At 68.9% G+C, this 41,726-nt stretch carries 37 protein-coding genes and 1 pseudogene; 10 read left to right on the top strand and 28 right to left on the bottom strand.

The window, feature by feature from the left end; genetic code table 11:
- Together HMPREF0321_RS07685 and HMPREF0321_RS07680 are read left to right on the top strand one after the other, a co-directional pair.
- The coding region (locus tag HMPREF0321_RS07685; protein WP_217490526.1) for a MerR family transcriptional regulator at positions 1-621 on the top strand (621 nt) is incomplete at its 5' end.
- The gene (locus tag HMPREF0321_RS07680; protein ID WP_006945543.1) at positions 618-1,640 is read left to right on the top strand and encodes an aldo/keto reductase; all 1,023 of its coding nucleotides are present in this window, start codon (positions 618-620) and stop codon (positions 1,638-1,640) included. The genes HMPREF0321_RS07685 and HMPREF0321_RS07680, both read left to right, overlap by 4 nt.
- Before the next feature lie 52 nt (positions 1,641-1,692).
- On the opposite strand, the gene HMPREF0321_RS07675 is transcribed toward HMPREF0321_RS07680, so the two are convergent.
- From HMPREF0321_RS07675 to HMPREF0321_RS07635, 7 genes are all read right to left on the bottom strand, one after another.
- Positions 1,693-2,229 carry a DinB family protein gene (locus HMPREF0321_RS07675; protein WP_006945548.1) on the bottom strand — a complete coding sequence of 179 codons (537 nt, stop codon included), beginning with the start codon at positions 2,227-2,229 and terminating at the stop codon, positions 1,693-1,695.
- 1,522 nt (positions 2,230-3,751) lie between these two features.
- Entirely contained in the window at positions 3,752-4,759 is a 1,008-nt protein-coding gene (locus HMPREF0321_RS07660; RefSeq protein ID WP_006945483.1) for a cytochrome d ubiquinol oxidase subunit II, read from the bottom strand.
- A complete protein-coding gene (locus tag HMPREF0321_RS07655; RefSeq protein WP_006945486.1) occupies positions 4,756-6,156 on the bottom strand; it encodes a cytochrome ubiquinol oxidase subunit I in 1,401 nt (466 codons plus the stop codon). Before HMPREF0321_RS07655 ends, HMPREF0321_RS07660 begins: the two co-directional genes overlap by 4 nt.
- A gap of 248 nt (positions 6,157-6,404) precedes the next feature.
- On the bottom strand, positions 6,405-6,770 hold the full coding sequence (locus HMPREF0321_RS17035) for a DUF3817 domain-containing protein (RefSeq protein ID WP_040014686.1): 366 nt from the start codon (positions 6,768-6,770) through the stop codon (positions 6,405-6,407).
- A 253-nt stretch (positions 6,771-7,023) separates the two neighbouring features.
- Positions 7,024-7,752 carry a DUF305 domain-containing protein gene (locus tag HMPREF0321_RS07645; protein WP_006945531.1) on the bottom strand — a complete coding sequence of 243 codons (729 nt, stop codon included), beginning with the start codon at positions 7,750-7,752 and terminating at the stop codon, positions 7,024-7,026.
- Between the two features lie 13 nt (positions 7,753-7,765).
- The gene (locus tag HMPREF0321_RS07640) at positions 7,766-8,431 is read right to left on the bottom strand and encodes a DUF3105 domain-containing protein (protein ID WP_006945497.1); all 666 of its coding nucleotides are present in this window, start codon (positions 8,429-8,431) and stop codon (positions 7,766-7,768) included.
- Positions 8,432-8,669: 238 nt separating this feature from the next.
- Positions 8,670-8,987 carry a zf-TFIIB domain-containing protein gene (locus HMPREF0321_RS07635; RefSeq protein ID WP_040014676.1) on the bottom strand — a complete coding sequence of 106 codons (318 nt, stop codon included), beginning with the start codon at positions 8,985-8,987 and terminating at the stop codon, positions 8,670-8,672.
- 85 nt (positions 8,988-9,072) lie between these two features.
- Between HMPREF0321_RS07635 and HMPREF0321_RS07630 the strand changes: the two genes are divergently transcribed.
- The 3 genes from HMPREF0321_RS07630 to HMPREF0321_RS07620 are packed head-to-tail and all read left to right on the top strand — an operon-like array spanning position 9,073 to position 11,187.
- Positions 9,073-9,477 carry a helix-turn-helix transcriptional regulator gene (locus HMPREF0321_RS07630; RefSeq protein ID WP_231729517.1) on the top strand — a complete coding sequence of 135 codons (405 nt, stop codon included), beginning with the start codon at positions 9,073-9,075 and terminating at the stop codon, positions 9,475-9,477.
- Between the two features lie 3 nt (positions 9,478-9,480).
- Positions 9,481-10,389: a cation diffusion facilitator family transporter gene (locus HMPREF0321_RS07625; RefSeq protein ID WP_006945553.1), complete on the top strand. Its 909-nt coding sequence runs from the start codon at positions 9,481-9,483 to the stop codon at positions 10,387-10,389.
- A gap of 42 nt (positions 10,390-10,431) precedes the next feature.
- On the top strand, positions 10,432-11,187 hold the full coding sequence (locus HMPREF0321_RS07620; RefSeq protein ID WP_006945510.1) for a ZIP family metal transporter: 756 nt from the start codon (positions 10,432-10,434) through the stop codon (positions 11,185-11,187).
- Positions 11,188-11,309: 122 nt separating this feature from the next.
- Here HMPREF0321_RS07620 and HMPREF0321_RS07615 read toward each other — a convergent pair whose 3' ends face one another.
- From HMPREF0321_RS07615 to HMPREF0321_RS14865, 3 genes are all read right to left on the bottom strand, one after another.
- Positions 11,310-11,942 (bottom strand): cation diffusion facilitator family transporter, encoded by a 633-nt coding sequence (locus HMPREF0321_RS07615; RefSeq protein ID WP_370447735.1) that lies wholly within the window; start codon positions 11,940-11,942, stop codon positions 11,310-11,312.
- A complete protein-coding gene (locus tag HMPREF0321_RS17390; protein WP_370447736.1) occupies positions 11,872-12,360 on the bottom strand; it encodes a hypothetical protein in 489 nt (162 codons plus the stop codon). Before HMPREF0321_RS17390 ends, HMPREF0321_RS07615 begins: the two co-directional genes overlap by 71 nt.
- A 418-nt stretch (positions 12,361-12,778) precedes the next feature.
- Positions 12,779-13,054: a hypothetical protein gene (locus HMPREF0321_RS14865; protein ID WP_136788869.1), complete on the bottom strand. Its 276-nt coding sequence runs from the start codon at positions 13,052-13,054 to the stop codon at positions 12,779-12,781.
- A 178-nt stretch (positions 13,055-13,232) separates the two neighbouring features.
- Between HMPREF0321_RS14865 and istA the strand changes: the two genes are divergently transcribed.
- The gene (istA, locus tag HMPREF0321_RS07605; protein WP_040014674.1) at positions 13,233-14,900 is read left to right on the top strand and encodes an IS21 family transposase; all 1,668 of its coding nucleotides are present in this window, start codon (positions 13,233-13,235) and stop codon (positions 14,898-14,900) included.
- Positions 14,897-15,703, top strand: coding sequence for an IS21-like element helper ATPase IstB (gene istB / locus HMPREF0321_RS07600; RefSeq protein ID WP_006945482.1), 807 nt, complete (start codon positions 14,897-14,899; stop codon positions 15,701-15,703). Before istA ends, istB begins: the two co-directional genes overlap by 4 nt.
- Before the next feature lie 33 nt (positions 15,704-15,736).
- Here istB and HMPREF0321_RS07595 read toward each other — a convergent pair whose 3' ends face one another.
- From HMPREF0321_RS07595 to HMPREF0321_RS16045, 8 genes and pseudogenes are all read right to left on the bottom strand, one after another.
- The gene (locus HMPREF0321_RS07595) at positions 15,737-18,061 is read right to left on the bottom strand and encodes a copper-translocating P-type ATPase (protein WP_006945541.1); all 2,325 of its coding nucleotides are present in this window, start codon (positions 18,059-18,061) and stop codon (positions 15,737-15,739) included.
- A gap of 46 nt (positions 18,062-18,107) precedes the next feature.
- On the bottom strand, positions 18,108-18,353 hold the full coding sequence (locus tag HMPREF0321_RS07590) for a hypothetical protein (protein ID WP_006945551.1): 246 nt from the start codon (positions 18,351-18,353) through the stop codon (positions 18,108-18,110).
- A gap of 254 nt (positions 18,354-18,607) precedes the next feature.
- Positions 18,608-20,092, bottom strand: coding sequence for a multicopper oxidase family protein (locus HMPREF0321_RS07585; protein ID WP_006945529.1), 1,485 nt, complete (start codon positions 20,090-20,092; stop codon positions 18,608-18,610).
- A 57-nt stretch (positions 20,093-20,149) separates the two neighbouring features.
- Positions 20,150-21,256, bottom strand: a complete 1,107-nt coding sequence (locus HMPREF0321_RS07580; protein ID WP_240742566.1) for a cell wall metabolism sensor histidine kinase WalK — start codon at positions 21,254-21,256, stop codon at positions 20,150-20,152.
- Positions 21,256-21,969 (bottom strand): response regulator transcription factor, encoded by a 714-nt coding sequence (locus HMPREF0321_RS07575; RefSeq protein ID WP_006945505.1) that lies wholly within the window; start codon positions 21,967-21,969, stop codon positions 21,256-21,258. Before HMPREF0321_RS07575 ends, HMPREF0321_RS07580 begins: the two co-directional genes overlap by 1 nt.
- A gap of 31 nt (positions 21,970-22,000) precedes the next feature.
- Positions 22,001-22,578: pseudogene (locus tag HMPREF0321_RS17385) on the bottom strand (DUF6803 family protein).
- 328 nt (positions 22,579-22,906) lie between these two features.
- On the bottom strand, positions 22,907-23,413 hold the full coding sequence (locus HMPREF0321_RS07565; RefSeq protein ID WP_006945484.1) for an acyl-CoA thioesterase: 507 nt from the start codon (positions 23,411-23,413) through the stop codon (positions 22,907-22,909).
- Positions 23,414-23,436: 23 nt separating this feature from the next.
- Positions 23,437-24,381: a histidine phosphatase family protein gene (locus tag HMPREF0321_RS16045; protein WP_006945532.1), complete on the bottom strand. Its 945-nt coding sequence runs from the start codon at positions 24,379-24,381 to the stop codon at positions 23,437-23,439.
- A gap of 47 nt (positions 24,382-24,428) precedes the next feature.
- Between HMPREF0321_RS16045 and HMPREF0321_RS07550 the strand changes: the two genes are divergently transcribed.
- Positions 24,429-25,289, top strand: coding sequence for an alpha/beta fold hydrolase (locus tag HMPREF0321_RS07550; RefSeq protein ID WP_006945519.1), 861 nt, complete (start codon positions 24,429-24,431; stop codon positions 25,287-25,289).
- A gap of 114 nt (positions 25,290-25,403) precedes the next feature.
- Here HMPREF0321_RS07550 and HMPREF0321_RS07545 read toward each other — a convergent pair whose 3' ends face one another.
- Positions 25,404-26,441 (bottom strand): peptidase E, encoded by a 1,038-nt coding sequence (locus tag HMPREF0321_RS07545; protein ID WP_006945489.1) that lies wholly within the window; start codon positions 26,439-26,441, stop codon positions 25,404-25,406.
- Positions 26,442-26,805: 364 nt separating this feature from the next.
- Positions 26,806-27,714 carry a transglycosylase family protein gene (locus HMPREF0321_RS16750; RefSeq protein ID WP_050786520.1) on the bottom strand — a complete coding sequence of 303 codons (909 nt, stop codon included), beginning with the start codon at positions 27,712-27,714 and terminating at the stop codon, positions 26,806-26,808.
- A gap of 289 nt (positions 27,715-28,003) precedes the next feature.
- Here HMPREF0321_RS16750 and HMPREF0321_RS07535 point away from each other — a divergent pair, with 289 nt between their 5' ends.
- Positions 28,004-28,825 (top strand): response regulator transcription factor, encoded by an 822-nt coding sequence (locus HMPREF0321_RS07535; protein WP_050786519.1) that lies wholly within the window; start codon positions 28,004-28,006, stop codon positions 28,823-28,825.
- 617 nt (positions 28,826-29,442) lie between these two features.
- Here the strand turns inward: HMPREF0321_RS07535 and HMPREF0321_RS07530 are convergent.
- The 7 genes from HMPREF0321_RS07530 to HMPREF0321_RS07500 all read right to left on the bottom strand — a co-directional run bounded on the left by HMPREF0321_RS07530 (position 29,443) and on the right by HMPREF0321_RS07500 (position 36,889).
- Positions 29,443-30,081: a hypothetical protein gene (locus HMPREF0321_RS07530; protein WP_006945530.1), complete on the bottom strand. Its 639-nt coding sequence runs from the start codon at positions 30,079-30,081 to the stop codon at positions 29,443-29,445.
- Between the two features lie 259 nt (positions 30,082-30,340).
- On the bottom strand, positions 30,341-31,597 hold the full coding sequence (locus HMPREF0321_RS07525) for an acyl-CoA desaturase (RefSeq protein WP_006945549.1): 1,257 nt from the start codon (positions 31,595-31,597) through the stop codon (positions 30,341-30,343).
- Between the two features lie 187 nt (positions 31,598-31,784).
- A complete protein-coding gene (locus HMPREF0321_RS07520; RefSeq protein WP_006945545.1) occupies positions 31,785-32,897 on the bottom strand; it encodes a ferredoxin reductase in 1,113 nt (370 codons plus the stop codon).
- 344 nt (positions 32,898-33,241) lie between these two features.
- Complete coding sequence (locus HMPREF0321_RS07515; RefSeq protein WP_006945528.1) at positions 33,242-33,679, bottom strand: hypothetical protein; 438 nt, start codon at positions 33,677-33,679, stop codon at positions 33,242-33,244.
- 168 nt (positions 33,680-33,847) lie between these two features.
- Positions 33,848-35,203, bottom strand: a complete 1,356-nt coding sequence (locus HMPREF0321_RS07510; protein WP_006945498.1) for a hypothetical protein — start codon at positions 35,201-35,203, stop codon at positions 33,848-33,850.
- Positions 35,204-35,408: 205 nt separating this feature from the next.
- The gene (gene rraA, locus HMPREF0321_RS07505) at positions 35,409-35,906 is read right to left on the bottom strand and encodes a ribonuclease E activity regulator RraA (protein WP_006945540.1); all 498 of its coding nucleotides are present in this window, start codon (positions 35,904-35,906) and stop codon (positions 35,409-35,411) included.
- 239 nt (positions 35,907-36,145) lie between these two features.
- The gene (locus HMPREF0321_RS07500; protein WP_006945550.1) at positions 36,146-36,889 is read right to left on the bottom strand and encodes an AraC family transcriptional regulator; all 744 of its coding nucleotides are present in this window, start codon (positions 36,887-36,889) and stop codon (positions 36,146-36,148) included.
- A 186-nt stretch (positions 36,890-37,075) separates the two neighbouring features.
- Here HMPREF0321_RS07500 and HMPREF0321_RS07495 point away from each other — a divergent pair, with 186 nt between their 5' ends.
- Positions 37,076-40,828 (top strand): bifunctional proline dehydrogenase/L-glutamate gamma-semialdehyde dehydrogenase, encoded by a 3,753-nt coding sequence (locus HMPREF0321_RS07495; protein WP_006945481.1) that lies wholly within the window; start codon positions 37,076-37,078, stop codon positions 40,826-40,828.
- 219 nt (positions 40,829-41,047) lie between these two features.
- On the opposite strand, the gene HMPREF0321_RS16455 is transcribed toward HMPREF0321_RS07495, so the two are convergent.
- The coding region (locus HMPREF0321_RS16455) for a hypothetical protein (protein WP_040014673.1) at positions 41,048-41,726 on the bottom strand (679 nt) is incomplete at its 5' end.

The following is a 41,726-nucleotide window of genomic DNA, read 5'->3' as shown; positions in this document are numbered from 1 at the left end:
CCTACCGCCTCGCCCACACCCGAGCCCGGCACCGGACCCCCGCAACAGGCGCGTGACATCACTACTTTGCCGATGTGCGGACCTTCCTTGCGAATGCGGCACCGGAGGTCTCCGCAAGCGGGTGTTGCGTTCGAGCGCGCTCGAAGCCGTAGCGTCACCGACATGAACCTCGAGCTGGAACAGGCCCTCCGCCTCGCCACCGACCCACCCGGCGGGATCTCGGTCGAGGCACTGAAAGATCTCGTTCGCGACGACCCCACGACGTGGTGGGACATCGCCGAAGCAGCCGACCACCTGGACGTCACCGTCCACACGCTGCGCTACTACGAACGCATTGGCATGGTCGCCGTCGCCAGAGACGACGTCGGGCACCGCCGCTACGACTCACCCGCCATCCGCCGCCTGATGTTCATCACGCGCATGCGCACCGCAGGAATGACGATCGCCGACCTCAAGGAGTACCTGAACCTGGTCGACGCGGGACGACAGACCATCCCCCAACGACTCGACCTCATGCTCGAACACCGCGACACCCTGCGCCGCCAGATCGGCCAACTCCAACTGGCCCTCGCGGCGACCGAATACAAGATCGCCACCTACCAGGAAGGCCCGACACCATGACCACCCTCGGCACCCTCACCGCGTCCCCGATCGGGTTCGGCTGCATGGCCCTGAGTCACATCTACGGCGGCACCACCGACGCCCAGGCCCGCCGGACCCTCGACGAGTCGATAGACGCGGGCATCACGTTCCTGGACACGGCCGACGTCTACGGGGAGCCCCGTGCCGGCAGCAGCGGCCCAGCCGGGACGAACGAGGAGATGCTCGCACCCCTGCTCGCCCGCCGCCGCGACGGAGTGCAGCTGGCCACAAAGTTCGGCATCACCGGCATCACCCTTGGTGAGGACCACCGAGGGCAGAAGTCCACCGACGGACGTCCCGAGTACGTGTCCCAAGCCTGCGACGCGTCGCTGCGCCGCCTCGACGTCGAGACCATCGACCTGTACTACCTGCACCGCACCGACCCCGACATCCCCATCGAGGAGACCGTGGGCGCCATGGCGCAGCTCGTGACCCAGGGCAAGGTACGTCACCTCGGCCTGTCAGAGGTCACCGCGGACGAACTGCGTCGAGCCCACGCGACGGCCGCGATCACGGCCGTCCAGTCCGAATGGAGCCTGTGGTCGCGTGATGTCGAGGCTCACGTGGTCCCGGCCTGCGCGGAACTCGGGATCGGATTCGTGCCCTACAGCCCCTTGGGACGAGGCTTCCTCACCGGCACCCTCACCCCCGCGCAGATCGCGACCGACCTCCGCGGCCGCACCGAACGCATGGGGGCCGGGTGGGATGCCAACCAGCAGGCTCTCGCGATCGTCACCCGCGTTGCCGCCGAGATCGGAGCCACCAACGCCCAGATCTCCCTGGCGTGGCTGCTGCAGAAGGCAGAGCAGTTCCGAGTCGCCTGCGTCCCGATCCCAGGTTCACGCACGGCATCCCGCATGATCGAGAACCTCGGCAGTGCAGACATCGACCTCACGCCGACCCAGATGGACCTCCTGGACCACATCGCACGCACCGTGCACGGTGATCGCAACATCTCCGACGATCCCCGCTGGATCAGCTCCGGACGGGAGCAGTGACGCGCCAACATCCGCTTCTGCCGCGACGAGATCACTGACCTCATCTCGCCATTCAGTCTCCGGTGTTGCCGTCGATCTGTTCGCGCAGGAGATCGAGGTGGCCCAGGTGGCGGGCGTACTCCTCGATGAGGTGAACGAGAATCCAACGCAGGTTGACGTGCGCCGGGGTGGGCGCCCCCCAGGCCCGGACGCTGAGCTCATCTAGTGTCGGGGCAGCCGAGTAGGTGCTGTTCGCGTTAGCGATGGCCTTGTCGAACCACGCACGCAGGTCTTTGCCCGAGTCGGCGTCCGCTTCCCACTCCCAGTCACCCTCAGCCTGCTGCCAGCCCGAGCGCCACGGCTCGTCCAGCTCCCCGACATCCTGCCCGGCGAAACAGCCGCGGGCCCACCATGTCTCGCAGCTGGCCAGGTGCTTGATGATCGCGCCGATGCTCATCATCGATGGATGCCCGGCCAAGCGGGTGCGCAGCTGCTGGTCGTCCAAGCCCTCAGTCTTACGGCGCGCGACACTGCGCTGGAAGTCGAGGAATGACGTCAGGGTTGATCGTTCGTCACTCGCGGGGGCGATGTCGGGCAAGGGCGTCGTCACAGCCAGGAGCCTACCGAACGAAGCCGAGAGAGGCCCGCGCTCAAGGGCCCAGGCGCTCAGCCCGTCAGCTGGCATAATGCGCCCGGCCGACACGCTCTCCTGCCGCGTTGGGTCACTGCTCCAACATTCGGTGTCCCAACGACATCTGGAGGCGCACCAGGTAGCCGTCGGGGTCCTGCACGAGGAACTGGCGAACACCCGCCTACTCGCTCGGACTGAGGCGGTACCACTTCACTTCCGGCTCCATGAACAAGGGCCAGGCCGCCTCACGGAGCTGCCTGAGTTGCACGGCAACATCGGGCACGGAGATCTGGAAGTTGATCCCGCGCCCCAAGGGAAGGTCGAAGGGCGCCGTTCGCCACGTCCTGCCGATGTCGGCCTGGTCGAGCATGAGGTGAGCGCCGCCGAGAGCGCGAGGTAGGCGAAGCCCTCCTCGGCCTGCGGTAAAGCACGGCGAAGCCCAGCAGGTCACACCAGAACCGGACGGACACGCTGCAGTCGGTCACGGCCAGTTCGGGCACAAGAGACGGTTCAGCACTCATGATCACCAGCCTCCCAGAGCGCATTCCCGAGCGCCCTGCGCTACCGCTGATCTAGCGCCAGATGGGGCCACGTGGGGCCGTCATCCCGGGGCCGGATGAAGTTGACATAGCCAGTAGAGGCTCTGGTGTGCCCCGGGGCGATTCAGTCCGGGCGGATCCGCGGTCGTCGACCTTGGTCATTCGCGGGGACCAGAGTTTGGGCTTTACGAGGAGGTATCCTTAGCGCGAATGAAGGCCACTTCCCGCAGAGCTGTCAAGCCCGCAGCGGTCTCGATGCCTTCAAGGACGGTCGTAGCCCTAAAGGCATCCGGCCATCGTCTCGACCGGGTTCCTGTGCCCAGCCCCTCGGTCGCCTCAGGGCGGCGGCAACCAATGGATCTTGACCTACCGATTCTCCAATTAGTCGCGACAGGGACATCGTCGTCTTATGAAGGACGCTTCACCGTGCAGCGGGGGCGTGGGCCCTGGAGCGAAAGGTGGTCGTCCTAGCCCCCGCGATACTTCGCGGGCAATAGTCTTTCGATCTCAGGCACGTTCGCCGGGGCGCACGGCCTGAGCTCGTGCCAGACCACCACCATGAGGGCCAGGGTGGACCCTGGCTCGTCGTCCATCTTGAAGCCACCGCTGGGGTAGTCAGCGGCAAACCTTTCGATAACATCGAGCGGCAACCGAATCTATTCAGACTTCCGACTGAGCATTGGCGTCTCGCAGGCTCGACCCAGCGCATGAAGTGCCTTGTGAACCTGGTCCACGCGAAGCTGAGGTGGGTGCTGCCTTGGAACTGGAAGCCTGTACGGAGCGAGGTTGCCTTCACTCGACGAGGTCGGTGGGGTCATTTGAGGCTCGTGACGAAGGAGCAACTGCGCCGCTATCGCCGTCACTGAGAACCTGGCCTCCGTATTCAACGGTCTCCGCCGCGCCGCGGGACCTCGCCCGGGCGACCACTCGACTGGCTCTGACGAGTCATGTCCTACGGTGAATCAGGATTCTGACTTCGTCCACGGCTCGGACTGTGTGAGTGAGTACAGGTACGCCATCGCGGGGACGACGATGATCGCGGCTAGGACGACGACGCCGAGCAGTGCGGCGAGTGTGGCTGGTGACCCGGCGGCATCGGCAATGCTGACTTGGTCGACGAGTAGCCAGGGGTACTGGGCTATGCCCCAGCCGAGTACCACCGCCGCGCCGGCAAGCACCGCGGTGAGGCGCGCCGCCGGGAAGCGGCGCGCGACCAGGAGCACCAGTGTGGCGAGACCCGCCACGGCCGAGATGCCGATCAGGGGTGCCGCCTTCCCGGTCAGACCGGCGTAGAGAGTCGGGGCGTCGTGCTTGATGGGCACCAGAGCGACGAACACGATCAGCCCGGTCGTGACGCCCACGGCCAGGGACCGGATCCGTAGCTGTGCCGTGAGCACGAATGCACTGGCGCGGGCGGCGTCGGCCACGAGGAACACCCCGGCCAGGAAGGTGCAGGTGCCGACCGCGATGAGGCCCCCGAAGATCGAGGTGGGGTTGACCCAGGAGTCGATCAGCGGGCCGCGTCCGGTCGCCGGCACCCGGCCCGACGCGATCGCCCCCGCGACACAACCGAAGAAGAACGGTGTGATCAGCGAGGAGGCAGCGAAGAACGCGCCGAACAGCCGTGCCTGGGCGAGGGTGGCGGCGTACTTGCGGAAGGCGAACGAGGCTCCGCGCAGGACGATCCCGAGCAATGCCAGCAGCAGCGGGATGATCAGGGTGCTCATCATGGCCGCGAACGAGACTGGGAACGCAGTCCACCAGGTCACCAGGCAGAAGATCAGCCACACGTGGTTCGCCTCCCATACCGGCCCGATGCTGTGGTCGATGAGGGTGCGCAGCTCGGCTCCCGACGCGGAGCCACCCGCGGTCAGGTCGAAGAATCCGGAGCCGAAGTCGGCGCCGCCGAACAGCGAGTAGGCCAGCACGCCCACGAAGAGCGCGGCGGCAGCGGCCAGCGCGAGGGTCATCGGTCGGTTCTCTGAGTGTCGGAGAGTCGCGCTTGCGGTCCGTAGGGGCTGGGCAGGTCCAGCTCACCCGAGCGCCAGCGGCGCGCCATCGACCGGAGCACGACGTAGGCGCCCACCGTCATGGCGGCGTACACCAGGAACGTGACCCCGAACAGCCACCACAATCCGGAGTTGCTGCCCGCCGCCTCGGTGGTGCGCAGCACGCCGAACACCGTCCACGGCTGCCGACCCACCTCCGTCGCGATCCACCCGGCCTCCAGAGCGATGATCGCGAGCGGACCCGCCGCCGCGGAGAACCGCAGGAACCAGCGGTTCTCGAGCAGGTCACGATCGCGCCAGCGAGTCCACCAGAACAGCACCACGGCCAGCGCCAGCAGGGTGCCGATCCCGACCATCGACTGAAAAGCCAAGTGGGCAATGTTCACCGGCGGCTGGTCTGCGACCGGGATCGTATCCAGGCCCTGGACCGGGGTGGTGAAAGAGTTGCGAGAGATGATCGATCCGAGCAGCGGGATGTCGATCGCCCCCCGGACCTGACCATCGACCAGGACACCGCCCAGACGCAAAGGGGACGGGCTCTCGGTCGTGGTCGCGAGCTCGAACGCCGCCAGCTTCGAGGGTTGGGTGCCACCGAGCCGTAGCCCCAGCAGGTGCCCGATGAAGGGCTGCACCAGCGCTGCCGCGCTAGCGAAGACGAACGGGACGCTGAACCCGAGCCGGTGGTGCGCATCGACGCGGCCGCGGAGCATGCCCACCGCGTACACACCCGAGACCAGGAAGCCCACGACCATGAACGCGCCCACCCACATATGCGCGAACTGGCCCCAGACCCCGTCGTTGAAGAACGCACGCCACGGCTGGACGTCGGTGACTTCACCGTTGACCATCCGGAAACCCGTGGGGTTGTTCATCCAGGCATTGACCGCGATCACGCTGAACGTGCCGACGACCCCCGAGATGGCCATCGGAATCAACATCAGAACGTGCCGATTCGGGGGCATCCGGCCCCAGCCGTAGAGGTAGATGCCGAGAAAGATCGCCTCAACGAAGAAGGCCAGCCCCTCGACGGCGAACGGCAACCCCAACACGTCGCCGAAGCGACCCATCAGACCGGGCCACAGCAGCCCCATCTCGAAACTCAACACGGTGCCGGAGACCGCACCGATGGCAAACAAGACCGCCGCTACCTTCGACCAGCGCTGCGCCAGGCCCAGTGCCACCTGGTCGTCGCGGCGGATCCCCCGCGAGTGCATCACCAGGATCATCGCGGGGAACGCCACCCCGAAGCAGGCCAGGATGATGTGCCATCCCAAGGTCATCGCCATCTGCTCGCGCGCCGGCAGCAACCCGGCAGGGTCGGCAGTAAGTACCTGGAGCAGCGCGTCGCGGGTGACCACGGTCCCGACGGTACGTGCGCACAGCCGCGAACCGGTCACCCATAGCGCTACTTGTGAAATGTTTCACAAGTCTAGAATGCTCCTCAAGCGCAGCCCCGGGCGCGCTCAGTCGTTCGAGTAGATGCGCTCGTCACCGGCTACCTCGGCTCGCCGTTCAGGTGCCGGCCGCCCTCGAGCACAGGGCTGGTGGGCTGCTGCCTGATCGTGCTCCGGCAACGATCAGGTCGCCGAACCCGCGTGCCCGTGGCTCAGACGCGACCGCCGGTAGTCGCTCGGCGGGGGAGGGGCTCGTCGGGGGAACCAGTCGTGGGCGTCATAAGCTGGCCACTTCGTTGCGCCCACACCTCGAACGCCAGTGTGGCGAAGGGCGGCACCGAACACGCCAGCCCCACCAGGGTGGTCCAACGACCCCATCCGAGCGCGCGTGAGACCAGGAATGTGATCAGCACATACGCGACGAAGATGCCGCCGTGGATGGGTCCGAAGATCCGTACCCCGAGGTCCCCCGCATCCGTGAGGTACTTGAAGTACATGCCGGTCAGCAGACCCGCCCACGAGATGGCCTCGGCCGTGGCGACGATCCGGAACAACTGCGCGTAGGTTCGAGGGGACACTCGGGCAGTGTAGGAGGAGCCGAAAGTCAACCAGACTTTGCATCCGTCGAACCAACGTCGAAAGCCACCAGATGGAATGATCGGCGAGATCGGGCCTTCGACCCGCAGCACAACCCGGGCCGGCACCCGCGTGTGTACGTCGCGGGCCGGCGGGTCTGACGATTCCAGCTCGGCGTGTGCTTTGCGGGCGGTGCGGCCCCCGTGAGGTGGATGGTGGCGAGCGCGTCGGCGGCCAGCAGTTGGAGCGCCGGTTTCACGAGCTCCTCTCGACCCCGTCGCGTTCCTTGAGCATCTGGCGCATCTGGTCGATCTCGGCGAGCTGGGCGGTGCGGATGGCATTGGCCAGCTTGACTACCTGGGGATCATCGGATTTCTGGATCACTGCCTCGGCCATCATTACCCCGGCCTGGTGATGCGGGATCATCAGCTGCAGCCATAGGACCTCGGCGGCCCGACCGCTCGCAGCTTTCAGCCGCGCCAGATCCGCGGCCGATGCCATCCCGGGCATCCGACCGTCCGGCAACATCGTCATCGAGCCGGATCCGGACGGCATGCCAGCCATCCCGGCATGATCCATCCCCGACATCCACGCCATCGACGTACGGGGGGAGGTCTGCGGGAGTCCCCAGCCGTCCAGCCAGGCGTACATCTGGCCGATCTGCTGCTGCTGGCTGGTGATCACGTCGTAGGCCATCGCCCGCAGGCCCGGGTCAGCGCTCTTCTCCCGCACGATCAGGGACATCTCAACGGCCTGGGCGTGGTGGACCTGCATGTCCCGGGCAAATCCAGCCTCGGGACTGTCATCGGCCGGTGGCGAGGCAGGACGGCCCACGAGGTACCCGACCCCGCCGGCCACCACCAAGCCGACTACCAGCAGCACCGCCACCACCGGCAACCAAGGACGGTGTCGGTCGGGGCGGGGGCGAGCGGCAACTTCGGCGTACTCCGCAAGATCCTCTGGCAGAGACGGTTCTTTGGTCATCGAGATCCCCCGATCAGGGCTGCGTGGTCGGGGATGGTGCGGGCATACCGCCGCCGGCGTTCAGTGGCAGGGTGCCGTCGGAGCCGCCGGTGCACGCGGCGCCGCTCTCGGGCGCTTGAGCACCCTGCCGGTACTCCCGGATGAAGGCCGCGAGACGGGGATCGTCCGCACCGTCGAGGGAGAGCTGTTTACCCCACGCCGAGGCGACGACCGGAGCCTTCAGCCCGGGAAACGGCGAGAGCACCGCGTAGGTGCTCGGGATCGCGGCCTTCAGAGTCGCGACCTGAGCGGCCGGCAGATCGGGTCGATACGTGACCCAGACGGCTCCGTGCTCCATCGAGTGCACCGCGTTCTCGTTGGGCACCGGGGTGGGATAGGTGGCGCAGTTGAGCCAGATGGGGTTGTGCTTTCCGCCCGCGGGCGGAGTCTGCGCATACGTAACCGGGGTCTGCACGTGCTCGGGGGTGACCTTGTAGCTCTTCACGGCCGCCAGGTCGGGCTTGTTCGCCTCGGTGCGGATCAGGCTGACGGCGACGCCGCCGACGATGAGCAGCACCGCGGCTGCGGTGACGGAGTAGATCAGCAGAGCACGCCGACGCTCCTTGCGCTTCTGCTCACGCCGCAGTTGCTGGACCCGCGCGGCCCGCTGTGTGTGGTCCTTGCGACCCTTCGAAGACATCTGCTGTCTTGCCTTTCGTTGTTCTGTCCCCTGGCCCGTGCCGGTTGCAGGTGGGAACTGTTTCGGTGGCTGACCTGACGGCTGCCGGGCGCTTGCGACGGGAGCCACAGGCACCCGATGGGAGGTCGGCCGAGGGCGCCTGCCCGCACCGCGGCGATTGCGACGCTCGCCTTGCCCGACGATATCGGGGTCGGGCCCGCAGCGGGTCAACGCCGCGCGGCGCGGTCCTCGCGGCGCGTCAGTCGAAGAGCTCGCCGAGGAAGCCCTTCTTCCGCTTGCCGTGGTGTCCGCCGTACTGGGGCTTGCCATGGTGTCCGCCTTGGTCCCAGCCGTAACCCGGAGGCTGGTTCGCCTGGGCGGGCGGCCCGGGGACCGGGGCGCCGCGGCCCTGCTGGGCGGCCTGGGTGTAGGCCGCCTCGGCATCGATCAGCTGCTCCAGCTCACCGCGGTCGAGGAAGACACCGCGACACTCGGTGCACTGGTCGATCTGAATGCCGTTGCGCTCGTAACTACGCATCGCGCCGTGACATTTGGGGCAGGTCAGCTCGGTTGTCATTGCTTCAGACTCCTTGTGGGGGTCGGTCGGATCCAACGTCGACTACTGTACATATGACAACTCGTTCAACTGTTCAGGAGTTCCCGTGACCCGATCCCAAGATGCCCAGGTGGTGGGCCTCGATGCCTGCACCTCGACCCAAGTCGACGAAGGCCGAGTGGAGGCCACGAGGCCTCTTCTGGTCACCCCAGCGGAGTCGAGCCGGATCGCGGACGCGTTCGCGCTGCTATCCGATCCAGGCAGGGTGCGGGTGCTGTTCGCGTTGCTGGAGGCAGGCGAGACCTGCGTGTGCGACCTGGCAGAGATGGTCGACATGTCCCCCTCCGCGCTGTCCCACGGACTGCGACTGCTCCGCACTGCAGGCGTCGTCACCAATCGCCGCGACGGCCGGATGGTCCGCTACCGCCTCGCGGATAGTCACGTACGCCTTCTCCTCGACGTCACGCGTGAGCACCTCGACCACGCCGTCCACGGCACCCCGGGGGTCTGAGGGATGGGACACGACCACGGCCACAGCCACGCCAGCGCAGCCACCGCCGGGGCCCGACACCGCACACCCCTACTGATCGCCTTCGGCCTGACCGCGGCCTACATGCTCGTCGAACTCACCGTGGGCTTGACCACCGGCTCCCTGGCTCTGCTGTCGGATGCCGCACACATGGGCACCGACGTCCTCGGCCTGGGGATGGCGTTGGCCGCGATCACCCTGGCCCAAGCCTCCGGGAACCCGCAGCGCACCTTCGGCACCTACCGACTCGAGGTCCTCGCTGCCCTGACCAACGGGGTGCTGCTGTTCGGAGTGGCCGGGTACGTGCTGTACGAAGCCTGGCAAAGATTCTCCTCCCCACCCGACGTCCCAGGGCTGCCGATGCTGGCCGTGGCAGTGGTGGGTCTGATCGTCAACCTGATCAGCTTTCGGCTGTTGATGGCCGGGGCTAAGGAATCCCTCAACGTCAAGGGCGCCTACCTCGAGGTGTTCTCCGACATGCTCGGCTCGGTGGGTGTCATCGTCGCCGCCATCATCATCTTCACCACCGGCTGGCGCTACGCGGACCCCCTGATCGGGGCCGCGATCGGCTTGTTCATCCTCCCCCGGACATGGAAACTCATCGCGCAAGCCTTGAGAATCTTGATGGAGGTCGCCCCGCCCGGACTCGACGTGGGCGAGGTCGAGGCCCGGATCAGGGCGCTGCCGGGCGTCGCGGACGTGCACGACTTGCACATCTGGACCGTCACCTCCGGACTGGACACCGCCACCGGGCACGTGGTGCTGGCCGACGACGCCGAGCTACACGCCGTCCTCGACCGGGTCACCGCGTTGCTCGCCGAGGAGTACCACGTCACCCATGCCACCATCCAGTGCGAACCAGCCAGCCACGAAGAACATGTCAACCCCATCTGACCTCCATAGCTGCCGAGAACGCAGAACCCGGAAAGGTCCTCGATGAACGCCGTCGGACAGGCAGCGCTCCTGGTCAGCTTTCCCGTCGCCGCGGGAGCCATCGGCTCCACCGTCGCCGCGGTACGACGCCCGGGCTCCCGGCTGGTCAGCGGCATTCAGCACTTCGCCGCCGGCGTTGTCATCGCCGCACTGGCCGGGGAGCTGCTGCCCGACCTACGACACGAGGGCAATCTGGGCTGGGTCGCCGCCGGCTTCACCGCCGGCGTCGTACTCGTACTCTCCCTCGCCGCCTACGGACGTCGCCTCGACGGCAAGCAGGAATCCACACCCAGAACCTCCACAGGCGATCGCGTCGCAGCCACCGTCCCAATAGGGCTCCTGGTGACAGCGGCGATCGACCTGCTCGTCGATGGCGTGCTTGTCGGTCTCGGCGCGCAGCTCGGATCCACCCAAGCACTCATCTTGACCATCGCACTCACCCTCGAGATCCTCTTCCTGTCCCTCTCGCTGGCCGCCGAACTGAACGACCGGGGCCTCTCCGCTCGCCGAGCCGCACTTATTTGCACCGCCCTCGGTATGAGCACCGCGGTCGGCGCCATCGCCGCCGCCGCAATCCTGAGCGGCGTCGGACCCGCCGTCCTGGCCTTCGTGTTGGCGTTCGGAGCGGCAGCGTTGTTGTACCTGGCCGTGGAGGAACTCCTGGTCGAGGCGCACGAAGAGGCCGAGACCGCACTTCTCGGCGCCATGTTCTTCGCTGGCTTCCTTGCTATCTACGTTCTGGCTGAACTCGGAGGCTGACCGACCCGAGGGTTCGTTCGCGCAACGGCTGCCAGTGCCACCGGCGTGGAGGCATCAACCGCCGTTGAGACCTCGCTGAATGACAGGAGGCTCGACTGCCTCGGTCTGTGAGGATGGCGACGTTATCGGAGATGACCGGCACCGGATTCATAGTGTCCTGTCGGGTACGCCTGGACGACGGCGCTGGCGAGCTTCGGCACGGCGTCGGTCAATGCGTGCTCGGCGGAGTGGGCGAGTTGGTGGGCTTCAGCGGGTGAGGTGTTGCTTTCGATGTCGAGGTCGGCGTCGGCGTGGATCTCGTGGCCGATCCAGCGCATTCTGACCCGTCGCACGGCAACAACGCCTGGGATCGCCTTCAAGCTGTCCTCGGCGGCGTCAACCATGGCGGGGTCGCCGGCGTCCATAAGGCGGCGGAAGATGACCCGCGTCGCGGTCCGCAGGACGGCCAGGATGGCCAGGGTGATGAGAAGGCCGACGATGGGGTCGGCGGCTTCCCAACCCGCGTCGACGCCCGCGGCGCCGATCACGACCGCGAGTGAGGTGAAGCCGTCGGTGCGTGCGTGCAGGCCATCGGCGACCAGGGCTGCCGATCCGATCTGCCGACCGACACGGATCCGGACGATCGCAACCGCCTCGTTGCCGAAGAAGCCGACCAGCCCGGCGAGAGCGACCCAGCCGAGATGGTCAACGGGTCTCGGATTGATCAGCCGCCCGATCGATTCGTAGCCGGCCACCACGGCGGACAGAGCGATCATGGCCACGACGCAGAGTCCCGCCCCAGGTCCTCGGCTCGGCCGTAGCCGTAGGTGTAGCGGCGGGTGTCGGTGCGCGACGGCCGATGGCGAAGGCCAGCCAGAGCGGCAGCGCGGTCAGATCGTCGGAGAAGTTGTGGGTGGTATCCGCCAGCAGTGCCACCGGGCCCGAGATCACCACCACCGCAAGCTGCGCCAGCGAGGTCAGGCCGAGCGAGACCAGACTGATCTTGACCGCACGGTTGCCCTGCGAACTGGACTCCAACGCGGCATCAAGGGAGTCTGCGGCGTCGTGAGAGTGCGGGCGCGGCACGTGGGGCAAACGGTCTCGCAAAGTAGGTCGGCCGTCTCGGCCGAAATCGTGTTCGTGCTGGTGAACGTCGTCGCGCCCCTGCCCGTGGCCGGGATCCTGGAGGCTCACTGCTCGCCTCGTCGAGACGGCGGCAGTGGCGTCACCTCGTCTTGGTGATGCCGCGGCAAGTCAGGCCGGCATGCTCAGCGTTGAAGACCGCGTCTCTGACCAGCCGCGCGACGTGGTCGTTCTCGACTCGGTAGAAGACATGCGTCCCGTCGCGCCGAGTTCGCACCAGTCGGGCCATCTGTAGCTTGGCGAGGTGCTGCGATAGAAGGGGCGGGCGTTGCCACGGAGCTCCCCAGATCGTTGACGGCCAACTCGTCATCGAGGATCGCCCACAACAGGCGCACACGAGTTGCGTCCGCGAGCATCCGGAACACTTCGGCAGCCAGTTCCGCCTGCTCAACGGGGAGTTCGGATGATGGGTGATTATCTGCATTCATACGCAGGTAGTAGCTGTGTGCCGCCAGCGTTGCGAGCACGCCTACTTCGTCGCGCTCGGCGTTTGGCCGCCGATGACAAACCCCGCAAGGACGAGCACACCGCCCAGGGGCCAGCCTGCGAAAAGGTCCTGTCGGCCCTGCGACATCGGCATCCAGTCCAACCCCATATGCATGAGTGTGTGGTTGATAACGATGAGCGCGCCAACGATCACCAGTGCGTAGGCGACGACTTTCCGCCAGGTCCAGCCGCGAAGCTGGCGGGCGATCTCGCGCTGCATCTGCGCGCGCTCCCGGGCGGCTGCTTCGGCAGCACTCAAGACCTCTTGGCGTCGGCGGGTCCGCCTGAGTGGTTGTGACAGCTTGGTTTGGCCCCGTTGTGACGGCCTGATCTGGCCCCGAGTGCGACTTGCCGGGGTGTTGACGGTCTGAACTGGCCCCACCCCTTCACGCTGGTCCCCATCACTGGGAACCAGTCGCGAGGGCAAGGGAGCCAAGATGGGGTCACGAGTGCAGCTGTACGCCGACATCCGCTACGACGCGCGAGTCGATGGCTTGTCCATCCGCGAGCTCGCCCGCAAGCACGGAGTCCACCGCCGCACCGTCCGCCAGGCCCTCGCCGCTGCCGAACCCCCACCCCGCAAGAAACCGGTCCGCACGGCACCGCGCCTGGATCCGTACAAGCCGGCGATCGACGAGATGCTCACCTATGACCTGACCGCGCCGCGCAAGCAGCGTCACACCGCGACCAGGATCCTGGCCCGGCTACGCGACGAGCACGGCGCCACGGACCTGTCCTATTCCACGGTGCGGGACTACGTGCGGGTCCGGCGCGCGCAGATCGATCTGGAGGCCGGGCGTCGGGTGGAGGCGATGGTGCCGCAGGACCACGCCCCCGGCGCGGAGGCCGAGGTCGACTTCGGCGAGGTCTACGTCATCCTGGACGGCGTCAAGACCAAGTGCCACATGTTCGTCTACCGCCTGTCCCACTCCGGCAAGGCCATCCACCGCGTCTACCCGACAGGCGGGCAGGAGGCATTCCTCGAGGGACACATCGAGGCCTTCCACGCCCTGAGCGGCATCCCCACCCGACACATCCGCTACGACAACCTCACCTCCGCCGTCGTGCAGGTCATCCACGGCGGCGACCGGCTACGCGACGAGAACGAACGCTGGGTGCTGTTCCGCTCCCACTACGGCTTCGACGCGTTCTACTGCCAGCCAGGCATCGACGGCGCCCACGAGAAAGGCGGCGTCGAGGGCGAGGTCGGATGGTTCCGCCGCAACCACCTCACCCCCATGCCCGAGGTCCCCAGCCTGGACGAACTCAACGACAAGATCCGTGCCTGGGAACACGATGACAACACCCGCCGCATCACCGGCCATGCGAACACGATCGGGCAGGACTACCACGCCGAACTCGACCACCTGGCGCCGTTGCCGGCCGGGGACTTTGACCCTGGCCTGATCCTCCACCCGCGCGTCGATCGCTCCGCCCTGATCACGGTCCGCATGGTCAAGTACTCCGTCCCCGCACACCTGATCGGGCAACGCGTCCGCGTCAGCCTGCGGGCCTCGTGCGTGGTCGTCTTCGAAGGCCGCACCATAGTGGCCACCCACCGACGCCTCGGCACCCGTGGGGTGACCCGGGTCGAGCTGGACCACTACCTAGAAGTCCTACGCCACAAGCCCGGTGCGTTCCCAGGCTCCACCGCCCTGGCCCAAGCCAGAGCGGCGGGGGCATTCACCGCAGCCCACGACGCGTTCTGGGCCGCAGCCCGCAAGACCAGCGGTGACGTCGCAGGCACCCAAGAACTCATCGACGTGCTCCTGCTCCACCGCTCCCTCCCCGCCGAGGCGGTGATCGCCGGCATCACCAGCGCCCTGTCGGTCGGCGCGATCAGCCCCGACGTCGTCGCCGTCGAAGCCCGCCGCCACGCCACCACCCACACACCCATCCCTACCACCCCGACCAGGCGGGGGACGGTCGTGAACTTGCCACCACGACGCCCCACCGACCCGCACCAGGTCATCGCGCACCTACCCGAGGACACTCGACCCCTGCCCACCGTCACCGCCTACGACGAGCTGTTGCGACGTCGCCAACCCGACCCCGCTTCGGCCACCGTCGAAGCCCACCACCACACCCCGACAGGAACCCCATGACCACCACCACCAGCCCCCGTCCGGCAGGTCTTCGCCGTCGTCACGGCCTCACCGAACAAGCCGCCCAGGCCGCGATCGACCAGGCCTGCCGCCGCTTGCGACTGCCCACCATCCGCTCCGTCGTCGACGAGGCCATCACCGCCGCCACCAAGGAACAACTCACCTACCAGGGCTTCCTCGCCGAGCTGCTCCTGGCCGAGGTCGACGACCGCGACCGGCGCTCCACCCTGCGCCGCATCAAGAGCGCCGGCTTCCCCCGCGACAAGTGGCTCGCCGACTTCGACTTCACCGCGAACCCCAACATCAACCCCGCCACCATCAACGAGCTCGCCACCGGCGACTGGATCCGGCGTGGTGACCCCCTGTGCCTGATCGGGGACTCCGGCACCGGCAAATCCCACCTGCTCATCGCCCTGGGCACCGCAGCCGCCGAGCAGGGCTACCGCGTCCGCTACACCCTCGCCACCCGCCTGGTGAACGAGCTCGTCGAAGCCGCCGACGAGAAACAACTCACCAAGACCATCAACCGCTACGGCCGCGTCGATCTCCTCGTGATTGACGAACTCGGCTACATGGAACTCGACCGGCGCGGCGCCGAGCTGCTGTTCCAAGTCCTCACCGAACGCGAGGAGAAGAACGCCATCGCGATCGCCTCCAACCAGTCCTTCTCCGCCTGGACCGACACCTTCACCGACCCCCGCCTGTGCGCAGCGATCGTCGACCGTCTCACCTACAACGCCACCATCATCGAAACCGGCACCAACTCCTACCGCCTCGCCCACACCCACGCACGGCATCTGTGATGGGGTGAACAACGACCGGCTGGGCTCTTGGGGTCAACGGCGGCGACGAAGCCGCAAGGAATTGGTGATCACGCTGACCGAGCTGAGGGCCATGGCGGCTGCCGCGATGACGGGCGACAGGAGCCAGCCGAAGGCCGGGTAGAGGGCGCCAGCGGCCAGCGGGATGCCGACCACGTTGTACACGAACGCGAAGACCAGGTTCTGGCGGATGTTGCGCATCGTGTCGACCGACAGGTCGCGGGCCTTGACCAGGGCAGCGAGGTCGCCGCCGAGCAGGGTCACGTCGGCGCTCTCGATGGCCACGTCGGTGCCGGTGCCCATTGCCACACCCACATCGGCCGCGGCAAGGGCGGGGGCATCGTTGACGCCGTCGCCGGCCATGGCGACGGCGTGGCCCTGGGCCTGCAGGGCCTGCACGTGGCCGTGCTTCTGGTCGGGCAGGACGTCGGCGACGACCTGGTCGATGTGCAGCTCGTCGGCGATGGCCCGGGCAGTCGTGGCATTGTCGCCGGTGAGCATGACGACCTTCATCCGGCGCCGACGCAGGTCCTCGATCGCCCGCGCGGTGGTCGCCTTGAGCGGGTCAGCGATGGCCATCACACTGGCCGGTCGGCCGTCGACAGCCACGACGATCGCGGTCGCACCACGACGACGGTAGGCCTCCACCACGGCGTCCAGGCCATGGGTGTCGACCTGCTGGCTGCCCAGGAAGGCGGGGCTGCCGACGAGCACGCGCTGGCCGTCGACGGTGGCGCTGACACCGCCACCCGGGTGGGCGGCGAAGGCGCTGGCTGCCGGCACCGTGCGTCCCGTCTGGCGGGCAGCATCGACCACGGCCCTGGCGAGCGGGTGTTCGGAGCCGGCCTCCACAGCCGCGGCGAGCAGCAGTGCCTGCGCGTCGTCACGTCCGTCGACGCCCTGCTGGTCGACCAGGCTGGGGCGGCCCTGGGTGAGGGTGCCGGTCTTGTCGACGACGAGGGTGTCGACCTTCTGCAGTCGTTCGAGGGCCTCGGCGTTCTTGACCAGCACGCCCTCGCTGGCGCCGCGCCCCACCCCGACCATGATCGACATTGGCGTGGCCAGGCCCAGCGCGCACGGGCAGGCGATGATCAGCACGCTGACGGCGGCCACGATCGCGAACGGAAGCCGCGGCTGCGGGCCCATGGCCAGCCACAACCCGAAGGTGGCCAGGGCGACGGCGATCACGACCGGCACGAACACCGCCGAGATCTTGTCGACCAGTCCCTGTATCGGGGCGCGGGACCGCTGCGCCTGGGAGACCAGGTCGACGATCCGGGCCAGGGTCGAGTCAGCGCCCAGACCAGTGGCCTCCACCACCAGGCTGCCGCCCTGGGTGATCGTGCCGCCGATGACCCGGTCACCGGGGCTCTTGTCGACCGGTACCGGCTCGCCGGTGATCATCGACTCGTCCACATACGCGTGACCATCGACCACGGTGCCGTCGGCCGGCACCTTCTCGCCCGGCCGCACCCGGCACCGATCGCCCAGCTGCAGCTCGGCGGCCGGCACGTCGGTCTCGGTGCCGTCGGCCCCGATGCGGTGCGCGGTGGCCGGTGACAGGTCGAGTAGGGCGCGGATCGCGCCGGAGGTCTGGTCGCGGGCCCGCAGCTCGAGGACCTGGCCGAGCAGCACCAGGGTGATGATGACTGCCGCGGCCTCGAAGTAGGTGCCGACCCGGCCGTCCATCGCCCGCATCCCGGATGGGAACAGCCCCGGCGCCAGCACCGCGACCACGCTGTACAGCCACGCGGCACCGACGCCCAACGACACCAGGGTGAACATGTTCAGGTGACGGCTGACCACCGACTTCGCGCCGCGCACGAAGAACGGCCACCCAGCCCACCACACCACTGGCGTCGACAGGGCGAGCTCGAGCCACGGCGCGACGCTGCCGGGCAGCGCACGACCCAGCACCATGGGCACCATCACCATCGCCACCAGCGGCACGCTCAGCACCGCCGCCACCCGGAACCGGCGACGCATGTCGACGAGCTCCTGGTTCGGGCCTTCGTCGAGCTCGGCCAAGACACGCTCCAGCGCCATGCCACAGATCGGGCAGTCACCGGGGCCATCGCTGCGGACCTCGGGGTGCATCGGGCAGGTCCAGTCCCCTGCAGCGACCGCACCGGCCACCACCGCCGGCTCGCCCATGGGGTGCTGGTGATCGGTCGGGTGGTCGTGGTGCTGGGCGGCCGGCGCGTCCCCGCCGTCGGCGGGTTGCAGGAACATCCCGCACTTGGGGCAGCGTCCCGGGTGGTCGCTGGTCACCTCGGGGTGCATGGAGCACGTGTAGTGGGTGGTGTGGTCGTGGGTGGCGGTGGCGGTCGGGTGGTTCATGGGGTGCTCCTCGAGACGGTACTGCCGGTGGATGGCGGGGCGGTGGTCAGTGCTGGGAGCCGTGATCCATCATGCGCATCATCAGCCATATCATGAGCATGCAGCCGATGGCGGGCACGAGGGCGGCCACGACACCGCCGGCGGCGAGGCTGGCACGTCCGGCCCACAGGTAGCCGACGACCACGAGCAGCATCGGGGCGCACATCAGCAGGTGCATCCAGTGGTGGGACTTGCCGTGCTGGTGGGCCGCGCCGTGCTGGTGGGTGGTGCTGCTGGGGTCCTCGTCGGTCATGGGGCCGGTCAGGGGCTGGCGGGGGTCCTCGCCGAAGGAGCGGGGGTCTGGTCGGGGCTGGTGTACATGGCGTGTCCTTGTCTGCTCGGGGAAGGGGTTTTCCTTCCACTTCCACGGTGACGGGGCGAGGTCAATGCGCCCCCGAGCTTTGGTGAAAGTCTGGTCAAGACCTGCAGACGGTGATGGTGCGGTTGCCGCAGGGGGCAGCCGCACCATCAGTGCAGGCTTGAGTGGCCGGCATCGGCCGGGGCATGTCAGTAGCGCAGGGTCGTCATCATGCCGAGTTCTGCGTGGTAGATGTTGTGGCAGTGCAGCATCCAGGTGCCGGGGTTGTCGGCCTGCAGGTCGGCCTCGACGGTCTCCATCGGGCGGATCAGGACGGTGTCCTTGCGCAGCCCGGCGCTGCCGGGCAGGGCCCAGGTGTGGCCGTGGATGTGCATGGGGTGGGCCATCATCGTCATGTTCGTCATCCGCAGCCGCACGCGTTGGCCGCGGCTCACGGCAAGTGGGGTGTCCTCGCCGAAGCGTTTGCCGTTGAGGCCCCACGCGTAGGGCTTCATCTGGCCGTTGAGTGCCACATCGAGGGTGATGTCGGGCTTGCGGTCGCGCAGTCGTGCGCTGTCGGCGGGCTTGAGCTGGGTGGTCAGCAGGGCCTTGCCGTCGAGTTCTGCGACGCGGGTGTCCGGGGTCGGTACGCTGCCGGAGCCGGTGCGCACGATGGCCCGGGCCGGGGTGCCCTTCTTGCCCTCGGGCGCGGCCTGCAGCACGAACACGCCGTCGCCCAGCGTGATGGTCGCATCCAGTCGTTCTCCCATCGCGAGGTAGACGGCGCTGGCCTCGGTGGCGGTCACGGGGAAACCGTCGGTGTGGGTGACGGTGAGTCGATGGCCCTGCAGGGCGAGCTTGAAGATGGTGTCGGAGGAGGCGTTGATGACGCGCAGTCGCACCTTCTGCCCGGGCTTGGCGGTCAGGGTTCGGGGTGCGGCGGGGACGCGGCCGTTGACGAGGTAATGGGGGTATGTAACGTCGCCGGCGTCGCCCAGGGGGGACATGCCGTGGTCCATGCCGCCCATGTCGTGGTTCATGCCGCTGGACACGGTGCCGTTCTGGGCCTTGAACGCGGCGAGGATATCGTCGGGAGAGGTGCCGACACCGTCGGTCCAGTCGTCGAGGGTGATGACCCATTCGTGGTCGTAGCGGCCGGGTTCGGCGGGGTCGTCGATGACCAGCGGCTCGTACAGGCCGCGGTCGATCTGCACCCCGGTGTGGGGGTGGAAGAAGTAGGTTCCCGGGTCGGGGGCGACGAACTGGTAGGTGAAGCTGCTGCCGGCCTCGATGGGTTGCTGGGTGACGCCGGGCACACCGTCGCTGGCATTGCGCAGGGCGATGCCGTGCCAGTGGACGGAGGTGCTGGTGGGCAGCTTGTTGTCGACGCGCACCTGCAGCAGGTCACCGGCGCGGGTCCGCAGGACGGGGGCGTCGAGGGTCTCGTCGTAGGCCCAGGTCCTGGCCGTGACGCCGCCCAGGTCGAGGGTGACCGGCCGGGGCGTGAGGACGTGGTTGACGGTCTTCGTGCCGGGGGCGGCGGCCAGCGGGGTCTGGCTTGGGATCGTCAGCGGGGAGTTCGGCGCGGCGGGTGCTGCGGCCGGGGTGTTCTTGGCGTCGCAGGCGCTCAAGGCCCCTGCCGCGGCCAGACCGAGACCGGTGAACAGGACGTGGCGGCGGGAAAGTGTGTTCATGTCCTCGAGCCTGTCGGGCGCGGATAAAGCCCCCGGCAAGGGTTGGTCAAGATCTGGTCAAGAAGTCACGGTGGGCAGTGCCAGCGCGAAGGTCGCGCCGTGGCCGGGGCCGTCGCTGTGGCCGGTCAGGTCGCCGCCGTGGGCGCGGGCGATGGCGCGGGAGATCGCCAGGCCGACACCGGTGCCGCCGTCGACATCGCGGGTGCGGGTGTCCTGGACACGGTAGAAGCGTTCGAAGACGTGGGTGAGGGCCTCGGTGGGGATGCCGACGCCGTTGTCGATGACGCGGACCACGGCCCGGTCGTGCTCGTGTCCCATCGTGACCTCGACCCGGTTGCCGGCCACCGTGTGTTGCAGGGCGTTGCGCAGCAGGTTGTCCAAGACCTGCCCGATGCGGGCGGCGTCCACGTCGACGCGCAGGCCGAGGACGCTCTGGGCGTGCAGCGTCACCCCGGCGGCGTCGTAGGCGTGGCGGGCTGCGGCGACGCTGGCCGTCACGACCTGCGCGAGGTCCTGGTGGCTCAGGGACAGCGGGATGCGGCCTTCCTCGGCACGCGACACCTCGGAGATGTCGGCGGCCAGGGCGGCAAGCCGCTGGTTCTGCCGCAGCAGGATCTCGACGGTTGCGGGGGTGAAGTCGACCACACCGTCCTGCAGTCCTTCGAGGGTGACCTGGGTGGCGGCCAGCGGGGTGCGCAGCTCATGGCCCAGGTCGGTGAGCATGCGTCGTCGGGTCTGCTCGGTGGAGGCGATCTGGCTGGCCATGTGGTTGAAGGCGTTGGCGACCTGGGCCAGCTCGGGGCTGGCCGAGGTCATCGTGACGGGTTGGTCGTAGTGTCTGGCGGCGACCTGTTGGGCGCCGTCCACGAGGGCTTCGACCCCCCGCGACAGGTTCCGGTTGAGGACGGTGGCGACCCCGAGGGCGGCGAGCATCGCGGTGCCCAGACCCACGGCCAGTGACACCAGGCCGGCGTCGTGGAAGGCCTGCTGCGCGTGCTCGACGACGTCGGGCTGGGCGTGGCCGGCTTCGTGCATGTGCATTCGGAACCATGCCGGGCCGACCAGCAGGGCCGTCAGCACCATGGTGGCGGCCATCGCCGCCACCACGGCCATCTGGGTCCACAGCAGTCGGCGTCCCCAATTGCCGCGCGGGTTGGGCGGCATCACTGCCCTCGGCCCATCCGGTAGCCGACGCCGCGCACCGTCTGCACGAACCGAGGCTGGGAGGGGTCGTCACCGAGCTTCTTGCGCAAGTGCGCGATGTGCACGTCGACCAAGTGGTCGTCGCCGACCCAGTCCTCGCCCCACACGGCGTCGGTGAGCTGGCGGCGGTTCAGCACCCGGCCGGGGTGTTCGGCCAAGGCCTGCAGCAGGTCGAACTCGGTACGGGTCAGCTCCACCGGTGAGGCGTCGAGCTCCACCCGACGAGACGACTGGTCCACGGTGAGGGCGCCGATGCGCAGGACCGAGGCCGTGGTGCCCGCACCGCCGGCGCGGGGGCGCCGCAACAGTACTTGGATGCGGGCCACCAGCTCGCGCGGGCTGAACGGTTTGGTCATGTAGTCGTCCGCGCCGACCGACAGCCCGATCAGCTTGTCGACCTCGTCGGCGCGGGCCGTGAGCATCAACACGTAGCAGTCGCTAAAGGTGCGCAGTTGGCGGCACACCTCCACCCCGTCCATGCCCGGCAGGCCCAGGTCCAGCACCACCACGTCGGGGGCCGTGGCCCGGACAAGGTCAAGCGCGACCAGCCCGTCGCCGCAGGTCTGGGCCGACATGCCGGCCCGCTCGAGGTAGTTCTTCACCGTGCCCGACAGAACCGGCTCGTCGTCGACGACCAGGACACTCGGCGCAACCGCAGCAGACGCGCTATTCATGACACCACCTCACCACGAACCCGGCCGGGGATCACTTCGACGGTGCGGCACTGGGCATCATCGTCGAGTGGTCCATGCCCGTCATGCCACCCATGTCGTGGTTCATGCCCGGCATGCTGACCATGTCGTGCTGCGTTGAGGCGGGTGCCGTCGGCGTGTAGCCCATGACGGCAGGGTCGAGCATGCCGAAGATCATCGCGACGTGGGCCACCACCAGGAACACGGCCACCATCGCCACGTGCAGGCGACGGCGCCCGGCCTCGCTGCGACCCAAGAGTCCGGCCTCCAGCAGGCTGATCACCAGTAGCGGCAGGCACCGGCCAGGTAGGAAAGGACAGCGATCACGTCCGCGGGGCCACGCCAGCCGCCGTGGACCGTCAGCGGAACCACGGCAGTGATGAGCAGGTGCTGGCCGATGAACACCCACACCGGACCCGCCAGCAGCCCGGCCCAGTGACTCACCTTCGTCACCCATCCCGGCGCCGGCCGATCACCGCGACGAGCCAGCAGCATCACCAGCTCGGTGATCGCAAGGGTTTCGGCCAGCACCACCGGAAGTGCCATGAACAACAGGAGGTTCCACGGCTGCCGTACGGCCAGCAGTCCCATGTAATGGGTCATCGGCATCCCCTCCATGCCCGACCCCGAGGTCAAGTCAGGGGCGATCAGGGCCAAGGCGGCAGCTGCGAGAGTGCCGACACCCAGGGCAAACAGCGGCACTGTACGGGAGGAGTTCTCGTTCGAGGTCGTGGCCACAAGCCTCGAAGCCCCACATCGAGGCCCGGGCAAGGGAATGTGAAGATTCGGTCAAGCCGGTCTCCGGGTAGACATGGGGCCAGAACAGACCGTCACCATGGGGCCAATCGAAGTTGACAGAGCCACAGGATGATGAGCACCGCGCCGAGGGAGAACTGCGCGAGCTGGGCGAACGTCAGCGTCATGCGCGCTCGACGGACGCCTCACCCGCGCCGAGATCGCGGATGGCGGCGCGCTGCGCGAGGCGGTGCTCGCGACGGATCTGCGCGGCGCGGAAGCGGCGCTTCTCCTCCTCCGTCACCGGTTCGAGTGTCGGCACCTGACGCGGCCTGCCCGACTCGTCGACGCCGACCATGACGAGGAACGCCGTCGCGACGTGGACCGGGGGCGTGCGATCGTCCCACCGTGTCGTCTCGACGCGCGCGCCGACCTCCATCGACGAACGACCCGCCCAGTTGACCTGCGTCTTCACCGTCAGCACGTCACCGACGCGCACCGGGGCCAGGAACAGCATCTCGTCCATCGCGGCCGTGACGGCGGGGCCCTGCGCGAAGCGCGCCGAGACGGCGCCCGCGGCGTCGTCGACGAACTTCATGATGTTGCCACCATGGACGGTGCCGAGCAGGTTCGTGTGCTGGTTGCCCATGATCTGGCTGAGGACGAGTTGTGTGTCGGAAGGAGCGGTCATGACCGCCATTGTCTCGCAGGATCTCAGCGGTTCGTGACGAGCCCGGCGCCCTCGAGGTGGGTGAACTCGTTGAACGTCAGCAACCGAGGGCCGTGACGATCGATCGTGATGCGCGTGACGCCCGTGTTGACCGCCGCGAGGGTGAAGTGCTTCCACGCGTCGAGGCTGCCGCCGGCGGTGAGGTGAGCCGCCGTCCAGCACACCGGGCCGGCCGACGTCACGACGACGACGTGCTCGTGCGCGGCGTCGACGAGATCGTCGAGCGCCTCGTTCGTGCGCGAGGTGAACTGCTCGAAGCTCTCCGGGTACTCGTGGTCGTACTGGCCGCCACTCCAGCGATCGACGGCCTTCTCGAACGTCTCCTCGAACGCGATGCGCGGACGCAACGTACGCACCATGTCGGCCTTCAACACGAGCATGTTCTTGTACGCCGGTTTGTACGCCGTCAGGAGCGCGCGATGATCGAGCTCGTTCCAGCGCTCGTCGAGACCACGCGCCACGACGCGCGGGGCATGCGCGGCGATGATGGCGTCATCAGGCTGTTCATCGGGTTTCGGGTGAGGGGGCTTGCCTCTGGAGGGTTTTCTCGGCGCGTGTGTGGCGGCGTCCTGGGTGCTCTCCAGGTGTTGCGCTCGGTCTGTTTCTCGGTCGCTCGACGCCGGGGCGGGCGGCGTGGCCGGCGCCTCCGATTCGTCCGCGCGGGGGTGAGCGGGCGTCGTCACGTGTGTGGGTTCGGTGGCGGGGACGTCGTCGAGATGCCAGCCGGCGCCCGCGGCGATCTCGGCGAGAGTCTGACGGTGGCGCTTCATCGAACCACTGACGATGAGGCTCGGTGCGACGCCGTGCGCGGCGAAGTGCTTGCCGAGCAGATACGCCTGCTCGTGGCCCGTCTCGGAGAGGTTGTCGTAGTCGGACTTGCCGAAGGACGCCTGCCCGTGGCGCACGAGCCAGACCGAACGCGTTTCCATGGACCAATCTTGCCGCACCACGTGCTACCCGCGGGTAGCCTTTCGTCGTGCATTCCACGACCGCCCTCGAGGCCACCGTCACGACCACGAGCGGGCTCACGAGCCACGTCACCTTCATTCCCGTCGACGACCCGGCGGCGCCCGTCCTCGTCATCCGACCGGCGTTCGGGGCGCCCGCGTCGTACTACCGGCACCTGACGCAGGCGCTCGCCGAGGCGGGGCTCGCGAGCCTCGTCGTCGAGTACCCGGGGCGGGAGACGCGCGACGGAATCGGGCGCGAGACGACGTACGGCTACGACGCGCTCGCGACCGGGGTGCACGAGAGCGTCGTGACGCACGTGCGCGAGCTTCGGCCCGACGCCCCGGTCGTGCTGCTCGGGCACAGCCTCGGCGGGCACGTGTCGATCTTCGCGGCGGCGCTGCACCCGGATGGGCCGGCCGCGGTCGACGGCGTGATCCTCGCGGCGTCGGCAAGTCCCTACTGGCGGGGGTACGGGGCGCCCGGCAGGGTGCGCTCCTTCGCGGGGACAGCGCTGATGGCGACCGTCGCGCGCGCCGTCGGGTACTGGCCGGGCGACCGGCTGAAGTTCTGGGGGCGCCAATCGCGGGTGCTCGTGCAGGACTGGTCGCGGATGGCGCGTACCGGGCGCGTGCGTCCGTCGGGGGCTCAGATCGACTACGAGGCGGCGTTGGGGGCCTATGGCGGGCAGGTGCTCGCGATCTCACTGCCGAACGACTCGTTCGCACCCGTCGGCGGGCTCGAGCAGATGCTGCGCTGGGTGCCTAAGGCGCGCGTGACGCGCTGGCACTCGCCGGACGATCTCGGGCACATCCAGTGGGTGCGCCGCAACGCCGACGTCGTGCCCGTCATCGCTGCGTGGGTCGAAGAAAATATCGCGGCTCGGTGACGGGGTGCGTGATGGGTGTTGACGCCTGGCGGCGGGGGTAGTTGCACGAGTCATGTGCATCTGCACGTGGAATGTGCGGCACATTCCTCGTGCAGATGCGCAGAAGTCGTGCAGCTAAAAACTGCGATTGCGTCCGGTCGATGACGAAGCGTGCAGGTTCCAGATCCGACGAGCGACGTCGACGTACTGCTCGCGTGGGCCTGCGGTGGAGGGTGTCTCTGGTTCGGCGGCGCTCTCGCCATCGCTGTCGAAGCAGTGGACGAACGTCGCGTGGACGAGGGTGAGGACGTCGTCCGGGCTCGTGCACGCAGGCAGTCCCGAGGCGATGTACTCGGCCTCGGCGTCGAACTCGTCCGACGGCGCGCCGATCTCGGCGAGCCCGAGGAGGTTTGCGGCGTCGAGGATCTCGCTGATGCGGGGTGCCACCGTCGAGCCCAGCAGGCGCGCCGGGATGACGTGTGGCTCGCCCTGTTCGCGCGTGACGCGCCAGGCCACGCCACCGGGTTTCTCGGTGACGGCGTAGGTGGAGGTGCCGTACTCGGTGTCGCGGTGCCAGACGAGCGCAACGCCGTCATCGGCGGCATGGCCGTCGGGCAGGGCGCCGTCAGCGACCCACCGCCGGTACTTCTCGGCGCGGCCCAGTTCACCGAACAGGTGGGGGCACGCGCTGCCGGGGAGAAAGCCGAGGCCGTCATCGAGGGGTGCGAGTGGGCCGAACGAGTCGGTCGACGACGCCTCGAACCAGCAGTTCATGCCGGCGCTGATACCGGCCAGGACGGTGCCGTTCGCCGCGGCTTCGCGCAGGAGGTCGGGCAGGCCGTGCGTGCGCCAGATCGCGAGCAGGTTGGCCGTCGACCCACCGCCGACGTAGACGACGTCCTGGGTGAGGACGTGGCGGGGGTCGCAGGTCCAGTTGGCGTTCGCGGACTTGGTGAACAGCGACAGGACGCTCGTCTCGGTGCGCCCGGCGAAGGCTTGCTCGAACTTCGCGGCGTAGCCGAGGTCGTCGCCGCTGGCCGTGGGGACGAAGCAGACGCAGGGACGCTCGGCGCGCGTCAGCTCGAGGATGTGCTCGTCGATCGGCGTGACGGCGCCCTCCTGAGAGAAACCCCCGCCGCCGAGGGTGACGATCGTGCCGGTGAAGTTCGTCATCCCTCGATTGTCGCCGAGGCGATGCGTGGTGGCGACAGACTTTCAGTCGGTGGGGTTTGGTCTGCCGTCGGGTGTGGGTGTGGGTGCGGGGCGCCGGTCCGTCGTCGTGACTCGCCGTCATGGGTCGTGGAGCTCGTCGCTCTGGGCCCAGCTTCCGGCGTGGTTGAGGACGACGGTGAATGTGGACGAAAATCGCCGATGGGTACGAGAATCGCAGGTGAGCACACGCGTCGCCGGCGTGGATCGTGAGATGCCGGGGTGAATGCGACGGCTCGCACTCACCCCGGAATCTCACGCCCAGGCCCGACCGGCGTTCACGCGACGGGTAGGGCGCTCCCGTCATGAACGGAAAGCGCGGCGCGGCTCAGGCCGCAGCCTTCGCCGGAGCGTGCGAACCGTGCGGCGCCAGCGAGTTGGCCGGCTTCGTCAGGGGCTTCGGGGCCACCTTCGCGTGGTGCTTGCCGACCGGCTTGGCCTTCGGCAGCGCCTTGTTCGCGTCCTTGCCATGCGGCTTGGGTGCGGCCTTCGCGTGAGCAGGCTTGGGTGCAGTCTTGCCATGCTTCACCGTCGCCGGCTTGGGCTGCGGCTTGGCCTTCTCACCCGGCTTGCCGTGCTGCGCCGGGGCGGGCTTGCCGTGCGCCTTCGCCTTGCCCGGGTGCGCCGCCTTCGTGCTCGCGGTGCTGCTCTTCGAGTTGGACACGCTCGTCGTCGTGCTCGAGCTGTTGCCCGTCGAGCTGGACGCGCTCGACGCCTTCGTGCTCGTGGACGTCGTCGTGCCCGACGTGGCGCTCGTGCTCGGCGAGGCGCTCGTCGACGAGCTGGAGGTGCTCGTCGTGGGCGCGCTCGTCATGCTCGACCAGCAGCTGCTCGAGGCGGCCCAGGGCGACGTCCCGGCCTGGTTGTAGAGCTCGAGGGCGGCGGCGTCCTGCACCGACGCGGGCGCCGAGGCGGCCGTCGTGTAGCCGGCGGAGGCCGACAGACCGTTCCACGTCGAGTTCAAGAACTGGTAGGCGCCCGAGGCGCCACTCGAGGCGTTGACGGCCTGGTAGTTGCCGCCGCTCTCACAGGACTTGATCTTGGCGAGCACCGATGACGCGGACGGCGAGGACGTCGACGTCGCGGCGCTCGCGGTGGAGGCCAGGCCCGCACCGGCGACGCCGACGAGCGCGATTCCGCTCGCGAGCGTCATGGCGCGTTTGCGCTTCTGCTTGGGTGCGGCGTCCGTGGTGTCGTGCGAACGGATCGGGTCGGTGGTGGTGTCGAAGTGGGTCATGACTGTTCCTTTCGTCGGTCTGTCGACGTCATCCACCGTGCCGACGCTTCGTTGCGGGCGGCTGACGCGACTCTGACGGCGACGAAACGTTGTGAGCCTGCTGTGAGGCGTGCCGTCATCGCATCCTGTCGATGGCGGTCGGCTCTGATCGCTTGTGGTGCAACAGTTTTCGACAGAAGCACCGCGTCGCGGCGAGCCGCCGGGCGAGGGTCGGTCGGGGCCTCAGAGAGGGCGCGTGACGGCCGGCGTTCTTATCGAAATCAAAGGCGAGGTTCTTAGCGTCGCCGTCATGAAGGCACTCATCGTCGACGAATCCGGCCGCACGTCGGCACGTCTGCAGCCGGCGCTCGCGCAGGAGGGGTACGTCGTGCAGGCGGCCTCTCAGCGCGGCGAGGCGCTGTGGTTGGCGAGCGAGGCGGAACCCGACGTCATCGTCATCTGCAGCGCCCGACCCGGCACGCACGACGTCCCCGTCGTCACCGCCCTGCGCGGCGACGGCGAGCGCGCGCCGATCCTCGTCATGGCTCGCCGCAGCGAATCGGCCGACCTCGTCGACGTGCTCGACGCGGGCGCCGACGATGTCGTCACCTCACCCGTGCCGTTCGCCGAGGTCGCCGCGCGTCTGCGAGCTCTGACGCGCAGGGCCCCGCACCTGGTCGAGGACGAACTGCGCGTCGGGACCCTCCGTCTGGATCGAGCGGCGCGCGTCGCCGTCAGGACGCTCGACGACGCCACCACGAGTGACGCCGGCAGCGATCACGCCAGCATCGGTGACGCCCTTGCCGAGCCGGGCGGGGCCACCACCCGCGACGTGGTGAGCGGCGCGCAAGGGGGTGAGGTGGCGATCGACCTCACCGCCCGCGAGTACGCCGTCCTCGAACTGCTCATGCGCAACGCGGGGCACGTGGTGTCACGCGCGCGCATCGTCGACGATGTCTGGGGCGGGCTCGATGCGGCGACGTCGAACCTCGTCGACCAGGTCGTCAGCCATCTGCGGCGCAAGCTCGACCGCCCGTTCGGTCGCCACGACATCACGACGGTGCGTGGCGTCGGCTACCGCATCGTCGACTCAGCCGCTCAGCTCGACGGTGTCGTGCGACGCGCGTCCTGACGGGCCCCACCCCCGGCCTGCCCGGGCAGCACGACGCCCCCGTCAGGACAAACCCTGACGGGGGCGTCACCGGCACGACACATCGTGCCGAGAGGTCTTACGTGGCCCAGCAGCTGGAGCTGGCGGCCCAGGGGGAGGTGCCGGCCTGGTTGTACAACTCGAGGGCTGCGGCGTCCTGCACCGACGCGGGCGCGTACTTGGCCTTCGAGTAGCCCTTGGCGGCGGAGAGACCCTGCCACGTCGTGTCGAGGAACTGGTAGGCGCCCGAGGCGTCGACGACGGGTTCTGCGCCTGGTAGTTGTTCGAGCCCTCGCAGAACTTGATGGCGGCGAGCGTGCTCTGCGCGCCCGAGCCGGTCGCTGCGGAAGCGGTGCTCGCGAGGCCGGCTCCTGCGGTGCCGACGATGGCGACTGCGCCGGCCAGGGCGGCGGCGCGGTGACGGATGTTCATGGTCGAGTGCGACATGTGGCGTCTCCTCGGAAAGTGTGAGCGGGCACGAAGTGGTGTTGCTCCGTGCGGGTTCTCCACCTGTCTAATGACCGAGCCCCGGCCCGCCGCAAACGCGCGACGCCCGCCGAGCCGTGGCTCGACGGGCGTCACCCGGGAAAAGCGTTGCGTCAGCGCGATGCTCGGCGACGCATGACGAGCGTCACACCCGCCGCAGCGAACGCGAGCGCGGCAGCGCCCGCCAGCGCGCCGGTGTTCGACGACGGCGCGACGCGGTCGGTCTGGACGACGGGGCCGGCCGGCTTCGACGAGGTGTGGGACGCGCCCGGCTTGTGCGGCATCCCGCCCGGCATCTGCGGCATGCCGGACATGCCCATGAGCGTGGTGAACCAGGCGTCCCACTGTGCTTCGGACGCGTTGGCCGACGGCGGCTTCGGCAGGCCGAACATCGTGGCGACCTTGCCGGCCCACGCGTCGTACTCGGCGTCGGAGGCGTCCATCGCGGGCAGTGCCGGCAGGCCGAGCAGCTTCACGACGGCCTTGACGTACGTGTACGCCTGCGCGTCCGTGGCGTTCTCACCCGGGAAGGGCGGCAGGCCGAGGGCCTTCGACGCCTGCTGGAACCACGCCTCGATCTGCGCGTCCGTGGCGTTCTCGCCGGGGAACGGCGGCAGCTTGGCAGCCAGCTGCTCGATGGTGGCGGGCATCGTCGGCTTCGGGGCGGGCTGCTCGGCGAGGGCCGGAGCGGCGAACGAGACAGCGACGAGCGCGGTGCCGAAACCGGCGGCGACGCGGGAGGTGAGTGACACGTGAGTCACCTTTCGATGAAGGCCCGCGAGGCTCGGTCTCGAGCAGATCGGGCATGCACAGCCCATTATGAGCTACTTCACAGGGTGGCGGCGACTCGGCGAGCTGTGCGCTCAGCGGATACGCGAACTATCGCGCCCAGTCGCGACGGCAACGTGCGGGTTGGGTGCTCCCGCGCGCTCACACGCCCGTCCGACGGAGCGTGCGAACCCGCACTCCCGTCGAGACAGGACGTGCGGGTTCGTCGAGGGGCAGAGGCGATCAACCGGCGCGGTAGGCGGCCCATTCGTCACGTGTCGGGACTGCGAGGACGCAGATGTTCTTCCACGTCGAGCCGAGCTGACGCCCGAATCGTCCCGTGTTGTACGGCAGGCCATAGCGTTCGCAGATCTCGCGCACCTTGGGGGCGACCTCGATGTAGCGGTTGCTCGGCAGGTCGGGGAAGAGGTGGTGCTCGATCTGGTGGCTGAGGTTGCCCGTCAGCGTGTGGAACGTGCGGGTGCCGGAGATGTTCGCCGAGCCGAGCATCTGCCGGATGTACCAGTCGCCGCGCGTCTCGCCGTCGATCATGCGTTCGTCGAAGGTGTCGACGCCGTCGGGGAAGTGACCGCAGAAGATGACGGCGTGCGCCCAGACGTTGCGCAGCGCGTTCGCCGCGACGGTGCCGCCGAGCGCGCGCAGCGCCGTCGAACGGAAGTTCGTCGGTCGTCCGAGGGCCTTGCCGACGAGCGCGCCGACGGTAGCCGCAGCGAGCGGCGTCGCGACGTAGTCCTTGGCGACCATCGCGATGGCCTTGTCGCGCAGCGCCGCGATGTCGGCCATGACGGCCTCGCGCGACTTGTACCCGGCCTTGTACTGATCCCACTCGATGTCGTAGCTCGCGATGCCCCATTCGAACATCGGCGCGAGCACGAGGTTGACGAGCGGGTTCGCGAGGTCGCGCGGCTTCCACGGCTGGTCGTCGCTGACGCGCAGGATGTTGTAGCCCACGTCGCGGTCCTTGCCGATGACGTTCGTCCACGTGTGGTGCAGGTCGTTGTGCGTGTGCTGCCAGCCGCGGGCGGGCGCGACGAAATCCCACTCCCACGTCGTCGAGTGGATGTCGGGGTCGCGCATCCAATCCCACTGGCCGTGCAGGACGTTGTGGCCGAGCTCCATGTTGTCGAGCACCTTGCCGAGCGCGATGAGGCCGACGCCGGCGCTCCACGCGATCTTCGAGCGGCTGCCGATCATGCAGACGCGGCCCGCGAGTTCCGTCGCACGCTGGATCTTCACCATGCGCTTGACGTACGCAGCGTCCTTCGCGCCGCGCTCGGCGAGCACCTCGTCACGGATCGCGTCGAGTTCGGCGCCGAGGCGTTCGACGTCGTCGTCACTGAGGTGCGCGGCCGTCGGCGGGCGCACGGCGAGGTGGCCGTGCGTCGGCAGGACGCCGGTGCGCTTGTCGGGCTTCGCGGCCGCGCGGGCCGTCTTCGAATCGGCGGCGCCGGGCTTGAGGGCGTTGAGGACGGATGTCATGAGCTGAACTCCTGGTCGGGTTCGTTCTCGCCGGATTGGGAAAGAGGACGTGAGGTGGCCGCGCGTCCGGTCAGCGCGGCGTGACGGGGCGTCGAGGGGCTGACGACGCAGCGGGATCGTGCGCTCAGGGCGGGCGCGTCGGGTCGGCGGAATGCGCCGTGGGTGGTCATGGTGACGTCATCGCTACTCACGCGTCGAGGTGGACCGGGCCCACGGCGGCGCTGATGCAGGTCTGGATGAGTTCGCCCTCGTCGGAGCACAGTTCGCCCGACGACAGATTGCGCACGGTGCCGCTGACGAGCGGCGTCAGGCAGGTACGGCAGATGCCCATGCGGCACCCGGACGGAAGCAGGACGCCTGCGTCCTCGCCGACCTCGAGCAGCGTCGTGTTGCCCTCGGCGCTCGCCTCCTTGTCGGACTTCTCGAACGTGACGACGCCGCCGCGCGCGTCGGGGTCGGCGAACAGGGTCGGGGCGAAGCGTTCGACGCTCAGCTCGTGCGGCAGATCCTCGCTGTGCCAGAGACGTTCGGCGTCGTCGAGCATCTCCTGCGGCCCGCAGACGTACGTCTTGCGGCTGCGCCAGTCGGGGCAGAGCGTGTCGAGGTCGTGGGTAGTCGCGAGGTCGAGGCGGCCTTCGTGCTCGGTGAAGCGGTGCACGAGCGTCAGGCTGTGGTGTGCGTCGTTCATCTGCGTGAGTTCGTCGAGGAACAGCGTCTCGTCGGGGGTGCGCGAGGAGTGGATGACGACGACGTCCGCGTCGCGCCGCTGCGGCAGCAGGGTGCGCAGCATCGACATGACGGGCGTGAGGCCGCTGCCCGCCGTCAGCATGAGCAGGGGGCGCGGGCCGGTGGGCAGGAGGAAGTCGCCCTGCGGCGGCGCGAGGAACAGCAGGTCGCCGGGCTCGGTGTGGTGCACGAGGTGGCTCGAGACGCGCCCGACTGCGGTGACGGTGATCGCCGGGTCGTGGCCCTCGGCGGTGACGAGGGAGTACGAGCGCCAGTTGCGCACCCCGTCGATCTCGACGCCGATGCGCGCGTACTGGCCGGCCTTGTGCGCGTCCCACGTGCCGCCGGGTGCGAACTCGATCGTGGCCGAGTTCGCCGTCTCATGGCGCACGGCGGTGACGACGCCGCGCAGCTGACGGCTCGAGACGAGTGGGTTGAACAGGCGCGCGAACTCCTGCGGCGGCGCCGGCGTCGTGAACACCTCGGCAGCGCGCCACGCGGCGCGCTTGAGCAGCGGGCCGCGGCGCGGGGTGCCTGACGAGCGGGCAGGGCGCGGTGGCAGAGCGGAGTTCACTCAGACATTGTGCCTCTCACAACTGACAAAAGCTTCCGCCGCCGGGGTGAGCAGCTCTGGGACCTTCGTCTCTGTGGGCGAACTGGCGGGTTCGGTGTGGCAGCGGCGAGGGCGTGGCTGACGGGGTGCTCGGCGCTCGCCGACCCCGGCGCGATCTTGTGTCATCAACGCGTGAAATGGCGCGCGTTCATGACACAACATCCAGGAGGCTTGACGAGATGACGAACGTTCACCCTCGCAGATCGCGAAGTCATCCCCTCATGGCGCCATGCCACCGTCCTCGGTGATGGGATCGCCATCAGCGACATGACGTAAAGCGGTCTGTGGTGGGGGACCCTCGTCAACTACGCCAGGATCGGGAGGAGGCAGTCGACCTCGCCTTCACGTCGATAACTCTCGATCTGCGGACGGGACGAGTCGTGATCTGCCGAGCCGAAGAGGACGTCGAACGCCTCGCCGATGTGCCCGTAGACCTCCGGCGCTTCACCTCGTAGGCGCAGCCGAAGGTAGGCGCCACCCGGGATCGTCGTCTCGTCCAGACCCAGCGAATTTGCGGCGTCGCGATCCAACCGAATCGAGCACATGCGGTAGATGTGCGATCCGCCGTAGACGAGGCCCATCATGCGTCGTCCCCTCAGGGAGTCGAAGGCGTGCTCGAAGTCGGGCCACCCGGCTTGGATGCTCGGCAGGTCGAGGGGAACATCGCGGCTGAGCGCGGGAAGATCCTTGAGGTTGATGACATCGATCCTGCCCAAGGCGTGGCGTTCTGGGTAGTCGCTCATGCGCCAGGTCCAGCCAAGATTTTGGAAGGTTTTCAAGTGTTCGGAGCAGTCAGGCGACGCCGGCCCGCAGGGATGGGCCGTCGAGCTCGACGTGCTGTACGTGCTGGAGCCCAACCGCGACGGCAGCCCGTACGGTGGTGACCGCCCCGTCGGCTGACCTGCGCGCCGTCAGCGACCGGTGCGAGCCCGCCACTCACGACGCGTCTCGCCCGGGCGCGGGGCGCTGTCGTCGTCGGAGGCGCTGGCGGCGGTTGCTTCGGGCGTCTGGGGGGTCGCCGTACCGGAGGCCGGCGGTTGGTTCGGCGTCTCGGTCGACGCGCCAGGGACGTCGGTGCGTGCGGCACCGGAGGTGGGCGCTTGGTTCGCCGCGCGTGACGGCGCACCGGGCGTATCAGTCGCGTCGGGGGTGTCAGTGGTGTCAGCGCTCGCGGCATCAGCGTTCTGGGGGCGTCCGCTCTGAGAAACACCCATCGACTCGCCCGCTTCGTCGGCGCCGGGCTCGACCACGTCAGGCTCGGTGGGCAGTTCGCGTCGGGCGTCGAGGGCGTCCTCGGTGGAGGTTTCTTCGCGCGTGGAGGGCGTGGGGACCGGCTTCGGGCGCAACCCGGCCTCGGGGTCACCGCCCTTCCACGCTGCGTGCTCCTCGGTGGTGCGCACGACGCCGTCCTCGCCGAGGACGAGGCCGTCGGGCAGATCGGGGGCATCCATCGGCATGACGTCGTCGGGGGAGTGCGAGTGCGGGTCGCCGTCACGGAACGTCGGGCCGACGCGTTCGGCGGGGGAGTCGTACGCGGCCGACGGGTCGTCGAGACCGTGCGCCGGGAAACCGGCGAGCAGCTCGACCTGACCGACCGTCACCGACCCCGGTGCCGGCACGCCGTCGAGGGGGACGGGGGTGCACAGGTCGATCTCGCCGCACACCGTCGCGATGCGGGAGACGAGGAACTCGTGGCCCGTGACGGAGTTCGTGCGGATCTCGGCGAACTGGACGGTGCCGCTCAACGTCGCGAGAGGCGAATCGCTCGACGTGGCGGGCAGGAACGTCTCGATCTCCATCGGCGGCGGCCACGGCAGACCGAACTGCTTGACCTCGGCCGGCGGCTCACCTTCGACGCCGGGCATCGCACTGCGGGGCGAGTCGAAGAAATCCTCGACCGTCGCGAAGAACTCGGTGTCGACACCCATCGCGACGAGCGCGACGCGCCCCACCGCGGCCCAACCGACCGTGTACCGGTTGTTCGGCACGACCGTGAACGGGTCGAGCTCGAAACCCGAGACGTCCGTCAGCGTCACCTGCGCGAGACCGTTCTCGAGCGGCGTGATGCCGCGGTACGGAGTGCGCACCGGCGTGTCGAAACCAGGGCGCGCGTACTGCGCCGTGCGGTCGAGCAACAGCATCGCGCCACTCGAGTCGACCCAACGCGTCGTGCTCGACAACTCGTGCGCCGGCGCACCCTTGTCGTGCGCCAGGGCGGCCAGGGCAGCGGGGTCGGTAAAACCGATGCACGCGACAGTTGAACTCATGGGCGTAACGGTAGGCGAGCAGGTGGCCCCTCGCCACTCTCGCGGGGCGTTCGATCGCGTCGCGGCATGTGGTGGCGCGGTGCGGCCCGGCGCGGCACGCGGACGACGCGGTGCGCGGGTGGCATCGACGTCGGCCGGACCTGCGAGGCAGGCCTGCCATGCGGGCTGCGTCGAGATCGGCGTCAGGTCGGGCTTGTCGGGCCCGTCAAGACAGGACGGTTGAGGCGTGTTCCGCGGACGTGACGACGATGCCGTCCTCGTCGCTCCACAGATGGTCGCCGGGCGTGAACGTGGCGCCCCCGAACGTCACCGGAACGTCCTTCTCGCCCTTGCCGTCCTTCGCCGACTTGCGCGGGTTCGTGCCGAGAGCCTTGGTGCCGAGGTCGAGTTTCGCGACGGCGGCGCTGTCACGGATGGCGCCGTTGATGATGACGCCCTCCCACCCGTTCGCGACAGCGGCCTCGGCGATCATGTCGCCCATCAAGGCGCTCTCGACGTTGCCGTCGCCGTCCACGACGAGCACCTTGCCCGCGCCCGGCGAGTTGAGTGTCTCCTTGACGATCTGGTTGTCGCGGAAGCACTTGATCGTCACGATCGTGCCGTTGAACCGCGCGCGTCCGCCGTACTGAGTGAACTGGGTGGAGCACGAGTCGAGCGCGTCGCCGAGCTCGTCATAGAGGTCGGCGGTGGCGATGTCGGCCATGAGAGGCGTCCTTTCGTCGGGTTCGAAGGGCATGCAGGTCCACGCTATTTCGCGAGGACGCCCCATGGGGCGTCGCGGGCCGCGGATCAAGACGAGGCGCGGCGGTGACGGCCGGGGTCGGAGCGATGAACGGTGAAGGTGGACGAAGATCGCAGAATCGGGATGCTGTCGGCGCGCGGGCGGTGCCGGCCGTTGGCTGGGGTGGGGCTCGGGATCAGGTCGGGTCGGGTCGGATCACGTCAGCCCTGGGTGCGGCGCTCGCGGCGATAACGTCCCGGGGGCATGCCGACGAGGCGCGTGAACGTGCGGTTGAACGCGGCCTGGTCGGAGTAGCCACAGCGGTCGGCGATCTGCGCCAGCGTCAGCTCTTTGGCGGTGAGCATCTCGCGCGCGGCGTCGATGCGTGACGACAGGACCAGTTGGCGCGGCGAACGTCCGAACACGCGGCGCGAGCGTCGCTCCAGCGTGTCGACCGAGCATCCCGCGACGCGGGCGAGATCCTGCGACGTCACCGGCTGGTCGAGGTGCGCGTCGATGTAGGCGCGCACGGCGCCGAGCGACGTCATCGCCGGGTCGTCCTCGGCGGCCTCGCCGACGTCCTGCGACATGCTGGCGATGCCGACGACACGCCCCGCCTGGTCGCGCAGCGGCACCTTCGCCGTGATGTGCCAACGAAACGGCCCGCCCGAGGCGCGGATCAGCTCGAGCTCGTTGAACAGCGGCTTGCCGGACGACAGGACACGCGCGTCCTGCTCCTCGTAGCGCTCGGCGAGCTCCGGCACGAACAGTTCGGCCGCGCGACGCCCGACGACGTCACCGCGCGAGCGCTTGTTCGTGCGCTCGACGAACGTCGGGTTGACGGCGAGGTAGCGACCGTCCGCACCCTTGACGCAGAACATCGTGCCCGGCAGGTGATCGACCATTTCGAGGACGGCGGGTCCGAGCGCGCCACGTAAGGCGTCGAGCGTCGGTGCCGTCGTCATGAGGGAAGGGTAGCGGGCGTGTCGGCACCGCCAGGCCCACAGACCTCGCCAGCCCCACAGGTCCCTGGGTCTTCCCGTCCCGCCGGCGACACGAACCGTCACGACGAGCCGTTCTGGCCGATACCCGCGGCGAGGCTGCGGCAGGCGGGCAAGACTTTAGCGGTCAGGAGGGGTTTGACTGGTGGTATGAGCCAGATCACTGACGCACCCCGCACCCCGGGCGCCACCACCGTCGACACCACCCCGTCCGACGACACCACCCCGTCCGACGACGCTGCGACGTTCGCCGAACTGCACGAACTCGTCGAGGACGCCGTCGCCCTCGCGAACCGTTGGAGCGACGCGACCGAGGCCGGCCAGACGAAGGCCGAGAAGCGCACGAGCGACCAGCTCGGCGCGCTGCTGCGTGACGAGAAGGGCCTCGACCTCGCGGTGAAGTTCGTCGACCGCGTCGCGCGCCCCGAGGACAACACGGCCGCTGCGCGCGAGCTCGCGCGCCTGTCGTCGAACGAGGCGACCGGGTTCATGGGCAAGCTCGACGCGAAGCTGCTCGGCCTCGGTTCCCGCCTCGCGACGACGATGCCGCCCGTCGTCGTGCCCGCGGCGCGCACGCGTCTGCGTCAGCTCGTCGGCCACCTCGTCGTCGACGCGAGCGACCCGACGCTCGCGAAGCACCTCGCCAAGGCGCACGCCGACGGCTTCCGCCTCAACATCAATTTGCTCGGGGAGGCCGTCCTCGGTGAGGCCGAGGCCGCGCGTCGCACCGAGGAGACGCGCAAACTGCTCGCGCGCGACGACGTCGACTACGTCTCGATCAAGGTCAGCTGCCTCGTCTCGCAGATCTCGACGTGGGACGCCGAGGGCACCGTCGAGCGCGCCCTCGAGCGGCTGCGTCCGATCTACCGCGTCGCGAACGGCACGGCGAGCGACGCGTCGTCGCCATCGTCGAACACCGGTGACGCCAACGCCGACGCAGGCCAGCCGGGTGGGGGCGCCGCGAACGTCAACCGCGGCGACATCAAGAAGAAGTTCGTCAACCTCGACATGGAGGAGTACCGCGACCTCGACCTGACGATCGAGCTGTTCACGCGCCTGCTGTCGGAGCCGGAGTTCCACGACCTCGAGGCGGGCATCGTCCTGCAGGCCTACCTGCCGGACGCGGTGCCGGCGCTCGAGCGTCTCATCGCGTTCGCGAAGGAGCGCAAGGCCAACGGTGGCGCGGGCATCAAGGTGCGTCTCGTCAAGGGCGCGAACCTCGCGATGGAGCGCGTCGAGGCCGAACTGCACGACTGGAAGCAGGCGCCGTACACGTCGAAGGAGGACGTCGACGCGAACTACCTGCGCTTCATCGAGCGCGCGACGCGCCCCGACGCGATGGAGGTGTGCCGCCTCGGCGTCGCCTCGCACAACCTGTACGACGTCGCGATGGCGCACCTGCTCGCCGAGAAGCGTGGCGTGAGCGAGCACCTCGACGTCGAGATGCTGCAGGGCATGGCGCCGTCGCAGGCCCGCGCGGTGAAGGCCGACGTCGGCACCGTCCTGCTCTACACGCCCGTCGTGAAGCGCGAGGACTTCGACGTCGCCGTCTCCTACCTCATCCGTCGCCTCGAGGAGAACGCGGCGGAGCAGAACTTCCTGCACGCCATGTTCAGCCACGACGAGGGTGCGGCCGAGCGTCACAAGTACGTGCGTGACGGCCTCGTCGGCACCGGTGCGCTGTCGGCGATGCAGGACCAGGAGCGACGTTTCCGTGAGTCGATCGACGCGATCGCCTCGACGCCCGTCGGCCCGCGACGCTCGCCCGAGCGCGCGCCGATCGGCGACTTCTTCGAGAACACGCCCGACTCCGACCCGGCGCTGCCCGCGGTGCGCGAGTGGGCGCGTGAGGCCGTCACGCGTCAGCCGGCGCCGCTGACGTCGCCGCAGCTCACGTCGCGCGAGATGGTCGACGACGTCGTCGCGCGCGGCGTCGCGGCGCAGGCCGGGTGGGCCGGACGTTCCAACGCCGAGCGTGCCGCGCTGCTGCGTGAGGCGGCGCGGGAGATCGAGAAGCGTCGCGGTGATCTCGTCACCGTCGCGGCCGCCGAGGGGGGCAAGACGATCGACCAGGTCGACCCGGAGATCTCCGAGGCGATCGACTTCGCGCGCTACTACGCTGACCGCTGCGAAGAGTTGGTCACCGGAATGGCTTCTGACGGAGCACGATTCGAGCCTCACCGCCTCACGCTCGTCACTCCGCCGTGGAATTTCCCCGTCGCCATCCCGATCGGTTCGGTGCTCGCGGCGCTCGCGAGCGGATCGGCCGTCGTCATCAAGCCGGCACCGCAGACGGTCGGCTGCGTCGAGGTCGCGATGGAGGCCCTGTGGGCTGCGGGCATCCCGCGCGACGCCGCGCAGGTCGTCCGCGTCGAGGAGGACGACAACGGCCGCGCGCTCGTCGCGCACGACGACGTCGACACCGTCATCCTCACCGGCTCGATCGAGACGGGTCGCCTGTTCGCCGGGTGGCGCGCGCGTCACGCCGGTGGGCCGCGCGTGTTCGGTGAGACGAGCGGCAAGAACGCACTCGTCGTCACGCCCGCCGCCGACCTCGACCTCGCCGCCGCCGACCTCATGAAGTCGGCGTTCGGGCACGCCGGGCAGAAGTGCTCGGCTGCCTCGCTCGGCATCCTCGTCGGCTCGGTCGCGACGTCGAAGCGGTTCCGTGAGCAGCTCGTCGACGCCGTGAAGTCGCTGCGCGTCGGCTGGCCGAGCGACCTCGGCACGACGATGGGCCCAGTCATCGAGCCGCCGTCGGGCAAGCTGCTCAAGGCGCTGACGACGCTCGAACCGGGTGAGACGTGGCTCGTCGAGCCGAAGCAGCTCGACGACACCGGCCGCCTGTGGAGCCCCGGCCTCAAGGACGGCGTGAAGCCCGGCTCGTTCTTCCACATGACCGAGGTCTTCGGCCCCGTGCTCGGCCTCATGCACGCCGACACGCTCGAGGAGGCGCTCGAACTGCAGAACGCGACGCAGTTCGGCCTCACCGCTGGCATCCACAGCCTCGACGAGGACGAGGTCACGTACTGGCAGGAGCACGTCGAAGCGGGCAACTGTTACGTCAACCGTCACATCACGGGCGCGATCGTGCAGCGTCAGAGCTTCGGCGGGTGGAAGGAATCCGTCATTGGCCCCGGCGCGAAGGCGGGCGGGCCGAACTACGTCGCGCAGTTCGGCACGTGGGTGTCTGACGGCGTCGCGCGTCAGGGCGCGCCGATCATGCCGCGGGTGCGCGACCTGCTCGAGATCCTGTCGCCGCTGGCGCGAAACGAAGCCGACCGCGAGTGGCTGCATGCGTCGCTGCGTTCCGACGCGTTCGCGTGGCGCGAGGAGCTCGGCATCGAGGCCGACCCGTCGTCGCTGCGCGCCGAGTCGAACGTCTTCCGCTACCGCCCGCAGCCGCAGGTCGTCGTGCGCGCGGAGCTCGGCGAGACTTCGGCGGACGGCGACGTCGACGCCGTCGCGGACCGCACGCTCGCCGAGGTGGCGCGACTCGTACTCGGAGCGCACCTCGTCGGTTCGAGCGTGTACCTGTCGTGGGATGTCGCGCTGCAGCCGGCGCTGACGCGCCTGGCGGCGACGGGCGAGGGACGTCAGGCACTCGTCTGGCTGAACCGCATGGGGTCGGTCGAGAGCTCGGCGCAGTTCGTCACGTGGTGCCGTGAGGGCACGCGCGGCGGCGAGCCGCTGCGCATCCGCATGGTCGGCGCGGACGCCGACGGCGAGACGGCCGCCGCGCTCGCCTCAGCTCCCGGCGAGGACCAGGGCGCGAGCATCACGCCGCTGTTCGGCGAGGTGCTGTCGACGGGACGCCGGGAACTGCTGACGTTCCTGCGCGAGCAGGCCATCTCGCGGACACTGCACCGCTTCGGCCACGTCGCGCCGGAGCTGATGCGCTGACCGGTTGACGCCGAATCGGTGACCCACCGAGGTCTACTGCGTGACGAGCCGTCAGGGGGCGGCTCGTCACGCAGTTGGTTCGAGTTGAATGTGGACGAGATTCGCGAGTGTGGGCCAGATTCGCGAATGCGGACGAAAATCGCAGGTGGGCGGGGCCTGAGTGAGTGGGTGGCGCCGGGGGTATCCAGGGCCTGAGGGCGGCGCGGGGCGCCCAGGGCGTCAGGATTTGCGCAGGGTGCCGGCGACGAGGGCGACCGGGGCGGTGTCGAGCGCGGGCGAGCAGCCGATCGAGTCGGTGTCGACGCTCAACGTCCGCGCACCGCTGACGGGCACGCGGAGTGTCTTGGCCTGCTTGCCGCCGAGGGTGACGGTCTGCTTGGCGCTGCCGTCGACGCGGACGGTCACGGTCGTCGTACCTTCGGGCTGCATGTTCGTCCCCCCGGGCTGGGCGTCGGTGGCGCCGACGGTGAACGCCACCTCGTCGTAGCGACGATCGAGGGCGAACTGTGCCGCGGCGGTGCACGCCTGACGGTCCGTGAGCAACGGCACGACGGCGTCGTCGTACGAAGATCCGCCGACGCGCACGCTCGCCGTGCGCGCCCCGCCCGACAGCGCGCCCGACAGGGGGACGTCTCGTGGCTGCGCCGAACGACTCGACGTCGACGATGACGGCGCCGGAGCTGCGCCATGCGACGAGGAGGAGTCGCGCAGCAGCAGCCACGCGACGAGCGCGATGAGCGCGAGACCGGCGACGAGCGTCACCGCCAGCCAGACGCTGCGCCGGTGCTGCCCCCCGCTCGGAGTGTCGCTCGTCGCCGACGCTGTGCCCAGGTGATCGGCGGGATTCGCCCCACCCGGGCCGGCCACGCCACCCACGCCGCCCGCGCCGACCGCCCCA

The organism is Dermacoccus sp. Ellin185 (assembly GCF_000152185.1).
Taxonomy (GTDB): domain Bacteria; phylum Actinomycetota; class Actinomycetes; order Actinomycetales; family Dermatophilaceae; genus Dermacoccus; species Dermacoccus nishinomiyaensis.
The sequence above is the reverse complement of the archived record's forward strand: the minus strand, read 5'-3'. Positions and strand labels throughout refer to the sequence as shown.

What these genes read in the sequence shown, in the direction of transcription:
- HMPREF0321_RS07680 (WP_006945543.1), top strand. Translation starts at nt 618, where the DNA reads ATGACCACCCTCGGCACCCTCACCGCGTCCCCGATCGGGTTCGGCTGC.
- HMPREF0321_RS07660 (WP_006945483.1), bottom strand. Translation starts at nt 4,759, where the DNA reads ATGACCCTCGCGCTGGCCGCTGCCGCCGCGCTCTTCGTGGGCGTGCTG.
- HMPREF0321_RS07645 (WP_006945531.1), bottom strand. Translation starts at nt 7,752, where the DNA reads ATGACCAAAGAACCGTCTCTGCCAGAGGATCTTGCGGAGTACGCCGAA.
- HMPREF0321_RS07640 (WP_006945497.1), bottom strand. Translation starts at nt 8,431, where the DNA reads ATGTCTTCGAAGGGTCGCAAGGACCACACACAGCGGGCCGCGCGGGTC.
- HMPREF0321_RS07635 (WP_040014676.1), bottom strand. Translation starts at nt 8,987, where the DNA reads ATGACAACCGAGCTGACCTGCCCCAAATGTCACGGCGCGATGCGTAGT.
- HMPREF0321_RS07625 (WP_006945553.1), top strand. Translation starts at nt 9,481, where the DNA reads ATGGGACACGACCACGGCCACAGCCACGCCAGCGCAGCCACCGCCGGG.
- HMPREF0321_RS07620 (WP_006945510.1), top strand. Translation starts at nt 10,432, where the DNA reads ATGAACGCCGTCGGACAGGCAGCGCTCCTGGTCAGCTTTCCCGTCGCC.
- HMPREF0321_RS07615 (WP_370447735.1), bottom strand. Translation starts at nt 11,942, where the DNA reads ATGATCGCTCTGTCCGCCGTGGTGGCCGGCTACGAATCGATCGGGCGG.
- istA (WP_040014674.1), top strand. Translation starts at nt 13,233, where the DNA reads ATGGGGTCACGAGTGCAGCTGTACGCCGACATCCGCTACGACGCGCGA.
- istB (WP_006945482.1), top strand. Translation starts at nt 14,897, where the DNA reads ATGACCACCACCACCAGCCCCCGTCCGGCAGGTCTTCGCCGTCGTCAC.
- HMPREF0321_RS07595 (WP_006945541.1), bottom strand. Translation starts at nt 18,061, where the DNA reads ATGAACCACCCGACCGCCACCGCCACCCACGACCACACCACCCACTAC.
- HMPREF0321_RS07590 (WP_006945551.1), bottom strand. Translation starts at nt 18,353, where the DNA reads ATGACCGACGAGGACCCCAGCAGCACCACCCACCAGCACGGCGCGGCC.
- HMPREF0321_RS07585 (WP_006945529.1), bottom strand. Translation starts at nt 20,092, where the DNA reads ATGAACACACTTTCCCGCCGCCACGTCCTGTTCACCGGTCTCGGTCTG.
- HMPREF0321_RS07580 (WP_240742566.1), bottom strand. Translation starts at nt 21,256, where the DNA reads ATGCCGCCCAACCCGCGCGGCAATTGGGGACGCCGACTGCTGTGGACC.
- HMPREF0321_RS07575 (WP_006945505.1), bottom strand. Translation starts at nt 21,969, where the DNA reads ATGAATAGCGCGTCTGCTGCGGTTGCGCCGAGTGTCCTGGTCGTCGAC.
- HMPREF0321_RS07565 (WP_006945484.1), bottom strand. Translation starts at nt 23,413, where the DNA reads ATGACCGCTCCTTCCGACACACAACTCGTCCTCAGCCAGATCATGGGC.
- HMPREF0321_RS16045 (WP_006945532.1), bottom strand. Translation starts at nt 24,381, where the DNA reads ATGGAAACGCGTTCGGTCTGGCTCGTGCGCCACGGGCAGGCGTCCTTC.
- HMPREF0321_RS07545 (WP_006945489.1), bottom strand. Translation starts at nt 26,441, where the DNA reads ATGACGAACTTCACCGGCACGATCGTCACCCTCGGCGGCGGGGGTTTC.
- HMPREF0321_RS16750 (WP_050786520.1), bottom strand. Translation starts at nt 27,714, where the DNA reads ATGACCCACTTCGACACCACCACCGACCCGATCCGTTCGCACGACACC.
- HMPREF0321_RS07535 (WP_050786519.1), top strand. Translation starts at nt 28,004, where the DNA reads ATGAAGGCACTCATCGTCGACGAATCCGGCCGCACGTCGGCACGTCTG.
- HMPREF0321_RS07525 (WP_006945549.1), bottom strand. Translation starts at nt 31,597, where the DNA reads ATGACATCCGTCCTCAACGCCCTCAAGCCCGGCGCCGCCGATTCGAAG.
- HMPREF0321_RS07515 (WP_006945528.1), bottom strand. Translation starts at nt 33,679, where the DNA reads ATGAGCGACTACCCAGAACGCCACGCCTTGGGCAGGATCGATGTCATC.
- HMPREF0321_RS07510 (WP_006945498.1), bottom strand. Translation starts at nt 35,203, where the DNA reads ATGAGTTCAACTGTCGCGTGCATCGGTTTTACCGACCCCGCTGCCCTG.
- rraA (WP_006945540.1), bottom strand. Translation starts at nt 35,906, where the DNA reads ATGGCCGACATCGCCACCGCCGACCTCTATGACGAGCTCGGCGACGCG.
- HMPREF0321_RS07500 (WP_006945550.1), bottom strand. Translation starts at nt 36,889, where the DNA reads ATGACGACGGCACCGACGCTCGACGCCTTACGTGGCGCGCTCGGACCC.
- HMPREF0321_RS07495 (WP_006945481.1), top strand. Translation starts at nt 37,076, where the DNA reads ATGAGCCAGATCACTGACGCACCCCGCACCCCGGGCGCCACCACCGTC.